This is a genomic window from Streptomyces sp. NPDC021100 (genome assembly GCF_044333095.1).
In the GTDB taxonomy this organism is placed as follows: Bacteria; Actinomycetota; Actinomycetes; order Streptomycetales; family Streptomycetaceae; genus Streptomyces.
Window position 1 is genome coordinate 1 of the sequence record NZ_JBIRQH010000020.1, and the last position, 57671, is coordinate 57671.

At 71.5% G+C, this 57671-nt stretch carries 45 protein-coding genes (1 of these 45 running past the window's edge); 16 read left to right on the plus strand and 29 right to left on the minus strand.

Going from position 1 to position 57671, the window contains the following annotated elements; translation table 11 throughout:
- Positions 1 to 59 precede the first annotated feature (59 nt).
- The 5 genes from pglX to ACH4PU_RS28700 are packed head-to-tail and all read left to right on the plus strand — an operon-like array spanning position 60 to position 12999.
- Complete coding sequence (gene pglX / locus ACH4PU_RS28680) at positions 60 to 2870, plus strand: BREX-2 system adenine-specific DNA-methyltransferase PglX (protein ID WP_398278125.1); 2811 nt, start codon at positions 60 to 62, stop codon at positions 2868 to 2870.
- Positions 2863 to 6771 (plus strand): PglY protein, encoded by a 3909-nt coding sequence (locus tag ACH4PU_RS28685; RefSeq protein ID WP_398278128.1) that lies wholly within the window; start codon positions 2863 to 2865, stop codon positions 6769 to 6771. Before pglX ends, ACH4PU_RS28685 begins: the two co-directional genes overlap by 8 nt.
- A gap of 11 nt (positions 6772 to 6782) precedes the next feature.
- Complete coding sequence (pglZ, locus tag ACH4PU_RS28690) at positions 6783 to 9545, plus strand: BREX-2 system phosphatase PglZ (RefSeq protein ID WP_398278131.1); 2763 nt, start codon at positions 6783 to 6785, stop codon at positions 9543 to 9545.
- Positions 9542 to 10870: a BREX system ATP-binding protein BrxD gene (brxD, locus tag ACH4PU_RS28695; protein WP_398278134.1), complete on the plus strand. Its 1329-nt coding sequence runs from the start codon at positions 9542 to 9544 to the stop codon at positions 10868 to 10870. The genes pglZ and brxD overlap by 4 nt, the downstream gene beginning before the upstream one ends.
- Entirely contained in the window at positions 10867 to 12999 is a 2133-nt protein-coding gene (locus ACH4PU_RS28700) for a DEAD/DEAH box helicase (protein ID WP_398278137.1), read from the plus strand. The genes brxD and ACH4PU_RS28700 overlap by 4 nt, the downstream gene beginning before the upstream one ends.
- 877 nt (positions 13000 to 13876) lie before the next feature.
- On the opposite strand, the gene ACH4PU_RS28705 is transcribed toward ACH4PU_RS28700, so the two are convergent.
- From ACH4PU_RS28705 to wrbA, 9 genes are all read right to left on the minus strand, one after another.
- Complete coding sequence (locus ACH4PU_RS28705) at positions 13877 to 15193, minus strand: class I SAM-dependent RNA methyltransferase (RefSeq protein ID WP_398278140.1); 1317 nt, start codon at positions 15191 to 15193, stop codon at positions 13877 to 13879.
- Between the two features lie 94 nt (positions 15194 to 15287).
- Entirely contained in the window at positions 15288 to 17342 is a 2055-nt protein-coding gene (locus ACH4PU_RS28710; RefSeq protein ID WP_398278143.1) for an APC family permease, read from the minus strand.
- 141 nt (positions 17343 to 17483) lie between these two features.
- A complete protein-coding gene (locus tag ACH4PU_RS28715) occupies positions 17484 to 18605 on the minus strand; it encodes a cytochrome P450 (protein WP_398278146.1) in 1122 nt (373 codons plus the stop codon).
- A complete protein-coding gene (locus tag ACH4PU_RS28720) occupies positions 18602 to 20206 on the minus strand; it encodes a cytochrome P450 (protein ID WP_398278149.1) in 1605 nt (534 codons plus the stop codon). Before ACH4PU_RS28720 ends, ACH4PU_RS28715 begins: the two co-directional genes overlap by 4 nt.
- Positions 20203 to 20838, minus strand: a complete 636-nt coding sequence (locus tag ACH4PU_RS28725) for a GTP-binding protein (RefSeq protein WP_398278152.1) — start codon at positions 20836 to 20838, stop codon at positions 20203 to 20205. Before ACH4PU_RS28725 ends, ACH4PU_RS28720 begins: the two co-directional genes overlap by 4 nt.
- Positions 20816 to 21178 carry a DUF742 domain-containing protein gene (locus ACH4PU_RS28730; RefSeq protein ID WP_398278155.1) on the minus strand — a complete coding sequence of 121 codons (363 nt, stop codon included), beginning with the start codon at positions 21176 to 21178 and terminating at the stop codon, positions 20816 to 20818. Before ACH4PU_RS28730 ends, ACH4PU_RS28725 begins: the two co-directional genes overlap by 23 nt.
- Positions 21175 to 21582, minus strand: a complete 408-nt coding sequence (locus ACH4PU_RS28735) for a roadblock/LC7 domain-containing protein (RefSeq protein ID WP_398278398.1) — start codon at positions 21580 to 21582, stop codon at positions 21175 to 21177. The genes ACH4PU_RS28730 and ACH4PU_RS28735 overlap by 4 nt, the downstream gene beginning before the upstream one ends.
- Positions 21583 to 21611: 29 nt before the next feature.
- Entirely contained in the window at positions 21612 to 24026 is a 2415-nt protein-coding gene (locus ACH4PU_RS28740; RefSeq protein ID WP_398278158.1) for an ATP-binding protein, read from the minus strand.
- 244 nt (positions 24027 to 24270) lie between these two features.
- Complete coding sequence (gene wrbA, locus ACH4PU_RS28745) at positions 24271 to 24888, minus strand: NAD(P)H:quinone oxidoreductase (RefSeq protein WP_398278161.1); 618 nt, start codon at positions 24886 to 24888, stop codon at positions 24271 to 24273.
- 301 nt (positions 24889 to 25189) lie between these two features.
- Here wrbA and ACH4PU_RS28750 point away from each other — a divergent pair, with 301 nt between their 5' ends.
- Together ACH4PU_RS28750 and ACH4PU_RS28755 are read left to right on the plus strand one after the other, a co-directional pair.
- Positions 25190 to 26347 carry a transaldolase family protein gene (locus tag ACH4PU_RS28750; protein WP_398278164.1) on the plus strand — a complete coding sequence of 386 codons (1158 nt, stop codon included), beginning with the start codon at positions 25190 to 25192 and terminating at the stop codon, positions 26345 to 26347.
- Positions 26348 to 26522: 175 nt separating this feature from the next.
- Positions 26523 to 28544, plus strand: coding sequence for a helix-turn-helix domain-containing protein (locus tag ACH4PU_RS28755; RefSeq protein ID WP_398278167.1), 2022 nt, complete (start codon positions 26523 to 26525; stop codon positions 28542 to 28544).
- Between the two features lie 17 nt (positions 28545 to 28561).
- On the opposite strand, the gene ACH4PU_RS28760 is transcribed toward ACH4PU_RS28755, so the two are convergent.
- A complete protein-coding gene (locus ACH4PU_RS28760; protein ID WP_398278170.1) occupies positions 28562 to 29812 on the minus strand; it encodes an IS701 family transposase in 1251 nt (416 codons plus the stop codon).
- A 527-nt stretch (positions 29813 to 30339) separates the two neighbouring features.
- On the opposite strand from ACH4PU_RS28760, the gene ACH4PU_RS28765 reads away from it, so the two are divergent.
- Positions 30340 to 31008, plus strand: a complete 669-nt coding sequence (locus ACH4PU_RS28765) for a TrkA family potassium uptake protein (RefSeq protein WP_152263938.1) — start codon at positions 30340 to 30342, stop codon at positions 31006 to 31008.
- Entirely contained in the window at positions 31008 to 31685 is a 678-nt protein-coding gene (locus ACH4PU_RS28770) for a TrkA family potassium uptake protein (RefSeq protein ID WP_004949287.1), read from the plus strand. Before ACH4PU_RS28765 ends, ACH4PU_RS28770 begins: the two co-directional genes overlap by 1 nt.
- 124 nt (positions 31686 to 31809) lie before the next feature.
- Here the strand turns inward: ACH4PU_RS28770 and ACH4PU_RS28775 are convergent, their stop codons facing one another.
- The 4 genes from ACH4PU_RS28775 to ACH4PU_RS28790 all read right to left on the minus strand — a co-directional run bounded on the left by ACH4PU_RS28775 (position 31810) and on the right by ACH4PU_RS28790 (position 36475).
- A complete protein-coding gene (locus tag ACH4PU_RS28775; protein WP_398278175.1) occupies positions 31810 to 32559 on the minus strand; it encodes a DUF3159 domain-containing protein in 750 nt (249 codons plus the stop codon).
- 3 nt (positions 32560 to 32562) lie between these two features.
- Positions 32563 to 32961, minus strand: a complete 399-nt coding sequence (locus ACH4PU_RS28780) for an OB-fold nucleic acid binding domain-containing protein (RefSeq protein ID WP_185943286.1) — start codon at positions 32959 to 32961, stop codon at positions 32563 to 32565.
- 183 nt (positions 32962 to 33144) lie between these two features.
- Positions 33145 to 33834, minus strand: coding sequence for a response regulator (locus ACH4PU_RS28785; protein WP_185943287.1), 690 nt, complete (start codon positions 33832 to 33834; stop codon positions 33145 to 33147).
- An 88-nt stretch (positions 33835 to 33922) separates the two neighbouring features.
- Complete coding sequence (locus tag ACH4PU_RS28790) at positions 33923 to 36475, minus strand: ATP-binding protein (RefSeq protein WP_398278179.1); 2553 nt, start codon at positions 36473 to 36475, stop codon at positions 33923 to 33925.
- Between the two features lie 286 nt (positions 36476 to 36761).
- On the opposite strand from ACH4PU_RS28790, the gene ACH4PU_RS28795 reads away from it, so the two are divergent.
- Positions 36762 to 37526: an SDR family oxidoreductase gene (locus ACH4PU_RS28795; RefSeq protein WP_398278182.1), complete on the plus strand. Its 765-nt coding sequence runs from the start codon at positions 36762 to 36764 to the stop codon at positions 37524 to 37526.
- 50 nt (positions 37527 to 37576) lie between these two features.
- Here ACH4PU_RS28795 and kdpC read toward each other — a convergent pair whose 3' ends face one another.
- The 7 genes from kdpC to ACH4PU_RS28830 all read right to left on the minus strand — a co-directional run bounded on the left by kdpC (position 37577) and on the right by ACH4PU_RS28830 (position 44297).
- A complete protein-coding gene (gene kdpC, locus ACH4PU_RS28800) occupies positions 37577 to 38227 on the minus strand; it encodes a potassium-transporting ATPase subunit KdpC (protein ID WP_398278185.1) in 651 nt (216 codons plus the stop codon).
- Positions 38228 to 38234: 7 nt separating this feature from the next.
- A complete protein-coding gene (gene kdpB, locus ACH4PU_RS28805) occupies positions 38235 to 40346 on the minus strand; it encodes a potassium-transporting ATPase subunit KdpB (RefSeq protein ID WP_398278188.1) in 2112 nt (703 codons plus the stop codon).
- The gene (gene kdpA, locus ACH4PU_RS28810; protein ID WP_398278191.1) at positions 40343 to 42034 is read right to left on the minus strand and encodes a potassium-transporting ATPase subunit KdpA; all 1692 of its coding nucleotides are present in this window, start codon (positions 42032 to 42034) and stop codon (positions 40343 to 40345) included. Before kdpA ends, kdpB begins: the two co-directional genes overlap by 4 nt.
- A gap of 8 nt (positions 42035 to 42042) precedes the next feature.
- Positions 42043 to 42132, minus strand: coding sequence for a K(+)-transporting ATPase subunit F (gene kdpF, locus ACH4PU_RS28815; RefSeq protein WP_171162596.1), 90 nt, complete (start codon positions 42130 to 42132; stop codon positions 42043 to 42045).
- Between the two features lie 314 nt (positions 42133 to 42446).
- Positions 42447 to 43214: a DUF3710 domain-containing protein gene (locus tag ACH4PU_RS28820; RefSeq protein ID WP_185943293.1), complete on the minus strand. Its 768-nt coding sequence runs from the start codon at positions 43212 to 43214 to the stop codon at positions 42447 to 42449.
- 1 nt (position 43215) lies between these two features.
- A complete protein-coding gene (gene dut / locus ACH4PU_RS28825) occupies positions 43216 to 43716 on the minus strand; it encodes a dUTP diphosphatase (protein WP_004949305.1) in 501 nt (166 codons plus the stop codon).
- Positions 43713 to 44297: a PaaI family thioesterase gene (locus tag ACH4PU_RS28830; protein ID WP_398278197.1), complete on the minus strand. Its 585-nt coding sequence runs from the start codon at positions 44295 to 44297 to the stop codon at positions 43713 to 43715. The genes dut and ACH4PU_RS28830 overlap by 4 nt, the downstream gene beginning before the upstream one ends.
- 59 nt (positions 44298 to 44356) lie before the next feature.
- On the opposite strand from ACH4PU_RS28830, the gene ACH4PU_RS28835 reads away from it, so the two are divergent.
- A complete protein-coding gene (locus tag ACH4PU_RS28835; RefSeq protein WP_398278200.1) occupies positions 44357 to 44824 on the plus strand; it encodes a DUF3093 domain-containing protein in 468 nt (155 codons plus the stop codon).
- Positions 44825 to 44846: 22 nt separating this feature from the next.
- On the opposite strand, the gene ACH4PU_RS28840 is transcribed toward ACH4PU_RS28835, so the two are convergent.
- From ACH4PU_RS28840 to ACH4PU_RS28855, 4 genes are all read right to left on the minus strand, one after another.
- Positions 44847 to 45695, minus strand: a complete 849-nt coding sequence (locus ACH4PU_RS28840) for a hypothetical protein (RefSeq protein WP_398278203.1) — start codon at positions 45693 to 45695, stop codon at positions 44847 to 44849.
- A gap of 14 nt (positions 45696 to 45709) precedes the next feature.
- A complete protein-coding gene (locus ACH4PU_RS28845) occupies positions 45710 to 46006 on the minus strand; it encodes a DUF4193 domain-containing protein (RefSeq protein WP_004949312.1) in 297 nt (98 codons plus the stop codon).
- Positions 46007 to 46453: 447 nt separating this feature from the next.
- A complete protein-coding gene (locus tag ACH4PU_RS28850) occupies positions 46454 to 47743 on the minus strand; it encodes a sensor histidine kinase (RefSeq protein WP_398278207.1) in 1290 nt (429 codons plus the stop codon).
- A gap of 4 nt (positions 47744 to 47747) precedes the next feature.
- Positions 47748 to 48401 carry a response regulator transcription factor gene (locus tag ACH4PU_RS28855; RefSeq protein ID WP_223770666.1) on the minus strand — a complete coding sequence of 218 codons (654 nt, stop codon included), beginning with the start codon at positions 48399 to 48401 and terminating at the stop codon, positions 47748 to 47750.
- A gap of 371 nt (positions 48402 to 48772) precedes the next feature.
- On the opposite strand from ACH4PU_RS28855, the gene ACH4PU_RS28860 reads away from it, so the two are divergent.
- Positions 48773 to 48940, plus strand: a complete 168-nt coding sequence (locus tag ACH4PU_RS28860) for a hypothetical protein (protein ID WP_004949318.1) — start codon at positions 48773 to 48775, stop codon at positions 48938 to 48940.
- Between the two features lie 93 nt (positions 48941 to 49033).
- Here ACH4PU_RS28860 and ACH4PU_RS28865 read toward each other — a convergent pair whose 3' ends face one another.
- A complete protein-coding gene (locus ACH4PU_RS28865) occupies positions 49034 to 49843 on the minus strand; it encodes an inositol monophosphatase family protein (RefSeq protein ID WP_398278212.1) in 810 nt (269 codons plus the stop codon).
- Between the two features lie 36 nt (positions 49844 to 49879).
- The gene (locus tag ACH4PU_RS28870) at positions 49880 to 51007 is read right to left on the minus strand and encodes a ferrochelatase (protein WP_398278215.1); all 1128 of its coding nucleotides are present in this window, start codon (positions 51005 to 51007) and stop codon (positions 49880 to 49882) included.
- 194 nt (positions 51008 to 51201) lie between these two features.
- Here ACH4PU_RS28870 and ACH4PU_RS28875 point away from each other — a divergent pair, with 194 nt between their 5' ends.
- Both ACH4PU_RS28875 and ACH4PU_RS28880 read left to right on the plus strand, forming a co-directional pair.
- Positions 51202 to 52506: an MFS transporter gene (locus tag ACH4PU_RS28875; RefSeq protein WP_398278218.1), complete on the plus strand. Its 1305-nt coding sequence runs from the start codon at positions 51202 to 51204 to the stop codon at positions 52504 to 52506.
- Entirely contained in the window at positions 52445 to 53785 is a 1341-nt protein-coding gene (locus ACH4PU_RS28880) for a D-arabinono-1,4-lactone oxidase (RefSeq protein ID WP_398278221.1), read from the plus strand. Before ACH4PU_RS28875 ends, ACH4PU_RS28880 begins: the two co-directional genes overlap by 62 nt.
- A 21-nt stretch (positions 53786 to 53806) precedes the next feature.
- Here ACH4PU_RS28880 and ACH4PU_RS28885 read toward each other — a convergent pair whose 3' ends face one another.
- Positions 53807 to 54898 (minus strand): hypothetical protein, encoded by a 1092-nt coding sequence (locus ACH4PU_RS28885; RefSeq protein ID WP_398278224.1) that lies wholly within the window; start codon positions 54896 to 54898, stop codon positions 53807 to 53809.
- Positions 54899 to 55245: 347 nt separating this feature from the next.
- On the opposite strand from ACH4PU_RS28885, the gene sepH reads away from it, so the two are divergent.
- Positions 55246 to 56307 carry a septation protein SepH gene (gene sepH, locus ACH4PU_RS28890; RefSeq protein WP_398278227.1) on the plus strand — a complete coding sequence of 354 codons (1062 nt, stop codon included), beginning with the start codon at positions 55246 to 55248 and terminating at the stop codon, positions 56305 to 56307.
- A 136-nt stretch (positions 56308 to 56443) separates the two neighbouring features.
- Here sepH and ACH4PU_RS28895 read toward each other — a convergent pair whose 3' ends face one another.
- Positions 56444 to 57292, minus strand: a complete 849-nt coding sequence (locus ACH4PU_RS28895; RefSeq protein WP_398278230.1) for a sulfurtransferase — start codon at positions 57290 to 57292, stop codon at positions 56444 to 56446.
- A gap of 313 nt (positions 57293 to 57605) precedes the next feature.
- On the opposite strand from ACH4PU_RS28895, the gene ACH4PU_RS28900 reads away from it, so the two are divergent.
- Positions 57606 to 57671, plus strand: the 5' portion of a protein-coding gene (locus ACH4PU_RS28900; RefSeq protein WP_398278233.1) for a VOC family protein. Its footprint extends 732 nt past the window's final position; the window shows 66 of its 798 coding nt (coding positions 1–66); the start codon lies at positions 57606 to 57608; its stop codon lies beyond the right edge, outside the window.

Consider the following 57671-nt stretch of genomic DNA (forward strand, 5'->3'; position numbering starts at 1 on the left):
TCCGCGATCTCCCACAACCCGTCCGGAACAATCCAGTCCCACGTTCCCCGCCCCATGCTGTGAACAACGACGCCTCACCACATAGGACACGCTCTAAGGCAGCAGGTAGGCGACGCCTGGAATCACTGGGGGCATTTCCGATCAACATCGCGGTAGGCGACTCGCTACTACATGGTCGGGACGCAGGAGCCGCAGGCGATGACCTATTCTCACCCCGCGACCATTTCCAGTACGGACCAGAGGACGTCGACAGTTTTGTCGAAAACTGCGACCTGCTAGGGCGGGGCACCTATCACGTAGTGGTTGGAAACCCACCATATATCCCCGTTGAAGACGAGAAGGAAAACGAGAACTACCGCACTGCGTACGAAACTTGTTCCGGCAATTATCACCTGTCCGTCCCATTCGCTCAGCGAATCTTTGAGTTGGCAGTCAGAACCAGCGGTTCAAACCGGCAAGCTGGTTTCACGGGACAAATCACGGCCAATGGCTTCATGAAGCGCGATTTCGGCAGGAAGCTTATCTCTTGGTTCCACCAGACCGTTGATTTGACTCACGTAATCGACACCTCAGGCGCCCACATCCCTGGTCACGGAACACCGACAGTTATCCTAGTTGGCCGTAACCGAATCGCCTATCAGGGAGAACGAACACGCGTCGCTCTAGGAATTCAGGATGAGCCGAATCAGCCAGAAGAAGCAGCTGAAGGTTTCGTCTGGAACGCGATCAAGACGCAACTAAATGAACCCGGCAGCGATTCTCCTTGGATTAGCGTAGAAGATTTTCCACGCGATCGACTAGCCAACCACCCCTGGTCGTTGGCTGGCGGCGGCGCCGCCGACCTTGTTGCGCGACTAAACCTAACCAAGGTGAAATTGAAGAGTAGAAGCCAGGCAATCGGTCGCACGACAGATGCAGGCGAAGAGGCCGCCTGGCTCCTTCCCGACATTCAGACGGCAAAGCGCCTAGGCGAGGAGAAGTACATCAAGACACTTGTGACGGGTGAATTCGTCCGCGACTTCCTGGCAACTTCTTCCACATTGATCAGAGTTCCTTACGTTGACGACGCTCAAACCATTCCAGTAGCAGACGACCACTGGCTACCCACCCGGCCCCTCTGGACACAGCGAACTAGGCTCCGAATCAGGGAGACATTCGGAAAGACGCTCGCAGATAAAGGCCGCCCATGGTACGAACACATGGAGAACTACGCAGCAAAGCTTCAAAGCCCACTGTCGCTCACATTCTCCGACATCTCCACGCACTTCCATTGCACCCTAGTCAAAGGGCAGAAGCTATTCAATCGCTCAGCCCCCGTAATTAAGCTCAAGACCACAGAGATCGAAGACCACTTCCCGTTTGTCGGGATTTTGAATAGCTCCACTGTATGCTTCTGGCTCAAACAAGTCAGCCAGCCAAAAGCCGGGGGAGGAATCGGTCGCGGTATCCAGGACGAGCCTTGGGAGGAGCGATATCAGTTCACAGCTGGAAAAGTAGAGAAATTGCCACTTCCAGAGGTACTGCCGAGCATGCTTGGCCGCTCCCTGGACTCCCTAGCCCAAAAACTCGCCGCCCACGAACCCTCCGCCGTCTGCACCACCGACGAGCCCCCCACCCGCTCCCGCCTCGACTCAGCCCATGACACTTGGACCCATACACGCCAGCTAATGATCGCCCTCCAGGAGGAACTGGACTGGGAGGTCTACCACTCCTACGGGCTGCTCACCGACGCCGAGAAGACTCGCCTCACCGCCCCCTCCCCCGAGCCCACAACCATCCCCCAAGTGAGGCTCGGAGAGCGAGCGTTCGAGATTGTGCTCGCCCGCAAGCAAGCCGCCGGCGAGCTCGAAACCGCCTGGTTCGACCGCCACGGCTCCACGCCCATCACCGAGATCCCCGCCCACTGGCCCGACTGGTACCAGGACATCGTCCAGGCCCGCATCGACACCATCACCTCCCGCCGCGACATCGCCCTGATCGAGCGCCCCGAGTGCAAGCGGCGTTGGTCCATCGACCCCTGGGAGAAGCGGGAGAAGGCGGCCCTTCGTACGTGGCTGCTCGACCGGTGCGAGGACAAGTCGCTCTGGTTCCACGTCCTCAACGACTTCGAGCAGCCCCGCACCCTCACCGTCGGCCAGCTCGCCGACGAACTTGAGAAGCAACCGGACGCCAAGGCGATCATCAACACCGCCTCCCTCTACGCCGCCCACCTCGGCAAGCCGAACCTCTCCCTCACCCAGGTTCTCCAGGACGTGGTCGACGCCGAGCACGTCCCGTACCTCGCCGCGTACCGCTACAAGGACACCGGCCTGCGCAAGCGTGCGCAATGGGAGGACGTCTGGGAGCAGCAGCGCGAGGAAGACCGGACCGGCGAGCGCCGCAACATCCCCGTGCCGCCGAAGTACACCTCCGCGGACTTCCAGAAGCAGTCCTACTGGTCCAACCGCGGGAAGCTGGACGTACCCAAGGAGCGGTTCATCTCCTACCCGGACGCGAGTCCGGGCTCCGATCCGACCCTTCTCCTCGGCTGGGCCGGCTGGGACCAGCGTGGCCAGGCCACCGCCCTGCTGAACATCATCAGCGAACGCCGCGAACAGCAGGACTGGTCCGGCGAGCGGCTCGTACCGCTGCTCGCCGGGATCAACGAGCTGATGCCGTGGTTGCGGCAGTGGTTCGGCGAGGTGGACGACGAGTGGGGCGAGGAGTCCGCCGCAGAGGAGTTCCAGAGCTTCCTGGACGGCGAGTTGGCGCGGGATCGGCTCACCCCGGCAGCACTCACTACATGGCGTCCGGCGAAGAAGACCCGGGCACGCAAGACAACGACAACAACAAAGACGGCCAAGAAGAAGGCGGCGGAAGACGATGAGTAGCGGCAACGGCGACCTCTACCTCCGGTACGTACTCGACCTGCCCGAGTCCGTACTCGCCGGCTCTTTCAAGGTCGAGCTGTCCGGCGGCTTCGACGCCACCGCCGAACGCGTGCGCGAGTACGTGGTCACCCCGCAGTTGGAGCAATCCCTTCGCAAGGCCCTCAAGATCGTCGAGGCGTCCGTAAGGGCAGGGTCGTCCGATGCCGCGTACCTGCACGGATCCTTCGGCTCCGGCAAGAGCCACTTCATGACCGTGTTGTACGCGATCCTCTCCAACGATCCGGCCGCCCGCACCAAGCCGACACTCCAGCCGATTATCGCGGACCATAACGCGTGGCTGCGGGATCGGAAGTTCCTGATGGTGCCGTTCCACCTGGTCGGTGCAACCGACCTCGATTCGGCGATCCTCGGTGGGTATGTCCGCACGGTCCAGCGTTTGCACCCGGACGCGCCCGTACCGCCGGTCTACCGGGCGGACGCGATGTTCGACGACGCCCGCCGCCAGCGGGAATTCTTCTCCGACGACACGGAGTTCGTCCGCTGGCTCGGCAACCCCGCGCTGCCGAAGGAGACGAATGCCCAACCCCAGCAGGCCGCCGATGACGAAGACGATCTGATCAACCTCGACATCAAGGAGGCTCCCCAGGTCTGGACGCCGGCACTCCTCGACGAGGCCTTCGCCGCCGCCCCCGGCGAGAAGGTCCGCAACTGGCTGGCGTCCGCGCTGCTTTCCGGCCCGTACTCCTCGTACTCCCTCAGTGCGATCGGCGCGAAGAATGCGTTCCTGCCGCTTGAGAACGGTCTCGACATCGTCAGCCGGCACGCCAAGTCCCTTGGCTACGACGGGCTTATCCTCTTCCTCGACGAGCTGATCCTCTGGCTGCAGGCGCATCTGCGTGAGCGGACCTTCGTCAATGACGAGGTGAACAAGCTCGTCAAGCTGATCGAGTCGGGTACGGGTGGCCGCGCACTGCCGGTCATCTCGTTCATCTCCCGTCAGCGCGACCTCTCCGAGCTGATCGGCTCGGATGCGGTCGGCGCTGACGCCAAGAACCTGGAACAACAGGTCAAGTACCTGGCGGGCCGCATCGATCCGATCAACCTGGAGGACCGCAACCTCCCGGAGATCATCAAGGAGCGGGTCCTCAAGCCGAAGGACGACGCCGCCAAGGCCGCGCTCGAAGCCGCCTTCGCCCGGGTCGAGACGTCCAACCAATCGGTACGGGACGTGCTGCTCGACGCCAACGGCGCCACCCACGCGGACTGGGCCGACTTCAAGGCGCTGTACCCGGTCTCGCCCGTCCTCCTCAATGTCCTGGTCGCGCTCTCCGGTGCGCTCCAGCGCGAGCGCACCGGCCTCAAGCTGCTCCAGCAGATGCTCTACAAGCGGCGCGAGGACATGAAGGTCGGTGAGCTGATCCCGCTGGGCGACCTGTGGGATGTGCTGGCCGAGGGGATGGGTGAGGCCTTCACCGACCGGCTGCGCAGCGAGGCCGACGCGGCGACTCGCTTCCACGGCAAGGTCAAGGACCACCTCCTCCAGAAGTACGGTTCGGCGGACGACCCCAAGTACAAAGCCGACGACCGCTTCGTCAAGACGATGCTGCTCGCCTACCTCGCGCCCGAGGTGCCGGCTCTCTCTCGCCTCACCGGGCCACGCCTCGCCGCCCTGAACCACGGCTCGATCCGCTCCCGCACCGGCCAGGAGGACCGGATCGTGGTCAAGCGCATGCAGGAGCTCCAGGCCGAGTTCCCCGGTGACCTGCGCAGCGACGGCAACGACGCGAACCCGGTATTCACGCTGCATCTGTCCGATCTGGACGTGGAGCCGATCCTGGACAGTGTCGGCGAGAAGGACACGCACGGCGCCCGCAAGCGGTGGGTGCAGGAATGGTTGTGGCGCGAGCTGGGCGTCACCGACAACGGCGGCTTCGTGGCCGACCGCGAGATCGTCTGGCACGGTACGCGGCGCATGGCCGAGTTCGTCTTCGAGAACGTGAGCGATCCCCAGATCCTGCCCGACGCACAGTTCGAACCGTCCTCGCCGGACCGGATCCGGTTCATCATCGACTACCCCTTCGACGAAAACGAAGACGGCCAGCCCAGCGCGGACGAGAATCGAGTCTTCCGCCTGCAGCGGGAAAAGCCCGATGCGGCGACCATCGTCTGGCTGCCGTCTTTCCTCTCCGCCCAACGAGGTGCCCAGCTCGGCCGGCTCCTGAAGATCAACTACCTGCTCGGCAGGGACCGGCTGAAGGACTTCGCGACCCACCTGTCATCCGACGACCAGGTACGGGTCAGGCATCAGTTGGAGGCACAGCGCGAGACCCTCGTCTCACAGCTGGGCCAGGTACTGCACCAGGCGTACGGAATCGCCAAGGCCAATGAAACCGACCTCGGCGCCCAGGTGACCGAGGGCAGGCACGTCCACTCGTTGTACGCCGGGCACACTCCGCAGCTCCAAGGCGGCGGCGTCTTCGAGTACAACCTTCTGAAGCTCGCCGACGGGCTGCTGGACACCCTGTATCCCAAGCACCCGAACTTCGACCGTCAGGAGAGCCGCAAGCCGGTCACTGCCGCGAAGTTCAAGAAGGCGTACGGCTGGATCGCCAAGGCCATGGACGACGGCTCACGCCGGGTCGTGCTCGACAGCGGTGACATAGCGGACGTGACGCGGATCGTGCACGCACTGGAGCTGGGTGAGGTGCACGACGGGCCGCTGAACGTCTCCACGGACTGGCGTCGTCACATCGACCAGCAGGCCGGCAAGCACGGGGCCAAGGGCGACTTCTCGGTCGAGGACATCCGCGTCTGGATCGCCGAGCTCGGCTGGACGGGAATGGACAAGCTGGTATCCAATCTCGTGATCGCCACATACGCACTGCTCTCGGACCGTTCCTGGATCTACAACGGGCAGGCGGCAGAGGCCCCCGCGCTGGAGCAGATCGGCCCCGGCTGGGCACTGCGGGCCCAGGAGCGGCCCAGCGAGGACGAGTTCACGGCGGCGCACATCCGGGCCGCGGCACTGTTCGGCACGAGTGTCCCGCAGATGCTGTTCGCCCGGAACGTCAATGCACTCGCCACGGACGTCCACACGAAAGCGGCGGAGCGAGAGTCTGCTGTCGACGGGTTGCGGCGAGCACTGACCCGGTTCAGAACCGCCCTCGGCATCAGTGGCGAGGCCCTCAGCGCACGCGAGCAGTCGGTCCGCGACGCGGCCGACCTGCTGGCTCGAATCAAGCAGAACCCGGAGCCGACTCCGCTTACCCGCGCCCTTGCCGCGGCAACGTATGCAAGTACTGATGTCGTGTTGGCCAAGACCATGTCCTCTGCGCAGCGTGTACTGGATGTTCTCGAGAGCACCGACTGGGATCTCACCGAGAGTCTTCGGCAGTACACGGAGCGTGGGGATGATCTCGCGGACCGGTCCAAGCTGTTGCTCGAGGAAATCTCGGAGGCAGCGGCATCCGACGAGTTCGACACCGAACTCGCCCCGGTGCTGCGCAGTGCGCGCAGTCAGGCCGTATCGATGATCAACGAGGCAGCGCGTCGCAGCGTAGTGGCGCCCATCCCACCCACGCCGCCCTCGCCAGAGAAGCCCGTGATGGTATCACTCCCTGCCGAGGCAGACGACGAAAACATCGAACCGGTCAAAACGGCCGAACAACCGAAGCCGAAGCCCAGTACTCCGGTCGCTCCAGCTGCCCCTCACCGTGCACGTCGGGTTCTGGCGGGCCCCACGACTGCGTTGGAGACGGCCCTCAGCCAGGCCCTCAACGCGATACAGGAGGAGATCCACAACTACGCGGCCGCACACCCCGGTGTCGAGATCGAGATCCGGTGGCAGGTATCACACGCCGAGCAGGGCCACGACATGCGAGCGCACGGCGGCGAGTGCTGATGGGAGCCACGGTGCCCGAGCTCGACCAGCGGGTCATCACCGGACTTCTGACCACTCGGCTGGCCCACACCAAGGGCCGGCGGCTGGTACTGGTGCACGGCAAGTACGTGGTTGGAGGGCCACAGGAATTCACCGTGCCGGCCGGCGAAGGCGAACGGCGCAAGGTCCGGGTCGAGCACACTACTTCGGTGCTCGGCATCACCGACGCCTGGCAGGCCCATCTGGGTACCGAGGGTTCGGACCTGTTGGTGCTCACCACTGATGTGTCCGGCGATCGGATCAGTCTGGACCTGCTGGGCGAGATGGTGCGCTCGCAGATCATCGCCGTCGACGAGGCCGACATCGTCAAGCAGCTTTTCGGCGCCGCCGACCTCGACCCGCGTATGCGACGCGACCCCTGGCTCTGGCTGCCCGGCGCACTGATCGCCGCCGAACCGGACGGCGGCTGGCCCCAGCGTGGGGCCGTGCTCACCCTGGACGCGGCGATGCGCGCCCTCGTCGGAGTACGTCTCGGGCTCGAAGGCGTCTTCGAGGGCGAGGCGTCGGTGGATGTCGATGCGCTGCTGGCCTGGTCCCGCACGCCCGGCGGGCCACAACGTTTCGCGGCGCTGCCGGAGGCCGAACAGCACGGCATCGCCGAGTGGCTGGCGCAGAACGCAGGCGAGGCTGCGCCAGTGCTCCTACGGCTCGCGCTCAACGGCCGCGGCGCCGAGGCCACGGCGTTGGGTGTACTTGCCTCGGTCATGAACGAGGGTGCCGCGTCGGCCGATGCGGCCGTCGCCCTGGGCTCCGTCTTTGGTATGGGTTCACGCCCGTCCGAACTACGCGCCTATGCGAGGGCAGTGGAAGGCACGCTCATCCGATGGATCGGTGAGGCGACTGGACGGGGGGCGCAGAGCGAGGAGGCGCGGCAGCGGGTTCTCGACGTACTGCGTCAGGCCGATCAACTGGCCTCGGCGGCCCATCTGTCTGCCGCGCTCGCCGACAATCCTTTTCTCCCCTCCGGTTTCCAAGCACGGCTGCGTCGGCTGGCCGAGGCATTGGCCCAGGAACCCCACGCCGCTCATTCCGCCTGGGAACATGTACGAGAACATCACCTTGCCGCTGTTCTCTATGCGAAACGGATCGAGCTGGCGCGCATGGCCGTACGGCTGAAGCACTGGCTGAACACACCCGAGCCGGTGGTGTCCTCGGTCGACCAGGCTGTGCACGCGCATGTCGCCGACTGGGGGTGGGTGGACCGGGCACTGGCACAGCTGTGGGTGGGAGACGACGACGCCGAACCGGTACTGGCTCAGGCCTACCGCACCGTTCACGACGCGGCGCGGCGGCGGCGGGCGACTCTCGACGAAGCCTTCGCGGCCGAGCTCGAGCCGTGGGCGCAGCACGCCAGCGCGGAGCGACCCGGTGGGGCGCTGCTCATCGAGGACGTGTTGGAAAAGATTGCCGTTAAGTTGGCGACGAAGCGACCGCCGCTGGTCCTTGTACTGGACGGGATGAGCAGCGCGGTCGCGGCGCAGCTCGGTGAAGAGTTGACTAGTGCGGGCCGGTGGAGCGAGCTGTCCGGCGACGGGCGGCGGGCCGCTGCCGTATCCCTGATCCCGTCGGTGACTGCCATCAACCGGGCGGCTCTGCTGTGCGGACGCCCGGTATCGGGCGGGCAGACTGTGGAGAAGGAGGGGTTCGTTGATTTCTGGAGGCAGCATCGGCGTTCGGCCGGCCTCTTCCACCAGAACGAGATTGCGGGTCCTGCGGGACAGTTGCTCGACCAGCGGCTGGTCGAAGCCATCGCATCGGATGCCGTGGTCGGTGTCGTGCTGAACACCATCGAGGACGACCTCGACTACGTCCAGCAGAGCTCGCCGGCCGACTGGCCGGTGAGCCGAGTGAAGTACCTCACCGAGCTGCTCAACTCGGCGCGTGGGCAGGGACGTCCAGTGGTACTCGTGTCCGATCACGGGCATGTACTGGACCGGGCGAGGCCCGACGCAGTACCAGTGTCGGCCGAGGGGGTGGAGTCGGCCCGCTGGCGTACAGGGACGGCTACCGGTGAGGGAGAGATCGTGCTGGCAGGCCCCCGCGTGTTGGAGAACGACGGTCGGGTCATCGTCCCCTGGTCGGAAGAGATCCGCTATACCCCACGTAAGGCCGGCTACCACGGCGGCGCCGCACTTGCCGAGATGACGGTACCCGTACTGGTCCTGACTCCGTCGATCGACCTGGCACCCGCCGGATGGGCCGAGCTACCGCGAGAGTCGGTCCAGCCGCCATGGTGGGAAGCCCAAGGCTCCCCGGCACCGTTGGAGGCTCCCAGCGCCACGAAGCCCGCGCGGAAGGTCCCACCCGCAAAACCGAATACACGGCCCGAGGGGGATGAGCGCTCCGCCGACGACGCGGTCGGAACCCCTCCGACCAAGCCCGCACCCACCGAGCCCCCGGCCCCGGTCACGCTAGGCCGTCAGGTCGTGGCCACCAAGCTCTACGAAGATCAGGGGAGGTTTGTGCGCAGGGCCCCGGACCGCAAGGTGGTGGCCGCTGTCATCGACGCACTCGACTCATCGGGTGGCACGCTCTCACTCGCGGCAGTCGCCGGAGCCGCCGTCGCTTCGGGGGGACGCACCAACACCCGTCCGGAAGGCCTCGTCACCATGCTGACCCGGCTGCTGAACATCGAGGGCTATGAAGTCATCAGCCTGATCGACTCGCGGACCCGGGTCCGGCTCAACCGCGACACACTGCGCGAGCAGTTCGAACTGCCCAGGGAGAACGCATGAGCGGCGCGTCCGTCAGCGCAGCCCGCCGCCGCGAGGTCATCGACGCGCTGCGGCGCGGAACCGTGCCGCAGTCGGGTCTCGACCTCTTCGCTGTCGGGCTGGACCGTTTCGCTCCCGCCCTGGACGAGCGGATCGCCACGATTTCGACGGGCAGTGCGGCCTTCCATGCCATTCGCGGCGAGTACGGATCCGGCAAGACCTTCTTCGCCCGCTGGCTCGCCGAACGGGCGAAGCGGGCGGGGCTCGCCACCGCAGAGATTCAGATCTCGGAGACAGAGACGCCTCTGCACAGACTGGAAACCGTCTACCGACGGCTCACCGAGCGGCTGACCACGGCCACCGAGCCTGCCAGTGCCCTGCGATCGGTGATCGATGGCTGGTTCTACACCCTCGAAGAAGAAGTGACCGAGGCGCAGCCTGAACTCACCGAGAACCTCGCGGCGTTGGAGGCTGCGGTCGAGACGCTGTTGGAGGAGCGGCTCCGTGGCGTCGCCCAGACCACTCCCGCCTTCTCCGCCGCCCTGCGCGGCTATCGCAAAGCCACGCTGGACGGGGACGCCGCCACAGCCGAAGCCGTCATCGCCTGGCTGGGCGGCCAGAGGTCGGTCGCCGCCGCCGCGCGCCGTGCCGCAGGGGTGCGCGGAGATCTCGACCACTTCGCGGCACTGGGCTTTCTTCAGGGGCTGCTCACCGTCCTGAAGGACTGTGGGCATCCCGGTCTCCTGCTGATCCTGGATGAGATCGAGACCTTGCAACGGGTGCGGGGAGACGTGCGTGAAAAGGGTCTCAACGCCCTACGACAGCTCCTTGACGAAATCGACGCGGGCCGCTTTCCCGGGCTTTTCCTGGTCATCACCGGCACACCCGCCTTTTACGACGGACAGCAGGGAGTTCAACGCCTGCCTCCGCTGGCCCAGCGGCTGGCGACCGACTTCTCCACCGAACCGCGCTTCGACTCACCGCGGGCGGTCCAGCTGCGACTCACCGGTTTCGATCTCCAACGGCTGTGCGAACTGGGCTGTGTTGTACGTGACTTGTACGCCGAATCGGCCCGGAATCCCGAGCGTATCGCTGCATCTGCCGACGACAAGTACGTGGCGGAGTTGGCCACTGCCATGACAGGAAGGCTTGGCGGGCGGGCCGGCATCGCACCGAGGCTCTTCCTGCGCAAACTCGTCGCGGACGTATTGGACCGGGTGGACGAGTTCGGCGACTTCGACCCGCGCAAGCACTACGCGCTGACCGTCAGCAGCGACGAGCTGAGCGAAGTCGAGCGCAACGCCGCGGCGAACAGCGCCGACGAGATCGAGCTGGAGCTGCCGTGACAGGTGCGCCCGAGCCGCTGGACCGGCTGCATCCCGGGGTCGTACACCACATCGTCAACACCCTGGGCTGGCCCGCCCTTCGCCCGCTCCAAGAAGAGGCGATCGAACCGCTGCTGGGCGGTGCGGATGCGGTACTGCTGGCACCAACAGCGGGAGGCAAGACCGAAGCGGCGTCTTTCCCTCTGTTGTCCAGAATGGCTGCGGAGAACTGGACAGGGACCTCAGTCCTCTACGTATGTCCACTCAAAGCACTGCTTAATAACCTCCTGCCCCGCCTGAATGCGTATGCCTCATGGCTGGGCCGAACCGCAGCACTGTGGCACGGGGATGTCTCGCAGCCACGACGCAAGCGGACCCTGCGGGAGCGGCCGGATATCCTGCTGACCACGCCGGAATCGCTGGAGGCGATGCTGGTCAGCGCCAATGTCGACCATCGAGCCTTCTTCTCCGGGCTACGGGCCATCGTCGTCGACGAGGTGCACGCATTCGCCGGTGACGACCGGGGCTGGCATCTACTGTCCGTGCTCGAACGTCTCGAACGAGTCGTCGGTCGGTCAGTGCAGCGGGTCGGGCTCTCCGCGACGGTGGGCAACCCTGAACAGCTGCTCGCCTGGTTGCAGGGCTCGGGACGCGGCAAACGCGCGGCCTGCGTTGTCGCTCCGCACCTGCGCGAGGAGAATCCAACCCTGCCGCCCCCCGGCGACATCCAGCTCGACTACGTGGGATCCCTGGAGAATGCGGCGACAGTGATCACCTCCCTGCATCGCGGGGAGAAGCGGCTGGTGTTCTGCGAATCGCGTCGGCAGGTCGAAATGCTCGGCGAGAGTCTCCGCTCCAAGGGTGTGACCACATTCCTCTCGCATGCGTCTCTCTCAATGGATGAGCGGAGGCGAGCGGAAGAGGCATTCGCCGATGCGCGAGACTGTGTGATCGTCTCCACCAGCACGCTGGAACTTGGCATCGATGTGGGCGATCTGGATCGTGTCATCCAGATTGACGCACCCGGCACCGTGGCCTCCTTCCTCCAGCGGCTCGGTCGTACCGGCCGGCGCTCGGGTTCCACTCGCAACTGCCTTTTCCTCGCCACCAGCGAGGACGGTTTGCTCGGCGCGGCAGCCCTGCTTCTTCTGTGGTCGCGTGGCTGGGTCGAGCCGGTAGCGGCCCCACCGGAACCCCGGCACATCGTCGCCCAGCAAGTGCTGGCTCTCTGCCTGCAGGAACACCGGGTCGGAGACCGACTCTGGCAGGAGTGGTGGGGCGGGCTCGGCCCCTTCGGTCCCTCCGCCGAACCCATCGTGCGCCATCTGATCGACGAGGGGTTCCTGGAGCGGGACGGCGGAATGCTGTTCATCGGCCCTGAGGCCGAACGCCGCTTCGGCTACCGGCACTTCATGGATCTCACCGCGGTCTTCACCGCACCACCGGAATTCACTGTGCTGGCGGGCCGCAAGGAGATCGGCACCACCAACCCGGCACTGCTGACGGAAGAAGTTGCCGGACCCCGGCGGCTGCTCCTCGCCGGACGGAGCTGGCAGGTGACGTACATCGACTGGTCCCGGCGGCGGTGCTTCGTCGAACTGGTCGAAGGTGGCGGCAAGGCGCGGTGGGGCGGGGCCGGCTCCGGCCGTGCCGCCTCGTACGAGCTGACCCGCTCCGCCCGGGAGATCCTGCTCGGCACCGATCCACCAATCGGCTTGACCCGCCGCGCCGTAGCCGCCCTCGCTCAGGCTCGCGACAACGGCGGGGAGACGGTACACCCGGCCGGAACGGTTGTCATCCGCGGCGGTCGGGACACGAACGTGCGCTGGTGGACCTGGGCCGGCTATCGGGCCAACGTCACCTTGGCTGCCACGCTCTCGGACATTGCCGACCCTCTCCAGCGCCCTACGGACACGTACATCCGGCTCCGCGAAGACGTGACTCCGGACGAGTGGAACCAAGCCAAGGCCGGGGCGACAGGGCAGCTCTGCCTCCCTGCCGTCGACACTCGGGCCGTTCATGGGCTCAAGTTCAGCGCTGCGCTGCCTCAACGGCTTGCAGAGGCCACACTCGCCAGGCGTCTCGCAGATCTTGATGGTGCATCGGCTGTACTCAAAGAAACCTCGAGGTTCATGTCCGCGGGCGATTGAGCTCCTCGAAGGGCAGTACCAGTGCTGGGGTGTGTATGGGCATCGGCGACGTTGAGGCCATCACTGAGGTACTGCCGAGGATCTGCAAAGGAGAATTCACATGCCGCGACGACTGAATGAACGTCAGCTATAGGCCCTGCGTTGGGTCGGCGAAGGCGTCCGGAAGGCGCGTGGGAAGGGACCGCCCACAAGCTCAGCTGCCAAGCGCTACAGAGCCGGGGGCTGGTCAGACTCTCCAAGAAGGGCGGGTAAATGGGCCGCCAGCCTCACGGCCTCCGGTCAACATTTCCTTGACCACGAAAGCTATCCCTCCGACAAACCTCGCGCCAGAGGTAGTGCCCCAGGCCAAAAGGCCGGACCGCCGCCAACCACCATCTCCACCGCGCAGAAGGCCGGCGAGCCGGTAGCCACGCCGACGCCTCCACCGTGCCCGACTCCGGTTTACGCGAGAGGAAGAAGACCATCACGGAGCGGCTCCTGGAGGAGCTCGCGGAGGCGGGAGGTCGGATCGTCAAACGGGAAGCCACCGGCCGGGAGACCGAGAAATGGCCGATCCGCGTGGACGCTGCCCGGAGGTCGGGGGAATTCCCGAAGGCCAAAGAGCTGCACGGAGGCTGGCGCTACGAGGGTTACGAGATCCGACTCGACGGCATTCCCGTCTGGCGCTTGGCCCTGCTCGAGCCCATCCCCGTACCCGCCCGGCTCAGTAGGCCTCATGCGGTTCGCCCTATGTGCCGCCGCCCAGTCTCGTAGTTCTCTCGAATGTGGAGACCGGACAGCGGTTGAGCACAGTTTCCCGCGCAGCGCCCGTGGAAGGCCGTCCCGCCCATGCCTCTGTCCTGCAGAGCCAGAAGCTGGCAGCCAACCAGAACAAGCACTACACCCGCTTCAGGATCGCCACGCACTCCACGTGATGCGTCACCGGAAACAGGTCGAACGCCCGCAGCGTAGCCGGCCGGTAGCCCTCCTCCTCGAAGTACTTGAGGTCGCGGGCGAGGGCGGCCGGGTCGCAGGCTACGTAGGCGATGCGGCGGGCGCCGAGGGTGGACAGGTGGCGGACGGTGGCGCGGCCGGCGCCGGCGCGTGGGGGGTCGAGGACGATGATGTCGGCGCTGTCGATGCGGGTGCGCGGGAGGACGTCCTCGACCTTGCCCTGTTCGATGCGGACGCGGTCGAGGTCCTGGAGGTTGTGGCGGGCGTCCTCGACGGCGCGCTTGGAGGATTCGATGCCGAGGACGGCGCCCTTGTCGCCGACGCGCTCGGCGAGGGCGCCGGCGAAGAGGCCGACGCCGCAGTAGAGGTCGAGGGCCATGTCGCCCTTGCGCGGCATGAGGCCCTGCATCACGGCCTTGACGAGGGTGTCGGCGGCCTGGGGGTGGACCTGCCAGAAGCCGCCCTCGCCGACGCGGTAGGTGCGGCCGTCGGCGCGCTCGCGGACGAAGGGGCGGCCGTGGACGCGGTGGATGCGCTGGTCCTTTTCCCCTACGCGCATCACCGAGACCGGCTTGTCGAGTTCGACGATCGGGAGGCGGCCGCCCGGCTTCGGGGTGAGGACGACCTGGCGGTCGGCCGAGCCCGAGGCGGCGATGGCGTCCACCGAGGCGATCTGCGGCCACTCGCGCTTCTCGATGCCCAGCTCGCTGACGCCCGGGGCCGCGATCAGGCAGTGGTCGATGGGCTGGACCTCGTGCGAGCGGTGCTTGCGCAGGCCCGCGTGGCCCTCGGCGTCGATCGCGTACTGGACGCGGGTGCGCCAGGCGGGGACCTGGCCCGCGGGGACCTTGTCGCCCTCGGCCGGCGCCACGGTGCCGTCCCAGCCGGCCTCCTCGGGCGTCAGGCCCGCGAGGCGCCGCAGCTGCTCGGCGATCACCTCGCCCTTGAGGCGGCGCTGCGCGCCCGGCTTGACGTGCTGCCAGTCGCAGCCGCCGCACTTGCCCGGGCCGGAGAACGGGCAGGGGGCCGGGACGCGGTCCTTCGACGCCTCCAGGACCTCGACGGCGTCCGCGCGCAGGAAGCGCGAGGTCTCCTCGCCCTCGGTGATCCGGGCGATCACACGCTCCCCGGGGAGCGTGTGGCGGACGAACAGGACGCGGCCCGTCTCCGTCCGGGCGACGCAGTGGCCGCCGTGCGCGACCGGGCCGACCTCGACCTCGTACTCCTCGCCGACCAGCGACTTCGTCGGTTCCGTCTGCATGGGGGAAGAGCTCCTGGTCCTGGGGGGTGGGGCGGTGGTACGGCTGGGCAACAGCCGTTCAGTCTACGTCCCGCCGCACCACCCCCCGCACCGGTCACTTCTTCGCCGCGGCCTTTTCCTTCTTCTGCGGCGGGGCGACCGGGCCGCGCCGCACCGCGCCGGGCGCGTTCCACTCGGCGCGCTTGCGGGCGCGGCGGCGGGCGACCTCGGAGGAGTCCAGCTGCCAGGGCACCGAAGTGACCATCACGCCCGGGGTGAAGAGCAGCCGGCCCTTGAGCCGCAGGGCGCTCTGGTTGTGCAGCAGGTGCTCGTACCAGTGGCCCACCACGTACTCGGGGATGTAGACGCTGACCACGTCGCGCGGGCTCTCCTTGCGGAGCGACTTCACGTAGTCGATCACCGGCCGGGTGATCTCGCGGTACGGCGAGTCGAGGATCTTCAGCGGGACGTCGACGCCCCGCTGGTGCCACTCCTCGCGCAGCGCCTTGGTCTCCGCCGGGTCGACGCTGATGCTCAGCGCCTCCAGGGTGTCCGAGCGCATCAGCTTGGCGTAGGCGAGGGCCCGCAGGGTCGGCTTGTGGACCTTGGAGACCAGCACGATGGAGTGCACCCGGGACGGCCGGGCGGCCGCCTCGCCCTGCTCGTCCTCGAGGGCGATCTCGTCGGCGACCCGGTCGTAGTGGCGGCGGATGGCCGTCATCGTCGCGTAGAAGATCACCATGCCGAGCAGGGCGACCCAGGCGCCGTGGGTGAACTTGGTCAGCAGCACGACGACCAGCACCAGGCCGGTCAGGAAGCCGCCGAAGGTGTTGATCGCCCGGGAGCGGACCATGTGGCGGCGCTTGCCGGGGTCGGTCTCGGTCTCCAGGTGCCGGTTCCAGTGCCGGACCATGCCGATCTGGCTCAGCGTGAAGGAGACGAAGACGCCGACGATGTACAGCTGGATCAGCTTGGTGGAGTCGGCCCCGTAGATGTAGGTGAGGACGATGGCGGCGCCGGCCAGCAGCACGATGCCGTTGGAGAACGCCAGCCGGTCGCCGCGGGTGTGCAGCTGGCGCGGCAGGTAGCGGTCCTGGGCGAGGATCGAGCCGAGCAGCGGGAAGCCGTTGTAGGCGGTGTTCGCGGCCAGGAACAGGACCAGCGCGGTGGCGGCCGCCAGCACGACGAAGAGGAACGAGCCGTGGCCGAAGACCGCCTCGGCGACCTGCGAGATCACCGGGTTCTGGGTGTAGCCCTCGCCGAGCGGCTTGCCGTCCTTGAGGAGGTCGCTCGCCGGGTTCTCGGCCATGCGCACGTGCGTGGCCATGGCCAGGGCGATGATGCCGCAGAACATGGTGACGGCGAGGCCGCCCATGAGGGCGAGCGTGGTGGCGGCGTTCTTCGACTTCGGCTTGCGGAAGGCGGGCACGCCGTTGCTGATCGCCTCGACGCCGGTGAGCGCGGCACAGCCGGACGAGAAGGCGCGCAGCAGCAGGAAGACCAGCGCGAAGCCGGCCAGGCCCTGGTGCTCGGCGTTGATGGTGTAGTCGGCGGTGGGCGCCTTCATGGTGTCGCCCATGAACACGCCGCGGACGACGCCCCAGGCGATCAGCAGGAAGACGCCGCCGACGAAGACGTAGGTCGGGATCGCGAAGAGCTTGCCGGACTCCTTGACGCCTCTCAGGTTCATCAGGGTCAGCAGCACGATGACGGCAATGGCGCAGGCCGTCTTGTGCTCGACGACGAACGGGATGGCGGAGCCGAGGTTCTCGATGCCGGAGGCGATGGAGACGGCGACCGTGAGGACGTAGTCGACGAGGAGGGCGCTGGCGACGGTGAGTCCGGCCTTGGGGCCCAGGTTGGTGGTGGCGACCTCGTAGTCGCCGCCGCCGCTCGGGTAGGCGTGGACGTTCTGGCGGTACGAGGCGACCACCGTGAACATCAGCACGACGACCGCGACGGCGATCCATGGGCTGTAGTGGTAGGCCGACACACCTGCCACGGAGAGGACGAGCAGGACCTCGCCCGGCGCGTACGCCACAGAGGAGAGAGGGTCGGACGCGAAGACGGGGAGGGCGATGCGCTTGGGGAGAAGGGTCTCTCCCAGCTTGTCGCTGCGCAGCGCCCGCCCGATCAGGATCCGTTTCGGCAGGTCGGTCAATTTGGACACGCAGAGGATCGTAAGCGTTCGGTCCCCCGGTCGCCCACCCGCCACCCACCGGGGCCGTGTTCGGACTGGTGGGCGGCGGGCGGGGGCGTGCTCGCCGTCCGGCGGAGGACGGCCGCTCAGGCCGTGCGACAGGACGGCCGCTCAGCCGTGCAGGAGGGCCGGGAGGGACCGGTGTCCGTTGGAGATGAAGGAGTCCACCGGCTCCAGGCCGCCGTCCGGCAGGCCGCCCGCCTCCGGCGCGAGGCGCAGCTCCGGGAAGCGGGCGAAGAGGGCGGGCAGCGCCACGGTGGCCTCCAGCCGGGCCAGCGGGGCGCCGAGGCAGAAGTGGGCGCCGTGGCCGAAGGAGAGGTGGTCCTTGGTGGCGCGCGTCACGTCGAACACGGCAGCCCCCTCGCCGTACAGCTCCGGGTCGCGGCCCGCCGCCGCGTAGGCCGCGACGATGGCGTCGCCCTCGCGGAGGACGGTCCCGTCGTCGAGCGTGATGTCCTCGACGGCGTAGCGGAGCGGGAGGTTGGCGACGGGCGCCTGGACGCGGAGCGCCTCCTCGACGACGTCGTCCCAGCCGGCCTGTCCGGAGCGGACGAGGGCGAGCTGCTCGGGGTGGGTGAGCAGCAGGTGGATGGCGTTGTCGAGGAGGTTGACGGTGGTCTCGTGGCCAGCGCTGATCACCAGCAGCAGGGTGTCGACCAGCTCCTGCTCGCTGAGCCGGGTGCCGTCCTCGTCGTCGCGGGCCGAGATGAGGACGCTGGTCATGTCGTCGCCGGGCTTCTCGCGCTTGGCGGCGACGAGCTCGCCGAGCAGCCGGTAGATCTCGGTGTAGGTGGCGGTGACCTCGGCGGGGTCGGCGGAGGTGTGGAAGATCGAGTCGACGCAGCGGCGCAGGCCCTCGCGGGCGTCCTCGTCGTCGATGCCCATCAGCTCGCAGATGACCCGGATGGGCAGGGGGTAGGCGTAGCCCTCGCGGAGGTCGACGACCGTGCCGGGCCCGGCGGCGGCCAGGCCGTCCAGCAGGTCGGCGGTGATCTTCTCCACGCGGGGGCGCAGGGCGGCGGTGCGGCGGGCGGTGAACGCCTTGGCGACCAGGGAGCGGAGGCGGCGGTGGTCGGGGCCGTAGGCGGTGAACATGTTCTGCACGGCGACCCAGGTGTAGAGGGACCACTCCGGGGAGATCTCACCGTTGATCCAGGCCGGCCAGTGCTGCCGCGGGTCCTTGGAGACGCGCGGGTCGGTGAGGAGCCGCTTGAGCAGGGCCTGGGAGGTCACCGCCCACGCCACCACGCCCCCAGGGAGCTCCACGGGGACCGCCGGTCCGTGGGCCCGGATGCGGGCGGCCTCGCCGTGGATGTCCCGGCCGGCGGGGTCGATCGTGACGGGGCAGGTGGGACGTTCCATCTGCGGTCTCCAAAAGTCTCGGGGGTGGGAGCGGGGATGCGAGCGGGAACGGGAGTGGTCACGGAGGGCCGCGGGGCGGTACGGGCGGGCTCTGCCCCGGGGCGGCCTTCCGCCGTTCCCGTCCGCCGCCCCGGTACGGACGCCGACGCGACCGCCGGTACGGGCACGGGCTGCGGCGGGAAGCGGACGGGCAGCGCGGTCAGGGCGCGGTGGAAGGGGCCGGGCCGCCACACCAGGCGGTCTGCGGGGACGGCCAGTTCCAGGTCGGGCAGCCGGTCGAGGAGCCGTTCCACGGCGGCGGAGGCGATCAGCCGGGCCGGGTCCTTGGCCGGGCAGTGGTGCGGGCCGGCGCTCCAGGCGAGGTGGGCGCGGTTGCCGGTGCGCTGCCCGGAGCGGTGGCCGGGGCGGAGGGCGGGGTCCGTGTTGGCGGCGGCGAAGCTGACGACGACGGGTTCGCCGGCGCGCAGCCGCACTCCCGCGAAGTCGAGGTCGGCCGTCGGGTAGTGGACGCCGTAGTTGGCCATCGGCGGGTCGAGCCAGAGGACCTCGTCGAGGGCGTCGTCGACGGGCATGCTGCCGCCGGCCAGGTCGCCCGCGAACCGGTCGTCGCAGAGCAGCAGCCGCAGGGCGCCCGCGATGAGGTTCTGCTGGGGCTCGGTTCCGGCGCCCATGAGCACCACCAGCTGGTGGATCATCTCCTCGTCGGTGAGCCCGGCCGGGTGGGCCATCAGCCAGGAGGTCACGTCCGCGCCGGGCTGCCGGCGTTTGAGGGCGATGAGCTCGGTGAAGGTGCTGGTGACGAGGGCGTTGGCGCGCTCGGCGTCGACCCCGTCGAAGATCCCGGACATGCCCTCGACGAGCCGGTCGCCCAGCGCGGGCGGGCAGCCGAAGAGCTGGTTGAAGACGAGCAGCGGCAGCACCTTGGCGTAGTCGCCGAGCAGGTCGGCCTCGCCGGCCGTGGTGAACCGGTCGACGAGCACGTCGGCGCTGCGCTCGACGTAGCCGCGCAGGGCGTTGGGGTCGATGCGCTCCAGGCTGTCGGTGACCGCCTGGCGGAGCCGCCGGTGCGCCTCGCCGTCGGTGAAGAGGCAGTTGGGCCGGTACGCCATCATCGGCACGACGGGATTGTCGGGCGCGACGCGGCCGTCCGCCAGGGCGCGCCAGCGGCGGGCGTCCTTGGCGAACGCCTCGGGGCTGCGCAGGACGTCCAGGGCGGCGCGGTAGTCGGTGACGAGGTGGGCCCGGACGCCCGGGGCGAGTTCGACGGGGGCGACCGGCCCGTACCGGCGCAGCCGCCGGTAGACGGCGTGCGGGTCGGCGGCGAAGTCCGGGCCGTGGAGGGGGGTGACCTCGTGAGCCGGGCCGTGGAAGGAGGTGCCCTCATGAGGGGGCGCCGCGCCCTGGTGGGCGGGGCAGCCGGCCGGAGGCTGACTCACCCCGGCCGTAGGGGTCGCACGTGTCACATGAGTCACATGGGCTCCTGGGCGGTGCGGGCGTGCAGGTGGTCCACCAGGGTGATCAGGGCGCGGGTGGCCGAGATCCGGTCCCGGGCGTCGCAGGTGACCAACGGGGTCTCGGGGAGCAGGTCGAGGGCCTCGCGGATCTCCTCCTCCGGGAACACCGGCGCGTCGTCGAAGTGGTTGACGGCCACGGCGTACGGCACGCCGTGCTCCTCCAGCAGCCCCATGACGTCGAAGGAGTGGTCCAGCCGGCGGGTGTCGGCGAGGACGAGCGCGCCGAGGGCGCCCTGGATCATGTCCAGCCACAGGCGGGTGAAGCGCTGCTGGCCGGGGGCGCCGAAGAGGTAGAGGACGAGGCTGTCGCTGAGGGTGAGCCGGCCGAAGTCCATGGCGACTGTGGTGGTGGTCTTGCCGTCGAGCCCGGCCAGGTCGTCCACGTGCGCGCCGGCCTGCGTCATCGTCTCCTCGGTGCGCAGCGGCCGGATCTCGGACAGCGCGCCGACGAACGTCGTCTTGCCGACGCCGAAGTGGCCGACGACGAGCAGTTTGGCCGCGGTGCGGACGGTTCCGCGCAGGTAGACGCCGCCGCCGTCGGGGACACCGCTGGGGGAAACGCCGCGGTCAGAGGCGAGCGCGGAGTCCATCGAGCACCTCCTGGAGGATCTGGGCCTCGGGCAGTTGTGCCGAGGGGATGGGCGCCCTGGTGCTGAGGTGGCCGCTGTCCACGAGGTCGCTGAGCAGCACCTTGGTGACACTGACGGGCAGTTCGAGGTAGCCGGCGATCTCGGCGACCGACAGGGCGCCGCCCAGGCAGAGCTCCATGAGGCGGTGCTTCTCCGGGCTGAGCCCGTCGAGCGGCCGGTCGCCGTGCGCCATCACCAGGGTGACCAGGTCGAAGGTGTTGCGGGTCGGGTGCGACCGGCCCTCCGTGACGACGTACGGCCGTACCAGCCCCTTGGCGCGCCGGGGCACGGCCGGGGTCACGCCGGGCTGCCCGGGCCGCCCTGCCACTGGGCGTCGTGCCGCGGCGGGCTGACGAGTTCCTTGCCGAGCCGGTCGACCGTCTTCTGCATGCGGTAGGTGACGGCCTCCATGTCGACGTTCTCGGTGGCGGAGACGGCGAGATAGGCGCCCGGGCCGGCCGCGATCAGGAAGACGTAGCCGTGCGCGAACTCGATGAGCGTCTGCCGCCAGGGCGTCTCGTGCCGGGCCGGGTGGGTACAGAAGTCCGCCGTCGAACGGCTGATGGACTGCAGCCCGGAGAGCGCCGCCGCCTGCCGCTCGGCCTCGTCGCGCGCGATGCCCGCGGAGTGGGCGCGCAGCATGCCGTCGGCGGAGAGCAGGATCGCGTGGCGGGCCTCGGGGATCTTCACGACCTCGTCCAGCATCCAGGCCAGATCGTTGTTCAGGTGGTCGTTCACGCGTGCGGGTTCCCTTCGTCTTCTGCGGGGGCGGCTGCGGGGTGCGGGCCTGGGGCGGGGGGCTGCTGGGGGTGCGGGTGGGGCTGCGGGTTCGGGTAGAGGTACGCATCGGGGGTGGCGGCGGGGCCGCCCGGCTCGGCGGGGTACGGGCGCGGGGCGCCGGTGTACGAGCCGGGGGGCTCGGCGTACGGATCCGAGGGGGTGGTGTACGCACCCGGTGCGGCCGGCCGGGCGGGGCCGGGGGCCTGTCCGGGCCGGGGAGCGGGGCCCGCGGTGCGGTCCGGGGTGCGCTCCGGCGCCCGGCCCGGCGCACGGTCCCGCGCGGGGTCCTGGGGCCGTGCCCGGCCCTGGGCGGGCGGAAGCGCGCTCCCGGTGGGACGGGGGCTGCCGGCCCCGGGGTACCGGCCGGCGGCCTCGGCGGGCCGGTCCATACGGCCTGCGGTGCGATCGTCGCCGGCGGCGGGCCGATTCGAGGCAGACCGGTCGGCGCCGCCGACGGGTTCGTCGACGGCCTCGGTGGCCTGGGCGTCCTCGGCGGCCCGCCCGGAACCGACCACCGGCCGATCACCGCGAGCGGCGGGCCAGTCGGTCCCGCTGACGGACCGGTCCGCGCCCTCGCCGTACCCGCCGGTGCCACCGGCAGGCCGGTGGGTGACGGGTCGGCCGGTGTCGTCGGCAGGCCGGCGGGCACCCCCGACGGGCCGCTCGGCGTCGGCCTCCGCGTCGGCCGCGGACGAGTCGAAGGCCCCCGTGTGCTGGCCGGCGCCCGCGGCGGGTCCGGCGGTGCCGTCGGCCGTACCGGCGGACCGGCCGGCGCGCCCGGAGCGCGTACCGCGGGCGAACGCGCCCATGCGCCGGGCGGTTTCCTCCGCCGTGCGTTCCTGGGCGGCGGGCGCCGGCGTCTCGGGGGGCAGGGGCGCCGAGCCCGCCGGCGGCCCGGCCGGGCGGCGCCGGCGGCGCTTGGGCAGACCGCCCGCGGTGGTCCCGGCGGACGGAGCGGGCCCCTCGGCGGGCGTCCGCGTTCCGCCGGGCGGAGCCGGGGAGGCCGCGGCGCCCGGCCCGGAGCCGAAGGTCTCGTCACCGGACGGCCCGCCCGCGACGGCACCGTACGGCAAGGCGACGGGCGGCAGTTCACCGGACGGCCGGGCAGCGGGCGGGCCGGAGTCCGCCCTGCCGGCGACGGACGGCCGCTGCCCGTCGCCCGGGCCGGGCACCGGGCCACCGCCCGGACCGTACGCCGGGGGACGGCCCTGGCCGGCGGGAACACCCAGGGGACCGGATCCGCCGGGAGCTCCGCCCCCGGAACCGGCCGCCGGCCCGTCAGGGCCGCCCCGCCCCCGGCCCCGCCCGCGCGCCGGTCCCCCGCCCGACGCGCGCGGCGCGGCGAGCGGCGTGGTGCCCGGACCGTCCAGTTCCAGCTGGGTGAGGAGCGCCGTGGGCAGGAAGACGACCGCGCGCACACCGCCGTACGGCGAGCGCGTGTCGACGGAGACGCTGAAGCCGTAGCGCGCGGCGAGCACGCCCACGACGGGGAAGCCGAACTGCGGCGGGTCGCCGAGCCGGGAGACGTCCACCGCGCGGCGTCCGGAAAGCAGGGCGACGGCCCGGTCGATCTCCTGGCCGTCCATGCCGACGCCGGCGTCGTCGATGAGGACGCAGGCGCCGTTGTGCACCGGCTGGAGGCTGACCTCCACCGTCGTGTTGGGCTGCGAGTGCCGGGCGGCGTTGTCGAGGAGTTCGGCGACGGCGAGGACGACGGGTTCCACGGCCCGGCTGACCACGGCCAGTTCCCCGTCGCCGTGCACCCGCACCCGCCGGTAGTCGCGGATGCGGGAGGTGGCGCCGCGGACGACGTCGGTCAGCGGGGAGGCGACGCGCTGCCGCCCGGGCCACGAGCCGCAGAGCACGCCGATGGCCTGGGCGCGCCGCCCGAACTGCGAGTTGGTGTGGTCGATCTCCAGCAGGTCGCGGAGCACGGCGGGGTCGTCGTGCCGTTCCTGCATGCCGGAGATGGCCTGCTGCTGTTCGTGCGCCAGCCCCTGGAGAGCGCGCATGGACGCGCGGAGCGCCGCCTTGGCGGACTGGTCGGCGCGCTCCTGCGCCTTGTCCACGGACTGCGCGAAGAGTTCCGTCACGGCCTGGAGGCTGTGGGCGAACGCGGTGCCGGTGAGCCGTTCGTCGAGCAGGCCGGGCAGTGGCTCCGATCTGTCCATCGAGTCGGCGACGGCCGGCAGGCGCACGTCGACCAGGCGCGCGGCCTCCTCGTCACGCGCCCGGACGTTCTCCTCCAGTGCGGCGGCGCGGGCCCGCAGCGCGGTGGTGACCGTCCGCTGCCGGGCGAGCAGGACCACCACGGCGGCCAGTGCCACGATCAGGCACCAGACCCCCGCCTCCGGTATGTGATGCGACATCAATTCCTCTTGGGCACCGGGGTACGCGTACGGCTGGACAGGTCAGCAGGTCACGGCGGCCTGACCTCCTGTCCAAAAGCGGAATACGCGGATCATCCAATCACACCTGTGACCCTGCGTCCGGTTCCCTTCTCGAATTACGAACATACGAACGCCTCCCGTCCGCCCAGCGGAGGGCGTGCGGGAGGCGACAGGGGGTTTCCGGCCGATATCCGGCCGGAACTCATCACGCTGGGGACGCCCTTCAGGCCGCCGAAAGTCCCGCGCCGAGCGCCTTGGCGATCTCCACGACCCGGCGGGCCTGGAAGGCGATCGAGGCCAGGTTGTCCGGGTGGACGTTGCCCGGGACGTTGTCGGTGACGCTGCTCGCGCCGTACGGGTTTCCGTTGGCCTGCTCGAACTGGACGGGGTCCGCGAATCCCGCCGGGACGATGACGGCGCCCCAGTGGTAGAAGGTGTTGTTCAGCGCGAGGATGGTGGATTCCTGGCCGGCGTGGGTGTTGTTCGACGAAGTGAAGGACGACACCACCTTGTTGACCAGCTTGCCCTGGAACCAGAGGCCACCGGTGGTGTCCAGGAACTGCTTCAGCTGGGCGGCCGGCAGCCCGAACCGGGTGGGCGTGCCGAAGAGGATGGCGTCCGCCCAGTCCAGGTCCTCCAGCGCCGCCTCGGGGACGTCGCGGGTGGCGGCGGCGTGGGCGGCCCACGCCTCGTTGCGCTCGATCGCGCTCTGCGGGGCGAGTTCGGCCACCCGGCGCAGCCGCACCGCGGCGCCCGCCTTCTCCGCCTCGGCCGCGGCGGCCTCGGCCATCTTGTGCACGTTCCCGGTGGACGAGTAGTAGACGACGGCGACGTTGGTCATGGCCGTGGGGGCTCCTTCGCTGGTCAAGGGGGAAGCGCTCACAGGGCGAGCGCCGGATCATCGTGACCGCCGCCGTGACCCGGACCAAGGACGGACCGCGCACTACGTCAACTCTCCGGCGCATCGGCCGCATCCGTGCCCGACGCCGCATGGACGGGTATGTGACGAAGTAGCGGACGAAGTGGGGGCGGACCGTTCGACGGCGGGCCGGGCCGCTTCCTAAGGTGCCTGCGGGAGCCGGGCGTTGGCCCCCGACCGCCACCGGGAGCACCCGGCGGGAACTCAGGAGGAGGCCGCGTCCATGGCGGAGCACGTGATCGGCACGGCCGGGAGCCCGGTGCACGCCCTGGCCGCCGAGGGCGTCTCCCCCTGGCTCGACGGGCCGTCCCGCGCCCGTCCCGCCCGGGCCGCCGAAGGGGTCCGCGGCGCGGTCTCCGACCCCGCCGCCCTCGCCGCCGACGCCGCCGGGGACGACGGGTGCCGGGAGCAGCTCCGCCACCTCGCGCAGCGCTCCGCCGCGCCGGACACCGCCGTCCTGGCCCTGTGCGCGTACGACCTGCGGTCCGCGTGCGACGCGCTGCGCCCGGTCTTCGACGCCTCGCACGGCCTCGACGGCCACGCCTCGATGGACCTCGACGCCCGCCTCCTCCACGACCCCGCCGCGACGGCCGCCGCGGCGGCGCGGCTGCACCGCGCCGCCTTGCGGGACAACGCTCTGGTCAAGGTCCCCGCGACGGCGGCCGGCCTGGCGGCCGCCCGGGTCTGCCTGGAGCGGGGCGTGGGCACGCACCTCACCGAGGTCTTCTCGGTGCGGCGGCACGGCGACGCGCTCGACGCCTGCCTCGACGGCCTGGACCGGGCCCGCGCGGCGGGCCGCGACCTCGCGCGCGTCCCGGTGTGCGTCTCGCTCGCCGTCGGCCCGCTGGAGGACGCGGTCGACGCGCGCCTCGCCGCCCTGGGCACGGCGGAGGCGGACGCCCTGCGGGGCACGGCGGCGCAGGCCGCGGCCCGGCTGGCGTACCGGGCGTACGAGGAACGGCTGGCCGGCGACCGGTGGCGGACGCTGGCCCACGCCGGGGCCCGCCCGCCCCGGCTGCTGTGGCACGTCGGCGGGCACCGGGCGGACGCGGACGGCACCACCCGGGTGCTCCGCCGGGTGGAGTCGCTGGTCGCCTGGGGCACGGGCGTCGCCCTGCCAGCCGCCGGCCTGGACGCGGTCGCCCGCGCGGGCCGGCTGCGCGGCGACACCCTCACCGACCGGCACGGCCCCGCCCACGACGTCCTGACCCGTCTGGAGCGGCTCGGCGTCTCCGTCGACGGGACGGCGGCGGCACTGGCGACCCACCGCCTGGACCGGCTGACCGCCGCATGGGCGGCGCTGCGGACGTCCGTCACCGAACAGCTCCGGCCGGCCGACGCCCCGCCGCCCGCGCGACGCGGCCCCGCCGGACACCCTTGACCCTTGCGTCACTTGTGTGCCTCCGCATACCTTGGCGCCTTGGCCGCGTAGGTGCCGCAACCGGGGTCCGGGGATTACGGGCCCCCACACCCCGCGCACCCCGCGGCCCGCGCCATGCCGCGCCGCCGACGCGCGACCCGTCCGTCGGGACGCGGTCGGTACCAGGGAGGGGCACGTGTCGTCGGACGCATCGGGGACACCGGAGGCGGCGGGGCAGCCAGAAGCAGCGGAGCAGCCGGACACGGCGGGCGACGGCACACTCTGCGCCCTGCGGGTACTGGAGCTGCTGGACGGCGGCGCACCGCCGGACCGGTACGAGGCGCTGCTCGCGGACGCCCGGCGGGCCGGGGCCGGGGCCACGCGGCCGGCCGCCCTGGAGCGGGCCGTGCGCCTCGGGCTGGCGGTCCGGTCCCGGATCGAGGCCGAGCAGCAGCGGGCCAACGACCTGTCCGCCCTCCTCGACACGGCCTCCGACCTGACGGCCCACCAGGACCCCGGCGCCCTGATGAAGGTCGTCGTCCGGCGGGCGCGCCTGCTGCTCTGCGCGGACATGGCCTGGATCGGCCTGGACGACGACGCGCTGGACTGCCACGTCGTCCGCGCCTCCGAGGGCCACATCACCGACCGCAACATGGGCCTGCGGATCGCCCGGGGCGCCGGACTGGGCTCCGCCACCACCCGCCGGGACAACCCCTCCCCCTTCTGGACCCCCGACTACCTCCCGGACGAGCGCATCGAGCACAGCCGGGACGTCGACGACGTGGTGCGGGCCGAGCGGCTGCGCGCCGTCCTGGCCGTGCCGATGGTGCACGGCACCCGCCCGGTGGGCGCCCTCTACATCGGGGAGCGCAACGTACGGCACTACACGCCGGCCGAGGTGACCCTGGCCGGCGCGCTCGCCAACCTGGCCGCGGCCGCCGTCGAACAGGCCCGGCTGGCCGAGCGGAACGCGTCGCTCATCGCCGGGCTCGAGCGCCGTACCACCAGCGTCGAGGCCGGGCTGCGCGGCGCCCGGGGGCTCAGCGAGACACACCACCGGCTGATCGAACTCATCCTGGACGACGGCGACCTGACGGCCCTCGCCGAGGAGGTGCGCCGCGAACTGGACGCCGACGTCCGGGTCTTCGGCGCCGACGGCACCCCGCTCACCACCGCGGGCGACCCGCCCGCCTGCGGGGCCGACGACGTGCTGCTCTCCGGCCTGGGGGCGCACGCGGCCCGCGAACCGGTCGAGGTGGCCCCGGGGTTCTGGGCCGTGCCGATCGCCGCGGGCACCGGCCACCTGGGCACCCTGATGCTGCGCCCCCGCCGGGCCCGGCGCCCGTGGACGGCGGCCGAGGAACGGCTGGTCCGGCTGGTCGCCCAGGTCGTGTCGGTACAGCTGCTGGTGGAGAGCAGCCGGGCCGCGATCACCGAGGGGCAGGCCCGCGAGGACTTCCTCGGACAGCTGCTGCTCGGCCCGGGGCGCCCGCCCCGGCAGCTGGAGCAGAGCGCCCGGCGGCTGGGGATCGACCTCCGCGCGGACCACGTCGTGGTGGTCGCCCGCCCCGAGGGCGAGGCGCGCGGCCGGCCCGCCGTCTGGGCCTCGTCGTACGCCTCCCGGAAGAAGGGGCTGAAGGCCATGCACCACGGCTGCGCCGTGCTCCTGCTGCCGGGCTCCGACCCGGGAGCGGCGGCCCGCTCGGTGGCGGCGGAGCTGTCGCCGCTGCTGGAGCACCCGGTGACGGTGGGGGCGGCGGGGCCGGTCGCCGATCCGGCGTCGGTCCGGCACGTCTTCCAGGAGGCGCTGCGCTGCCTGGAGGCGATGACGGCGCTGGGCGCCACCGGGCGCGCCGGGTCCCTGGCCGACCTGGGCTTCCTGGGGGTGCTGCTGTCGGACCACCACGACGTCGAGGGCTTCGTCCACGCGGCCGTCGGCCCGGTGATCGACTACGACGCGCGGCGGTTCACCGATCTGACCCGCACCCTGGAGACGTACTTCGAGGCGGGCGGCAGCCCGACCAACGCGGCCAAGCGGCTCCACGTCCACCCCAACACCGTCGCCCGGCGGCTCGAACGCATCGGGGAACTGCTGGGACCGGGGTGGCAGGAGCCGGAACGGGCCCTGGAGGTGCGGCTCGCCCTGCGCGTCTTCCGCGTCCGGAACACCCTGGCCGGGCCCGACCGCCCCCCGGAAAGCCGGCCTCAGGAGAGCTGACGTCGGGAGAGGCGGCCTCAGGACACCCGGTCCAGACGCGCGTCCCCCGCCGCCCCGCCCCCCTCGATCCGCCGCGTCAGCGCGACGACCGCGTGCGCGGCGGAGGCGAGCGTGGTGTGCCGGTGCCAGCCGCCGAAGGAGCGCCCGGCGAAGTCCCGGAGGCCCACCCGGTCCCCGATCTCGTGGAAGTCCCGGTCCACCCGCGCCGGCAGCCGGGTCAGCCGCAGCAGCGCGGCCGGCGGCACGTTCAGCAGGTCGGTGAGCCACAGTTCGGCGGGCCACCGGCCGGCCCGGTCGGACCCGTCCCCGATGCCCAGCAGCAGCATCTCCCGGCGCCGGACGGGCGCACCCGGCACCGCCCGCGCCACCGGCAGCCCGACCCGCGCGGCGGCGGTCCGCGCGGTCAGCGGCGCCCCGGGGGTCCCCTCGCGCCAGAGCACCGGGCGCCGCAGGTCCCGGGCGGCGGCCATGATGTGCTGGGCGGTGAACGTACCGCCGCGGCCGGGCAGCGTAGGCTCGGACAGCGTCAGCCGCAGGCAGCCGCCGACCCGGGCGAGCACCGGCACCCCCACGGCCCGCAGCCTGGGGAGCGCCGCCAGCGTGTCCGCCTCCCGGGCGTCCAGCACCACCGGCCGCACCGGCAGGCCCCACCCCCGCGTCATCCCGGTGAACGCCTCGACCGCGCACTCCCCCCAGCTCTCCTCGGTCACCGAGTCCGGGATGCCGGCCTGGCGCCGGCGCGCCGGGTCGTCCAGCCAGGCGCCGGAGAGGTGCAGCCGCCAGCCGACCGGGACGGCGAGGTCCGGAGCGGCCGCCCAGACCCCCACGGCCTGCTGCGAGTTGAGCACCTGGCGGGCGGCGGGGCAGAAGCGGCGCTCCACGCCGACGGAGTTGTCGCCGACCTTGGGGATCGTCATCGGCCGCACCACCCACGCCTGCGGGGGCGCGGCCCGCGCCACGTAGTGCGCCAGCTCCCGGCGCACCGGCCCCCACGCCCACGGGGAGGCGGCGACGAAGTGGTGGAGGCTCTGCTCGGCGGCCGGGCCGCCGGTCTGCGCCGCGATGTTGCGGATGGACTTGCGGCCCCGCGCGCCCAGCAGCCCGCGCAGGTACGCCTCTCCGCGCCGGCGCTGGTCGGTGCGGGGCAGGGAGGCGAAGAGGGACGCGCCGAGGTCGGCGAAGATCAGCTCGCTCGCACCCGGTCCGGGCGCCGGCGACCGCCGTCCGGCCGTCGCCAGGTGCCCGGCCGTCCTCTGCGCGGCCGTCATGGGCGCACGCGTCGTGTCCGCGGCCGTCCCGCTCATCCCTTGTCCCCCACTTCGTCGTCGTACCGCCGTCGTCGTGCCGCCGTCGCCGTGCGTCGGCCGGACCGGTGACCACCCTCGCCCCGGGGCCCCCGCCGGGCACAGGTGTGCCGGGCACCCGGTGGGCCCGCCGGACGGTGGTCCGGCCACCAGGGCGGCGCGGAGGGGACGAGCGGGGGCGCGCGGGGCGTCCTGTGGGGGTGTGCCGGGGCCACCGCTCTCCCTCTGCGGCACCGGCCGCGCCCCGGCGGACGACGGCCGTGCGGCCGGTCGGCGGGTCCGGGGGGTCGGGCGGCGGGACGTTGCGGCTACCGTGGTGGCGTGCGCCGACGGGAACGAGACACCCGTGGGCGCGGTCGAACCGGTACCGCCGGCCGCCCGCACGGGGAGCGGCGGCCCGGGGGACGCCGTAGGGGCTCGGATGAGCAGGAAGAAGTGAGCAGGGTGTTGGTGCAGGTCAACGCGGAATTCCGGAGTACGGGGCAGGCGTCGTGCACATTGTGATCATGGGGTGTGGGCGGGTCGGTTCGGCCCTGGCCCAGACTCTGGAGCAGCAAGGCCACACGGTCGCGGTCGTCGACCAGGACCCGACCGCCTTCCGGCGCCTCGGCTCCGGCTTCGGCGGGCGACGGGTGACCGGGGTCGGATTCGACCAGGACACCCTGCGCGAGGCGGGCATCGAGGAGGCCGGCGCCTTCGCCGCGGTCAGCAGCGGCGACAACTCCAACATCATCGCGGCCCGGGTGGCACGCGAGATGTTCGGCGTCGAGAACGTCGCGGCCCGCATCTACGACCCGCGCCGCGCGGAGGTCTACCAGCGGCTGGGCATCCCCACGGTGGCCACGGTCCGCTGGACCGCCGACCAGATGCTGCGGCGTCTGCTGCCGTCCGGCGCGGAGCCGCTGTGGCGCGACCCCACCGGGGGCGTCCAGCTGGCCGAGATCCCGGTCGCGGAGGCGTGGATAGGGCACCGGATCAGCAAGCTCCAGGAGGAGACCGGGGTCCGGGTGGCCTTCCTCACCCGGCTGGGCGAGGCGGTCCTCCCGTCGTCCTCGACGGTGCTGCAGGAGGGTGACCTGGTGCATGTGATGATGCGCACCGACGAGGTCGAGACGGTGGAGGCCGCGTTCGCGCAGGGCCCCGAGGAAGGTGGCCACTGATGCGCGTCGCAATCGCGGGAGCGGGCGCCGTCGGCCGTTCCATCGCCGGCGAGCTGCTGGAGAACGGGCACGAGGTCCTGCTGATCGACAAGGCTCCGTCCGCCATCTCGGTGGAGCGGGTGCCGCTGGCCGAGTGGCTGCTGGCCGACGCCTGCGAGATCACCTCGCTCGACGAGGCGGCGCTCCAGCGCTGCAACGTGGTCATCGCGGCGACCGGCGACGACAAGGTCAACCTCGTCGTCTCGCTGCTCGCCAAGACGGAGTACGGGGTCCCACGCGTCGTGGCGCGGGTGAACAACCCCAAGAACGAGTGGCTCTTCAACGAGTCCTGGGGCGTGGACGTCGCCGTCTCGACGCCGCGCCTGATGTCGGCCCTGGTCGAGGAGGCGGTGAGCGTCGGCGACCTGGTCCGGCTGCTGCGCTTCAGCCAGGGCGACGCCAACCTGGTCGAGCTGACGCTGCCCCCGGAGGCGGCGCTGGCCGGGACGCGCGTCGGCGACGTGGACTGGCCCGAGGACACCTCCCTGGTCACCATCATCCGCGGCAACCGCGTCCTCACCCCCAACAAGGAGGACGCCCTGGAGGCCGGCGACGAGCTGCTGTTCGTCGCGGCGCCCGCGCGGGAGGAGCAGCTGGAGGACCTGCTGTCCGTCCGGCGCGAGGAACCCACGGACTGAGCACGGTGTGCGAGAGCCCCCGGGACGACGTGTCCCGGGGGCTCTCGCACATGTGCTCGCGGTGGTACGGACGGCGCGCGCCGCGGACGCTACGAGGTGCCCGCCGCCCGTGAGGTCACCGGCGTCACGAGGTCACCCTGTCCTCCGCTGCGCTCCCCGAGGCCTCGGCCTCGCGCTCGGCGGCCTCCGCCGCCTCCATCTCCGCGAACACGTCGATCGGCGGCGGCGCCTTGGCCAGGAAGATCCAGGTCAGATAGACGGAGAGCAGCATCGGCGGGATGCCGAGCGCCACCTTGACCCAGCCCAGCTGCGTCGCGTCGCCCCACCAGTACAGCGGGAAGAGGATCGCGGACTTGGCGAGCAGGATCAGCCCCCAGGCCCAACTGGCCTTGGTGTACGCCTTCTTGCGGCCGGGGTTGCGGGTGCGCCAGGAGAGGTTCTCCTTGAACACCGGGCCCAGGATCAGGCCGAGCAGCGGACAGCCGAGCACGGCCGTCACGATGTAGGCGACCGCCAGGCCGAGGGTGTAGAGCATGCCCGGCAGGTAGAAGTTCTTGGCGTCGCCGGACATCATCGCGAAGACCGCGCCGAAGGCCACGCCGAAGACGCCGCTGAAGGCGTGCTTGAGGGTGTCCTTGCGGACCAGCCGGGCGACACCGAGCACCAGGGACAGCGCCAGGGCGGCGATGGCGGCGGTGTGGATGTCCCGCTTGACCGTGAAGACCGCGACGAACACCAGGCCGGGGACGGTGGTCTCCACCATGCCCCGGACCCCGCCGAACGCCTCGAACAGGGCGGCTTCGGTGGCCGAGCGGGAACCGTCGTCCCGGTGCTTTCCGGTCGGCCGGTCCATCGGTTCGTCGAGAGACGACAAGGGCTACTCCTGTCCGAGCGGTCGGAGTTCGTATCGGGGGTTGAACAGCACTCTCCGGCCGTGGCTCATGGAGATCCGGCCGGAGGCGATCAGCTTACGGCCCGGTTCTATGCCGGCGATGGAGCGGCGCCCCAGCCAGACGACGTCCAGGGCGGCGGAGCCGTCGAACAGCTCTGCCTCCAGGGCGGGCACCCCGGCCCGGGGGCGCAGGGTGACGGTCCGCAGCGTTCCGGTGACCGTGACGATCTGCCGGTCACCGCAGTCACCGATCTTGGTGCAGCCCACCGCTTCCGCGTCCTGCTGCAGCTCCGCGTCGTGCAGCTCCTCCTGTGAGGTGGAAAGCCGGTCGAGCATCCGGCGGAAGCGGCCGGTCGGCTTGTCGGAACGGGATACGGCACTCATGAAACCAGCGTACCGGGGCCGGGGAGGCCCCTTGCAGTCTCCGGTCACGGCTTTCCCGAACGGCACAGGAGCCCCGGCCCAGCCGCCTCACAGCTCGAGCCGGTACCCCACCCCCGGCTCAGTGATACCGCGTCCCCCGGGGGCAACCCCCGAACCCCCGGCCGCCTCGGTCCGCCCGCCGCCTCACAGCTCGAACCGATACCCCATCCCCGGCTCAGTGATGAAGTGCTTCGGATGCGAGGGATCCTGCTCCAGCTTGCGCCGCAGCTGTGCCATGTACACCCGCAGGTAGTTCGTCTCCGTCCCGTACGACGGCCCCCACACCTCCTGGAGCAGCTGCTTCTGGCTGACGAGCCGGCCCGTGTTGCGGACCAGCACCTCCAGCAGGTGCCACTCCGTCGGCGTGAGCCGGACGTCCCGGCCGCCGCGGTTGACCTTCTTCGCCGCCAGGTCGACCGTGAAGGCCCCGGTCTCGACGATCGCGTCGTCGCCCGCCGCCGCGGCCCCCGTGGGCTCGGCGCGGCGGACGGCCGCGCGCAGCCGGGCCAGCAGTTCGTCCATGCCGAACGGCTTGGTGACGTAGTCGTCGGCGCCCGCGTCCAGGGCCTCGACCTTCTCGTCGGAGGTCTGGCGGGCCGAGAGCACCAGGATCGGCACCCGGGTCCAGCCGCGCAGCCCCTTGATCACTTCAACGCCGTCCATGTCGGGCAGGCCCAGGTCGAGGATGACGACGTCGGGGTGGCGGGCGGCGGCGAGCTGGAGGGCGGTGGCGCCGTCGGGGGCCGCGTCGACCTCGTACTTGCGGGCCTTGAGGTTGATCACAAGAGCGCGGACGATCTGCGGCTCGTCATCCACCACGAGCACCCGGTTCATGCGGAACCACCTCTGCTGTTCGAGCGGACCCCGTCCTGGGGGCCGCGGAGAAATCGACGGGGAGCGGCCTGGCGGCCCGCGTGGCGGCTCACGTCGTCGCCTGCGCCGGCAGGTCCGCGCGCACCGGCGGGCGTCCCGCCGCCATCCGCAGCGTGAGCACCATCGTCATGCCGCCGCCGGGCGTGTCCTCGGCGGCGAGCGTGCCGCCCATGGCCTCGGCGAAGCCGCGGGCCACCGCGAGGCCCAGCCCGACGCCGGCGCCGCGCGGGGCGTCGCCGTAGCGCTGGAAGGGCTCGAAGATGCGGTCCTTGGCGCTGTCGGGGACGCCGGGGCCGCGGTCGGCCACCCGTACCTCGACGCGGTCGCCGAGGGCGCTGGCGGCCACGTGGACGGGCGTGCCGGCCGGGCTGTACTTGACGGCGTTCTCGACGATGTTGGCGACGCTGCGCTCCAGCAGGCCCGGGTCGACGGCGACCATCGGCAGCGTCTCCGGGATGTCGAGCGTGACGCTGCCCTCCGGGACGCCGCCGAGGGCCATCGGGACCACCTCGTCGAGGTCGATCTCGCGGATGAGCGGGGTGACGGTACCGGTCTGGAGGCGGGACATGTCGAGGAGGTTGCCGACGAGGTGGTCGAGGCGGTCGGCGCCGTCCTCGATGCCGGCCAGCAGCTCGGCCTCGTCCTCCTCGGACCAGGCGACGTCGTCGGAGCGCAGCGAGGTGACGGCGGCCTTGATGGCGGCCAGCGGGGTGCGCAGGTCGTGGCTGACGGCGGCGAGCAGGGCGGTGCGGATCCGGTTGCCCTCGTCCAGCCTGCGGGCCCGCTCGGCCTCGCCGACCAGCCGCTGGCGGTCCAGGACGAGGGCGGCCTGGGCGGCGAAGGCGGCCAGCACCCGGCGGTCCTCGGCGGGCAGCACGCGGCCGGCGAGGACCAGCGCCATGGTGTCGCCGACGGGCATGTCCACGTCGCCGTCCTCGGGGCGCAGCAGCGGCTTGCCGGAGTTGCCGACGACGCTCGCGGCGCAGGTCCAGGGGTCGACGTCGCTGGCACGTTCCAGGAGGGCGACGGAGTCCATGGAGAAGGTCTCCCGCAGCCGCTCCAGCAGCGCCTCCAGGCTGTTGTCGCCGCGCAGCACGCTGCCGGCCAGGAACGAGAGGATCTCCGACTCGGCGCGCAGCCGGGCCGCCTGGTGGGTGCGGCGGGCGGCGAGGTCGACGACGGAGGCCACGGACACGGCGACGAAGATGAAGATCGCCATGGCGACGATGTTCTTGGGGTCGGTGATCGTCAGCTCGTGGAGGGGCTTGGTGAAGAACCAGTTCAGCAGGAGCGAGCCGAAGGCCGCCGAGGCCAGCGCCGGCAGCAGTCCGCCCAGCAGCGCCGCGGCCACCGTCATGCACAGGCACAGCAGCATGTCGTTGGCCAGGCCCAGGTCCGGGAGGACGTGTGTGAGCAGCAGGGTGAGCAGGACGGGCCCGACGAGGCCGACGAGCCAGCCGGCGACGATGCGGCCCTTGCCGAGCCGGGCGCCGCGGGCGACGGGCAGCCCCCGGCCCTTGGCGACCTCCTCGTGGGTGACGATGTGGACGTCGAGGTCGGGGCCCGAGTCCCGGGCGACGGTCTGCCCGACGCCGGGGCCGAAGATGTACTGCCAGGTCTTGCGGCGGCTGGAGCCGAGGACGATCTGGGTGGCGTTGACGCCGCGCGCGAACTCCAGCAGGGAGGCAGGCACGTCGTCGCCTATGACGTGGTGGAAGGTGCCGCCCAGGTCCTCCACGAGGGTCCGCTGGACCGCCAGCTCCTTGGGGGAGGCGGCGGTCAGCCCGTCGCTGCGGGCGATGTAGACGGCGAGGATCTCGCTGCCGGAGCCCTTGGCCGCCATCCGGGCGGCGCGCCGGATGAGGGTGCGGCCCTCGGGGCCGCCGGTGAGGCCCACGACGATGCGCTCGCGGGCCTGCCATATCGTCGAGACGTCGTGGTCGGAGCGGTACTGCCGCAGGTACTCGTCGACCCGGTCGGCGGTCCACAGCAGGGCCAGCTCACGCAGGGCGGTGAGGTTGCCGGGGCGGAAGTAGTTGGAGAGGGCCGCGTCGACCTTGTCGGGCTTGTAGATGTTGCCGTGCGCCATGCGCCGGCGCAGCGCCTGGGGAGACATGTCGACGAGCTCGATCTGGCCGGCCCGGCGGACGACCTCGTCGGGGACGGTCTCCTGCTGGCGCACGCCCGTTATCGACTCGACGACGTCGCCCAGCGACTCCAGGTGCTGGATGTTGAGGGTCGAGACGACGTCGATGCCGGCCTGGAGCAGCTCCTCGACGTCCTGCCAGCGCTTGGTGTTGCGCGAGCCGGGGACGTTGGTGTGGGCCAGTTCGTCGACGAGGGCGACGGCGGGGCGGCGGGCCAGGACGGCGTCCACGTCCATCTCGGTGAAGACGCCGTCCCGGTAGGTGATCTCGCGGCGGGGCACCTCCTCCAGGCCGTGCAGCATGACCTCGGTGCGCGGGCGGCCGTGGTGCTCCACGAACCCCACGACGACGTCGGTGCCGCGCTCCACCCGTCGATGGGCCTCGGAGAGCATGGCGTAGGTCTTGCCGACGCCCGGTGCCGCACCGAGGTAGATCCGGAGATTGCCGCGTCCCATGGCCCCATTGTCTTTCAAACGTCGCGCCGGGGACCGGGCCGGTTCTCCGTCCTGGATGCCGCACCGGCGCGCAGGGGAAGCTTACGGCGGGCGGTCCGGACATATCGGGCGCGCGGGGAGCGTACACCGGGTATTGACGCAGCTCTGACGCCTGCCCGGCCCGGTGAGGGGGGCGCGGACGCACCGGCAGGCACACCAGGACGTTCCGGAATAACGTGGAGGTATCGCCCTCCACCCGAGACGCAGCCCGAATGATCTTCGAGACCCTCACGACGAGGAGGGACACATGTCCGCTCGACCCGATCGCACACTCCGGGACAAGGTCGTCGTGATCGGCGGCGCCTCCCGCAACCTCGGCCGCCTGATCGCGCGCGAGATCGCCCCGGACGGCGCCAAGGTGGTCGTCCACTACAACAGCGACTCCTCGCGCGACAAGGCCGAGCAGACGGCCGGGGACGTCAGGAAGGCCGGCGGCGAGGCCGTTACGCACCAGGGCGACCTGACCCGGGTCGCCGAGGTGGAGAAGCTCTTCGACGCGGCGGTGCGGGAGTTCGGCAGGGTCGACTGCGTGGTCAACACGGCGGGCATGGTCATCAAGAAGCCGATGACCGAGACCACCGAGGAGGAGTTCGACAGGATGTTCGCCGTCAACACCAAGGCGGCGTACTTCATGATGCGCGAGGCCGCCAAGCGCGTGGAGGACGGCGGGAAGATCATCACCATCGTCACCTCGCTGCTGGCCGCCTACACCGGTCTGTACTCCGTGTACGCCGGCAGCAAGGCGCCTGTCGAGCACTTCACCCGGGCCCTGTCCAAGGAACTGTTCGGCCGGAACATCTCCGTCAACAACATCGCCCCCGGCCCCATGGACACCGGCTTCTTCTACCCGGCCGAGACGGACGACTCCATCGCGTACCACAAGTCGTCCGCCATGAACGGCGATCTGACGAAGATCGAGGACATCGTCCCGTATGTGAGGTTCCTGCTCACGGACGGCTGGTGGCTCAACGGGCAGACGCTGTTCGTCAACGGCGGCTACACCACCCGCTGACAGGGCGAAGGGCCGCGCCGGACGGATCCGGCGCGGCCCTCGGCGCCGCCTCACCGGGAGGCGGCCAGCTCCTTCAACGCGACGTTCAGCTTCAGCACGTTGACGCGCTCCTCCCCCATGAAGCCCAGCTGCCGCCCGTCCGTGTGGTCCTTCACCAGCCGCTCGACCGCGCCGGCCGAGAGGCCGTTGGCCTTGGCGACGCGGGCCGCCTGGAGGCGGGCGTACGCCGGGGAGATGTCCGGGTCCACGCCGGAGGCCGACGCCGTGAGGGCGTCCACCGGAACCGCCGACGGGGAGACCCCGTTGAAGGCGGCGACGTCCGCGCGGCGCTTCTCGACGCTCTCCAGCAGCACCTTGCTGTCGGCCGCCAGGTTGGAGGCGCCCGAGACGAGCAGGCTGTACCGGGTGTTCTCGGTGTTGGCCCCGGCCGCCGAGGGGCGCGGCTGGAAGAACTTCGGGTCGGGCAGCGGGTTGCCGTCCTTGTCCTTCTTGTCGAGCGTGTAGCTCTGGCCGAGCAGCGCCGAGCCGACGGACTTGCCGTCCACCTTCACCTCGGAGCCGTTCGCCTTGTCGTGGAAGGCCAGTTGGGCCAGGCCCGTGACGACCAGCGGGTAGATCACGCCGCAGACCACGGTGAGGACGAGCAGGGCCCGGAGCCCGGCTCCCGCCACCCGGGCGGCGCTGCGTACGGAGATGTTCATGGTGTCGTCACCCGATGCCAGGGATGAGGGAGATGAGCAGGTCGATGATTTTGATGCCGATGAACGGGGAGACGAGGCCGCCCAGTCCGTAGATCAGGAGATTGCGGCGGAGCATCGCGTCCGCGCTCATGGGTCGGTAGCGCACACCCTTGAGGGCGAGCGGGACCAGCGCCACGATGATCAGGGCGTTGAAGATCACGGCCGACAGGATGGCCGTCTGGGGCGAGTACAGGCTCATGATGTTGAGCTTGTCCAGGCCGGGATAGGCCACCGCGAACATCGCCGGGATGATCGCGAAGTACTTCGCGACGTCGTTGGCGATCGAGAAGGTGGTGAGCGCGCCGCGCGTGATGAGCAGCTGCTTGCCGATCTCGACGATCTCGATGAGCTTGGTGGGGTCGGAGTCCAGGTCCACCATGTTCCCGGCCTCCTTGGCGGCCGAGGTGCCGGTGTTCATCGCGACGCCGACGTCGGCCTGGGCCAGCGCGGGCGCGTCGTTCGTCCCGTCGCCGGTCATCGCCACGAGCTTGCCGCCGGCCTGCTCGCGCTTGATGAGGGCCATCTTGTCCTCGGGGGTGGCCTCGGCGAGGAAGTCGTCGACGCCGGCCTCCTCGGCGATGGCCTTGGCCGTCAGCGGGTTGTCGCCCGTGATCATGACGGTCTTGATGCCCATGCGGCGCAGTTCCTCGAACCGCTCGCGCATGCCGTCCTTGACGACGTCCTTGAGGTGGATGACGCCCAGGACGCGCGCGCCCTTGTCGTCTTCGAGTGCCACCAGCAGCGGAGTGCCGCCCGCCTGCGAGATCTCGTCGGTGAGCGTCCGGGCGTCCGCGGCGACGGTGCCGCCGCGCTCCTCGACCCAGGCGATGACCGAACCGGTGGCGCCCTTGCGGACCTTGCGGCCCTCGACGTCCACGCCCGACATCCGGGTCTGCGCCGTGAACGGGATCCACTCGGCGCCGGCCAGCTCGCCCTCGTGCCGCTCCCGCAGCCCGTACTTCTCCTTGGCGAGGACGACGATCGAGCGGCCCTCCGGCGTCTCGTCGGCGAGCGACGACAGCTGCGCCGCGTCCGCGACCTCGGCGGCCATGGTGCCCTTGACCGGGACGAACTCGGCGGCCTGCCGGTTGCCGTAGGTGATGGTGCCGGTCTTGTCGAGCAGCAGCGTCGAGACGTCGCCCGCGGCCTCCACCGCGCGCCCGGACATCGCCAGGACGTTCCGCTGCACCAGCCGGTCCATGCCGGCGATGCCGATCGCCGACAGCAGCGCGCCGATCGTGGTCGGGATGAGGCAGACCAGCAGGGCCGCCAGGACGATCATCGTCTGCTCGGCGCCCGCGTAGATCGCGAACGGCTGGAGGGTGACGACCGCCAGCAGGAAGACGATGGTCAGCGAGGCCAGCAGGATGTTGAGCGCGATCTCGTTCGGCGTCTTCTGCCGGGCCGCGCCCTCCACCAGGTTGATCATCCGGTCGATGAAGGTCTCGCCCGGCTTGGTGGTGATCTTGATGACGATGCGGTCGGAGAGCACCTTGGTGCCACCGGTGACGGCCGAGCGGTCGCCGCCGGACTCCCGGATCACCGGGGCCGACTCGCCCGTGATCGCCGATTCGTCGACGGAGGCCACGCCCTCGACGACGTCGCCGTCGCCCGGGATGATGTCGCCCGCCTCGCAGACCACGAGGTCGCCCACGCGCAGCTCGGTCCCCGGCACCGACTCCTCGCTCCCGCCGGTCAGCCGGCGGGCCACGGTGTCGGTCTTCGCCTTGCGCAGGGTGTCGGCCTGCGCCTTGCCCCGGCCCTCGGCGACGGCCTCCGCGAGGTTGGCGAAGAGGACGGTCAGCCACAGCCAGACGGTGATCGTCCAGCCGAACCAGTCGCCCGGGTCCTTCAGGGCCAGCGCGGTGGTGACCACCGAGCCGACCTCGACCACGAACATCACCGGGGACTTGACCATCACCCGGGGGTCGAGCTTCCGGAAGGCGTCCGGCAGCGACCTGACGAGCTGCGCGGGGTCGAAGAGGCCGCCGGAGACCCGGCCGTGCTCCTCGGGGCCGTGGGCCCGCTCGCCGCCCTCGGGGTCTCCGGAGGCGGTACGGACAGGGGTGGTCGTGCTCATGAGAGTCCCTCCGCCATCGGGCCAAGGGCCAGGGCCGGGAAGTAGGTCAAGCCGGTGATGACGATGATCGCGCCGACGAGCAGTCCGGCGAACAGCGGCTTCTCGGTGCGCAGGGTGCCCGCGGTCTCCGGCACGGGCTGCTGCTCGGCGAGCGAGCCGGCCAGCGCCAGGACGAAGACCATCGGGAGGAAGCGGCCGAGCAGCATGGCGAGGCCGATCGTGGTGTTGTACCAGGGGGTGTTGGCGTTGAGGCCGGCGAAGGCCGAGCCGTTGTTGTTGGCGCCGGACGTGAACGCGTACAGAACCTCGGAGAAGCCGTGCGCCCCGCTGCCGTGCACCGAGTTCCCCGCGGTGTTGAGGATCGACTCCGGCGGCGACGACAGCGCCATCGACAGGGCGGTGAAGCCCAGCGCCAGCGTCGGCGTGACGAGGATGTAGCAGGCGGCGAGCTTGATCTCGCGGGTGCCGATCTTCTTGCCCAGGTACTCCGGCGTCCGGCCGACCATCAGGCCCGCGATGAACACCGCGATGATCGCCATGACGAGCATGCCGTAGAGGCCGGAGCCGACGCCGCCGGGCGCGATCTCGCCGAGCATCATGCCCAGCAGGGTGATCCCGCCACCGAGGCCGGTGAACGAGGAGTGGAACGAGTCCACCGCGCCGGTCGAGGTGAGGGTCGTGGTCGTCGCGAAGATCGCCGACGCCCCGACGCCGAACCGCTGCTCCTTGCCCTCCATCGCCCCGCCGGCCGCCTGCAGCGCGGCGCCGTGGTGGGCGTACTCCGTCCACATCATCAGCGCCGTGAAGCCGAGCCAGATCAGACCCATCGTGGCGAGGATCGCGTAGCCCTGCTTGACGTTGCCGACCAGCTTCCCGAAGGTGCGGGTGAGCGCGAACGGGATGACGAGGATCAGGAAGATCTCGAAGAGGTTGGAGAACGCGTTCGGGTTCTCGAAGGGGTGGGCGGAGTTGGCGTTGAAGTAACCGCCGCCGTTGGTGCCCAGCTCCTTGATGACCTCCTGCGAGGCCACGGCGCCGCCGTTGACCTGCTGGGTGCCGCCGGTCAGCTGCCCGATCTCGTGGATCCCCGCGAAGTTCTGGATCGCGCCGCAGGCCACCAGGACCAGCGCGCCGACCACCGAGATCGGGATCAGGATGCGGACGGTGCCGCGCACCAGGTCGGTCCAGAAGTTGCCGAGCTCACCGGTGCGGGCCCGGGCGAAGCCCCGGACCAGCGCGATGGCGACGGCCATGCCGACCGCGGCGGAGACGAAGTTCTGCACCGCCAGGCCGAGCGTCTGCACGGCGTGGCCCATGGCCTGCTCGCCGCTGTACGACTGCCAGTTGGTGTTGGCGACGAACGACGCGGCGGTGTTGAACGCCTGGTCGGGCGAGATCGCGGTGAAGCCGAGCGACAGCCGGCCGGGCAGGACGCCCTGGATCCGCTGGAGCAGGTAGAGGAACAGGACGCTCGCCAGCGAGAAGGCCAGCACGCCGCGCAGGTACGCGGGCCAGCGCATCTGCGCCCGCGGATCCGCGCCGATCAGGCGGTAGATCCACTTCTCGGGGCGCAGGTGCTTCTCGGAGCTGTAGACGCCGGCCATGTAGTCGCCGAGCGGGCGGTACGCCAGCGCCAGCGCCGCGACGACCGCGGTGAGCTGGAGGACTCCGGAGAGGACGGGGCTCATATCTGTGCTCAGAACCTCTCCGGGAAGACGAGGGCGAGGATCAGGTAGCCCAGCAGGGCGACGGCCACGACCAGGCCGACGATGTTCTCGGTGCTCACAGCTTCGTCACCCCCTTGGCGACGAGAGCCACCAGCGCGAAGACCGCGACTGCGGTGGCGACGAAGGCCACGTCGGCCATCGTGTTCTCCTAGAGAGTTCGGATATGAACGGACCTCTAGAGGAAACCTCCGCAATCAGTGCGCGGGGCGTTCGTTGACGCCTCCCTTACGGCCATTAGCGCCCCCTTGACGGGATCCATACGGAGGCGCCGGAGACCTGCGGAAACGCCGCCGGGCCGGAACCCTTGGCGTAGGGTTCCGGCCCGGTGGAGGGTCGATATCAGGCCGTCGGCGACGGCCGTTGACGGAGGGTGTCAGCGGACCTCGGAGATCTCCGGGCCGCGCTGGAGGCGCTCCACGCCCCCGGCGAACCGGGAGCCCTGCTGCTCGTCCTGCATGCCCTCGGCGACCATCTGGGCGTCGTCGGGCAGCTTCAGGACGATCGGGTCGCGGGGCGCCATCGGCGACTCGCCGCGCACCACGACGGTGTCCCGGAAGATCTGCTCCAGCATTCCGGCGGTCTGCGGCTGCACCGCGCCCTGGCCCGAGATCACACCGCGCAGGAACCAGCGCGGCCCGTCACAGCCCACGAAGCGCACCAGCTGCACGCCGTTCGTCCCGTCCGGGAGGGCGACGGGCACCTGTGCCCGCAGCTCCCAGCCCAGCGGGCCCTGCACCTCGTCCACGACACCGCCCTGCTGGGTGATGCCGCCGGCGATCTCGTCCCGCACCTCGTGCCAGATGCCCTCGCGCTTGGGGGCGGCGAACGCCTGGAGCTGCACCGCGCTGTCGCGCAGCACCACGGTCGCGGCGACGATCGCGTCCCCCGCGACCTCGACCCGCAGCTCCATTCCCTCGACGCCCGGCACGAACAGGCCGCCCAGGTCGACCCGGCCCTCGGCGGGTGCGTGGACCTCGGAGACGTCCCACGGCCCGTCCGGGCGCGGTTCCGGCTCCAGCCGGACCCGGCTCTCGGCCGCGGCGTCCTGTACGGACTCCGCACCCTCGGCGGACTCCTCGGAGGTCACGTCGTCGAACTGCTCGACGGCGTCCTCGCTGCGCTTGCGGCGACGACCGAACACGTCACTGTCCTTCCCGGTCAGAGGCGACCGAAGCGAATCCATGCCCCACGGCGGCGTGGCCCCCGGTGGACCCGAAGCCCCCTTCGCCCCGCGCCGAGCCGGGAAGCTCCGCCACCTCGTGGAAGCGGACCTTCTCGACCTGCTGGACAACCAACTGGGCAACGCGGTCGAACCTCTCGAACCGCACGCTCTCGCGCGGGTCCAGATTGACCACAATCACCTTGATCTCTCCACGGTACCCGGCATCGATGGTCCCCGGGGCGTTCACCATGGAGACCCCGCACCGGGCCGCGAGACCCGAACGTGGATGCACGAAGGCCGCATACCCATCGGGCAGCGCGATCGACACACCCGTCGGGAGAACGGCGCGTTCGCCGGGGGCGAGCACGGCCGCCTCGGTGGTCACGAGGTCGCAGCCGGCGTCACCGGGGTGACCGTAGGCGGGGACCGGCACCTCGGGGTCGAGGCGGCGGATCAGGACGTCGACGGGCGGACGGCTCACGGGTTCACCTCGAAGGCTCGGACGACCTTGACCTGATCCGGGTCGGCGAGCGCCGCGTTGATCTCTTCCGGGCGGCCGTTGTTGATGAAGTGCTCCACCTTGACCTCGATGAAGACCGCGTCCGCGCGGACCGCGACCGGCCCTTCGGGGCCGCCGAGCCGCCCGGTGGCCGTGCAGTAGATCTTGCGGTGGTGGACGGCGACGGCCTTCGCCTCCAGGTACAGCACGCTGTCCACGGGGACGGGCCGCAGGAAGTCCGTCTCCAGCCGGCCGGTGACGGCGATGACCCGGGTCAGCCAGTTCAGCGACCCCAGGGTCTCGTCCAGCGCCGTCGCCAGCACGCCGCCGTGCGCCAGGCCGGGGGCTCCCTGGTGCGCTTCCTTGACCCGGAACTCGGCCGTCACGGCCACGCCCTCACCGGCCCGCACCTCCAGGTGCAGACCGTGCGGCACGCCCGCGCCACAGCCGAAGCAGTTCTCGTAGTGCGCCCCGATGACCTCGCCCGGCACGGGGGCCTCGGGGTGCCGCACCGGCGGTCCGGCGTCGGCCGGCGGTGTCAGCGCTGTCGTTCGTCCACTCACAGGGGCTGACCTTACCCGCGCGAGCGGTGCCCGGTCCCGCCCGTGCCAAGCTTGAGCCCATGCAGCACTACGAAGAACGCCTGACCGCGCCGCGCTCCTGGTGGACCATCGCCGTTCTGATCGGGGTGGCCTGCGCCCTGATCACGCTGCCGCTCGGCACCATCCCGATGCTCGGCGGACTGGTCGTCGGCGGAGCACTGGCGACGATCGCCGTGAGCGCCTACGGCTCGGTGCGGATCCGGGTGGTGGGCGACACCCTGCTGGCCGGGGACGCACGGATTCCGTGCGCGGCGCTGGGCGCCGCCGAGGTCCTGGACGCGGAGGAGGCGCGGGCCTGGCGCACCCACAAGGCCGACAGCCGGGCGTTCATGCTGCTGCGCGGCTACGTCCCCACCGCCCTGCGGATCGAGGTCACGGATCCGGCCGACCCGACGCCGTACCTGTACCTGTCGACCCGCTCCCCCGAGCGGCTGGCCGCGGCGGTGGCGGCGGGGCGGGAGTCGGCCGCCAAGGCCGACCAGGGCTGACCGGAACCCTCCCCAGGCGGGGTCAGGACGCGCCCTGAGGCCCCTCCGGCGGCGGCAGCGCGGCCCAGGGCACCTGGCGGCGGCGCAGGTCGGCGCGGACCTTCTCGGCCAGCCTGCGGGTGTCCCGGCGGTTCATCACGGCCCCGACGGTCGCGCCGATCATGAACGGTGTGAGGTTGGGGAGGTTGCGGAAGGTGCGCTTGAGGACCCGCTGGCGCAGCTCACGGCGGAGCTGCCCGCCGAGCGCCGCGTTGACGCTGGTCGGTTTGGTGACGTCCACCCCGCGCTCGTCGGCCCAGGCCGCGAGGTAGGCGAGCGCGCGCTGGCGCAGTGTGCCGGGCGCCCGGAGGCCGTAGACCTCGTGCAGCTCGGCGATCAGTTTGAACTCCACGGCTGCGACGCCGACGATCTCGGCGGCGAGCTCGGCCGGCATGGCCGGCGGGACGGGCAGCATGGCCGCCGCCCCGATGCCGGCTCCCACGGTGGACGTGCCGTTGGCGGCGCCGGACACCAGTTTGTCGGCGATCTCCTCCGGGCCGAGGCCCGGGAACTGGGCGCGCAGGGTCGCCAGATCGCGTACGGGGACGCGGGGGGCGTTGGCGACGATCCGGTCGACGACGGCGCTCAGGCTCGTCCGTACGCCCCGGGTCCATCGCCCCGCCCCGCCCTTCGGAGGACGCGCCTCCTCGGGCATTTCCTCACCGCGGCCGTGCGCGGCGGCGAGCGAGGCCTCCGGGCCCCGCTCGGCGTGCGCGCCGGCCGCTTCGTGCGCGCCCGTCACGGCGCGGTCGGGCCCGGCGGCGTCCCCCGTACGCCCAAGAGCCGTGGACCGCCGTGCGAGCCGCTTACGGAACGGTTCCGAGCCTGCCATTGCAGACCCCTTGCCTACTCGCAGTCGCGGCAGATGGGCTGGCCGTTCTTCTCACCGGCCAGCTGGCTGCGGTGGTGCACGAGGAAGCAGCTCATGCAGGTGAATTCGTCGGCCTGCCGGGGCAGGACGCGAACGGACAGCTCCTCGTTGGAAAGGTCCGCGCCCGGCAGCTCCAGGCCCTCGACGGCCTCGAACTCGTCGACGTCGACTGCCGAGGCCGACTTGTCGTTCCGCCGGGACTTCAGTTCCTCGATGCTGTCCTCGTTGACGTCATCGTCGGTCTTGCGTGGGGTGTCGTAGTCCGTTGCCATGTCGCTCTCCCCCTCTGGGTGTCTGCGGTGTCTCCAGCGCACGTAACGCGCGAGAGGCCGGACTTGTGCCCGACCCAAGGCGGAGATTTTGCCTCACATCAAGGTCTGTTACTCAATCGACACCCAACCGCACACCTGAAGAGGTGATGGGATCGGGTGGCGAACGGGACCGTACACGGTCCGCAGGCCGCTCGTGGCAGCGCCATCTCCTGTACTTCCCGTGATCAAGACCCCCGGAAACCCCCATTTTCCAGGCGTTCCCGTAGGGGATCCGATCACGGAGAGTGGACGGCCTGATGTCCCTCCGTGTGATCGATCACACACGAAGACAGCGTTCACCAGACCAGGAAAATTCCGCCCAAAGCGAACCTGTGTCCGCGCCATTGTCGCAGAATTCCGCGACCGGCGGAGTCTGTCAGGTTTCCGTCACCACCCACCGCGCTCCGCTCAGGCCGGCAGCACCACCCGCATGACGAGCCCGCCGCCCTCGCGGGGCTCCGCGGTGATCCGGCCGCCGTGCGCCCTGGCCACCGACCGCACGATGGACAGGCCGAGGCCGACGCCCTTGTCGCTGCCGGTGCGCTCGGTGCGCAGCCTGCGGAACGGCTCGAAGATGTTGTCCAGTTCGTAGGCGGGGACCACGGGTCCGGTGTTCTCCACCACCAGCACGGCCTCGCCGGGCCGGGACTCGGTGGTCACCTCCACCCAGCCGTCCTCCGGCACGTTGTACCGGACGGCGTTCTGCACCAGGTTCAGCGCGACGCGCTCCAGCAGGACGCCGTTGCCCTGCACGACGGCGGGCAGCCGCTCGCCCCGCAGCTCCACGCCCTTGGTCTGGGCCTCCCCGCGGGCCTGGTCGAGCGCCTGTGAGGCCACCTCGGCCAGGTCGACGGGCTTGCGGTCCACGATCTCGTTGTCGCTGCGGGCGAGCAGCAGCAGGCCCTCGACGAGCTGTTCGCTGCGCTCGTTGGTCGCCAGCAGCGTCTTGCCCAGCTGTTGGAGCTCGGGTGACGCCCCGGGATCGGAGAGGTGGACCTCCAGCAGCGTCCGGTTGATCGCCAGGGGTGTGCGCAACTCGTGCGAGGCGTTGGCCACGAAACGTTGCTGCGCGGTGAAGGCCCGTTCCAGCCGGTCCAGCATCTCGTCGAAGGTGTCCGAGAGCTCCTTCAGCTCGTCGTCCGGGCCGCCCAGCTCGATCCGCCGGGTCAGGTCCGTGGCGGCCACCCGGCGGGCGGTGCGGGTGATCTTACCGAGCGGCGAGAGGACGCGTCCGGCCATGGCGTAGCCGAAGGCGAACGCGATCACTGCCAGGCCGAGCAGGGCCAGCAGCGAGCGCCGGAGCAGGCCGTTGAGGGCTATGGCGCGCTGGTGGTTCATGCACACCTGGACGGCGTTCTCCAGCTCCCGGGCGTCGATCCGGCCGGGGCGGAGGGACGGGCAGGCGTTGCTGGTGCTCTCCAGATTGCCGTCGATGAAGCGGAACGGCAGGTAGCTGCCCTCCCGCATGGCGTCCGCCGCCAGCAGGTAGATGATCGTGAGCAGCAGGACGCCCGCCATCAGGAACATCCCGCCGTAGAGCAGGGTGAGCCGTATGCGGATGGTGGGCCGCAGCCAGGGGAAGGGCCGGACGACGGGCTGGCGCGGGTCCCAGGCGGGCCGTGGCGGGGCCGCGGGCCGGGGTGGGGGCTGGGAGGCCGCCGGCGGCGTGTTCGCCGGGGAGGGGGGCGTGGAGGCCATCGGGTCAGATCCGGTATCCGGAGCCGGGGACCGTGACGATCACGGGCGGCTCGCCGAGCTTGCGGCGCAGCGTCATGACGGTGACGCGGACGACGTTGGTGAAGGGGTCGGTGTTCTCGTCCCAGGCCTTTTCCAGCAATTGCTCGGCGGAGACGACGGCACCCTCGCTGCGCATCAGCACCTCCAGCACCGCGAACTCCTTGGGCGCCAGCTGCACCTCGCGACCGTCGCGGAACACCTCGCGGCGGTTGGGGTCGAGCCGGATGCCGGCCCGCTCCAGGACGGGCGGGAGGGCGACGGTGGTGCGCCGGCCCAGCGCGCGGACGCGGGCGATCAGCTCGCTGAAGGCGAAGGGCTTGGGCAGGTAGTCGTCGGCGCCGATCTCCAGGCCCTCGACGCGGTCGCTGACGTCGCCGGAGGCGGTGAGCATCAGGATGCGGGTGGCCAGCTGGAGCTCGACGACCTTGCGGCAGACGTCGTCGCCGTGGACCAGCGGCAGGTCGCGGTCGAGGACGACCACGTCGTAGTCGTTGACGGCGATGCGCTCCAGGGCGGCGGCCCCGTCGTACACGACGTCGACGGCCATGGCCTCCCGGCGCAGTCCGGTGGCGACGGCATCGGCGAGCAGCTGCTCGTCCTCGACGACGAGTACGCGCACGGGGCTCTTCCTTCCTCAGGGGCCCGACGGGCCTGGGATGCGGGGGTGGTTCCGGCGGCCCTGCGGGCAGGCCGGACGGCCACCGGTGGTGCCCTCCATCCTGCCCCGAACACCGATAAACCGGCTGTAAGGGGCTCTGGGGCCGCCGCCGGCGGCGGGTTCCCGTCCGTTTGCGGACGGGAGGTTTCCGCGCGGACGGGGGTGGGGAAGACGTCTGCACACCCGCGATCACGACCCCCATCCCGTGGTGCGCCATGACCACGCGGCACCGCGGGGGACCACCACGCACGTGATCGTCTTCCCCGGCCACCGTCCGGGGAACCCCCCGGCACACCCCCGTGCCACCGAGCCGACCCAGGAGGGGGCGCAGCATGGACGCGTTCACCGCCGGCATTCTGCAGCGCATAGAGACCACGCGGAGTGATCTCGACCGGGCCCGCCGCAGCGGAGACGACTTTCTCGTCGACATGGAACAGGCGGAACTGGAGGACCTGCACCGCCTCGCCGCGGAGCACGGCGTCGAGGTCAGCGCCGCCTGACCCTTGACCCGCCAAACGGGGGGAGCGCCCCGGTGCCTCGCGCGCCGGGGCGCTCCGCCGTGTGTGCCGCCGTACGCGCCGGGGGCGCCGGGGTCAGTCGTGCCAGGCGCCCAGCTCCTCCAAGCGGGCCTGGAGGGGCTCGAAGAAGCCGGGCGGGGCGGCGACGGCGAGCTCGCCGGACGCGGGCGCGCCGGGACGGCCGCCGGTGAGCGCCCCCGCCTCGCGGGCGACCAGGTCGCCGGCCGCGAGGTCCCAGGGGTTGAGCCCGCGCTCGTAGTAGCCGTCGAGCCGGCCGCAGGCGACGTCGCAGAGGTCGATGGCGGCGGATCCGCCGCGCCGGACGTCCCGGACCTCGGGCAGCAGCCGGCGGACCACCTCGGCCTGGGCGGTGCGGCGGGCGGTGAGATAGCCGAAGCCGGTGCCGAGGAGGGCCTGTTCGAAGGCGGGCGCGGGGCGGACGCGGAGCCGGCGGTCGCCGAGCCAGGCGCCCTCGCCGAGGACGGCCCGGTAGGTCTCGCCGCGCAGGGGTGCGGCCACCACGCCGACGACCGTCTCGCCGGCGTACTCGGCGGCTATGGAGACCGACCAGGACGGCAGCCCGTAGAGGTAGTTGACCGTGCCGTCGAGGGGGTCGACCACCCAGCGCACCCCGCTGGTGCCGGGGGTGCTGGCGCCCTCCTCGCCCAGCACGCCGTCGTCGGGCCGGTGCTCGGCGAGGAAGCCGGTGATCAGCTTCTCGGAGGCGAGGTCCATCTCGGTGACGACGTCGATGGGGCTGGTCTTGGTGGCCGCGACCCCGAGGTCGGCGGGGCGGCCGTCCCTCAGCAGCGCGCCGGCCCGCTCGGCGGCCTCCAGGGCCACGGACAGCAGCTCGGCCTTGAGGGCGTCGGTGGGGGCGTTCACGGGTGCTCCTTGCCTGATGGGGGGTGCGCGGCGGGGTCACGCGTAGGGGCTGTCCGCGCCCGCGGCGGCGGGGCGCGGCGCCCGGGCCGGGCAGCAGCCGACGGGGCAGAGGTCGTGCGAGGGGCCCAGGGCGCCCAGCGCGCAGCGCTCGGGCCGCTCGCCGCGCTCGGCGGCGGCCCGCTCCAGGACCAGCTCGCGGACGGCGGCGGCGAAGCGCGGGTCGGCGCCCACGGTCGCCGCGCGGGCGACGGGCAGGCCCAGCTCGACGGCCTTGGCCTTGGCCTCGGTGTCGAGGTCGTACTTGACCTCCATGTGGTCGGAGACGAAGCCGATGGGGACCATCACGACCGCGGGGGCGCCGTCGGCGTGCACCGCCTCCAGGTGGTCGCAGATGTCGGGTTCCAGCCACGGGATGTGGGGGGCGCCGCTGCGGGACTGGTAGACCAGCCGCCAGGGCCGGTCGGTCCCGGTCTCCTCGCGCACGGCGTCGGCGATGGTCCGGGCCACGTCGAGGTGCTGGGCGACGTAGGCGCCGCCGTCGCCGTGGTCCTCGGCCGGGCCGGAGGTGTCGGCGGCGGCCGTGGGGATGGAGTGGGTGGTGAAGGCGAGGTGCGCGCCGGCCCGGACGTCCTCGGGCAGCTCCGCGAGGGCCGCCAGGGTGGCGTCGGCCATGGGGCGGACGAAGCCGGGGTGGTTGAAGTAGTGGCGCAGCTTGTCGACGCGCGGGACGGGGAGCCCCTCGGCCTCCAGGGCGGCCAGCGCGTCGGCCAGGTTCTCCCGGTACTGGCGGCAGCCGGAGTAGGAGGCGTACGCGCTGGTGGCGAGGGTGAGCACGCGGCGCCGGCCGTCGCGGACCAGCTCGCGGAGGGTGTCGGTCAGGTACGGCGCCCAGTTGCGGTTGCCCCAGTACACCGGCAGGTCGGTGCCGCTCGCCGCGAACTCCTCGCGCAGGGCGCCCAGCAGTTCGCGGTTCTGGTCGTTGATGGGGCTGACGCCGCCGAACAGGAAGTAGTGCTGCCCGACCTCCTTGAGCCGCTCGCGGGGGATGCCCCGCCCGCGCGTCACGTTCTCCAGGAACGGGACGACGTCGTCCGGGCCTTCGGGGCCGCCGAAGGAGAGCAGCAGCAGGGCGTCGTACGGGGCGTGGGCTGGCTGATCCGACATGGTTACGATCCTGCCACCCCCCACTGACAGCCGCGTCACCCGGCACGGCGGGCCGGTGCGCGGAGGCGTCCGGGGACGGCGGGAAATACCGCGCGGCGAACAGAGGTTCACCCGTAACCTGTATGGGCCATCGAAGGCCCCTGCGGCACCCTCGTCATGAACCCCTCGTTCCTCTTCCTCAGGGCGGAGCCGGCTTGTCCAGTCCGTATCGCGCGATCTTCGCCGCGCCCGGTGCCAGGAGTTTCTCCGCGGCCGGGCTCTTCGCCCGTATGCCGCTGTCGATGATGGGCATCGGCATCGTGACGATGGTCTCCGAGATCACCGGGGAGTACGGGCTGGCGGGGGCGCTCTCCGCGGCACTCGCCCTGGCCACCGCGGCGATGGGACCGCAGGTCTCGCGGCTGGTCGACCGGTACGGGCAGCGGCGCGTGCTGCGGCCGGCCACCCTGTTCTCGGTGGCCGCGACGGCCTGTCTGCTGCTCGGCGCGCGGCTGCGGTGGCCGCACTGGACCCTCTTCGTCCTGGTGGCCGGCGTCGGCGCGGTGCCCAGCGTGGGCGCGATGGTGCGGGCCCGCTGGGCGGCCCTCTACCAGGACTCCCCCGGTCACCTGCACACCGCCTACTCCGCCGAGTCCGTGATCGACGAGCTCGTGTTCATCGTCGGCCCGGTCCTCGCCATCGGCCTGTCGACCGGCTGGTTCCCGGAGGCCGGGCCGCTGCTGGCGGGAGTCTTCCTGCTGCTCGGCGTCTTCTGGCTGACCGCCCAGCGCGCCACCGAGCCGCCGCCGTCCGGGACCGCGCACGGCGGGGGCGGATCCGCCCTGCGCTCGGGCGGGCTGCGGGTCCTCGTGGGGACCTCGGTGGCGTTGGGCGCCCTGTTCGGCTCCATCGAGGTCGTGACCGTCGCGTTCGCCGAGGCGCTGGGCCACAAGGCGCTGTCCAGCGTGGTGCTGGCCGTGTGGGCGCTCGGTTCCTGCATCGCGGGCACGGTGTTCGGCCTGCTGCGTCCCAAGGGCGAGCCCGCCCGCCGCTGGCTCGTCGGGGTCTGTGCGATGGCCGTGAGTATGATCCCCCTCCAACTGGTCGGGAACCTGGCGTCCCTGACCGTCGCGCTCTTCTTCGCGGGCCTGGCCATCGCACCCACGATGGTCACCACCATGGCCCTGGTCGAGCAGCACGTACCGCGCGCGAACCTGACCGAGGGCATGACCTGGGCGAGCACCGGGATGGCGGTCGGGGCGGCACTCGGTTCGTCCGCCGCCGGAGCGGTGGTGGACGCCGCGGGGGCCGGCGCGGGGTACGCGGTGCCCGGTGTGGCGGGAGCGCTGGCGGCCGTCGGGGCGTTCCTCGGGTACCGCCGGCTGCGGTCGGCGCCGGAGCGGGTGTCCCGGCGGACCGGGACGTCCGTCCCGCTGCCTAGGGGAGGGTCTGGCGCACATGACGGAGACACCAGCAAGGGCACGAACCACGGCGTCGGCGAAGACGAGCGCGTGGCGTAACTGGGCGGGGAACGTCACCGCCTTCCCGCTCCGGACGATCACTCCGGAGACGGTTCCGGAGCTGGCCCGGGCGGTGGCGTCCGCCGCCTCGGACGGGCTGCGGGTGAAGGCCGCCGGCTCGGGCCACTCGTTCACCGCCGCGGCCGCGACGGACGGGATACTGATCCGCCCGCACCGGCTGGCCGGGATACGGTCCGTCGACCGCGCGGCCGGCACGGTGACCGTGGGGGCCGGCACCCGGCTCGCCGATCTGAACCGGGCGCTGTCCGCGCGCGGCCTGTCGCTGACGAACATGGGCGACATCATGGAGCAGACGGTCTCCGGCGCCGTCAGCACCGGCACCCACGGCACCGGCCGCGACTCGGCCTCGATCGCCGCGCAGATCGCCGCCCTGGAGCTGGTCACCGCGGACGGCTCGGTGCTCTCCTGCTCGGCGACCGAGCACCCCGAGGTGTTCGCGGCGGCCCGGGTGGGCCTCGGCGCGCTGGGCGTGATCACGGCGATCACCTTCGCCGTGGAACCGGAGTTCCTGCTCACGGCGTGCGAGGAACCGATGTCCCTCGAACAGGTCACCTCCGAGTTCGACCGGCTCGCGACGGAGAACGAGCACTTCGAGTTCTACTGGTTCCCGCACACCGAGTGCTGCACCACCAAGCGCAACAACCGCAGCCAGGGCCCCGCCGCCCCGCTCGGCCGCCTCGGCGCCTGGGTGGACGACGAACTGCTGTCGAACGGGCTGTTCGGCGCGGTGTGCGCGGTCGGCCGGGCGGTGCCCGCGGCGGTGCCCTCCATCGCCCGCGTCACCGGCCGCGCCCTGTCCGCCCGTACCTACACCGACATCCCCTACCGGGTCTTCACCAGCCCCCGGCGGGTCCGCTTCGTGGAGATGGAGTACGCGCTGCCGCGCGAGGCCGCGGTTCCGGCGCTGCGCGAGCTGAAGGCGGTGATCGAGCGGCGGCGGCTGCGGGTCGCCTTCCCCGTCGAGGTGCGGACCGCGCCCGCCGACGACGTCTGGCTGTCGACCGCCTCCGGGCGCGACACCGTCTACCTCGCGGTGCACATGTACCGAGGCGCGCCGTACCAGGCGTACTTCTCGGCGGCGGAAGAGGTCATGGTCGCCCACGGCGGCCGGCCGCACTGGGGGAAGCTGCACGGCCGGGACGCCTCCTATCTGGCCGGGGCCTACCCGCGGTTCGCCGACTTCACGGCCGTGCGGGACCGGCTGGACCCCGACCGGGTGTTCGGCAACCCGTATCTGCGGCGGGTGCTCGGGGACTGAGCCGCCGCGGCGGGCACCGGCTCAGGCGCCGGTGCCCTTCCCCTGGGCCGGCGGCGCGCTCGCGCCGCCCTTGTCACCCTTGTTTTCGGCCGTGCCGCCCTTGCCGGCGTCCGGTGAGCCGCCCGGGTCCGGGGTCCGGTCCGGGCTCGGCGAGGCGCCGCCCGAGGGGGACGTGCCCGGGTCCGGCGTCTGCCCGCCGGTACCGCCGGCGGTCTTCGAGGCGTCGGGGGACGGCGTCGCGCCCCCGCTCTTGTCCGCGCCCTCGCCGCCGTCCGTACCGGGCGAACGGGACGGGCCCTGACGCCCGTCCGTTCCCTCGCCGGTCCCGGAGCCGGTGCCGTGGGAGCCGTCCCGGCCGCCGTCACCGCCGGTGCGGCCCTTGTCGTCACCCTCGGAGCCCTGGTGCTCCTTCCCCTTCCCCTGCTTGTCCTGCTGGAAGGAGCGCATGATCGTCGTGCCGCCCTTGGTGCCGTCGGCGCTCTGCCCCGACACCAGTTCGACCGCCGTCACCGCGCCCATGGCGAGGACGAAGACCGCGCCGGCGGCCAGAAACGGCCGTTTCCACCCGCGCCACCGGGTGCCGTGCGTCGTGCCGGCCGAGAACTCCCCGGAAAACGCCTCGGAGCCGTGAACGGGGTGCGCACTGGCGTGCGCGCCGGGGTACGCACCGGCGTGCGCTTCCGGCAGCATCCGCGTCGCGTCCTCGTCACGGTCCGTGCCGATCTCCGCGAACAGTTTGGTCCGGTCCGGGTCCGGCGGCAGCGCCGCGCCCGGGTGCCCGGCCGTGATGTCGGAGGCGTCGGCGGCGCGCGCCCGGCCGACCGCGCGCTCCGCGTCGCCCAGCGGGACCTGGCGCAGCCGGGGCCTCGCGGCCTGCACGGCCGCGTCGCGCACCTGCTCGCCGGTCCGTCTGAACAGGTGGTGGAAGACCGTGCCGCCCGTGGTGGCGACCACGCTGACGACACCGGCGCCGATCACCGTGCCGTAGACACCGAGCTTGCCTGCGAGCAGGGCGGCGATCACCGCGGCCAGCGCACTGCCCGCCACCTGGGCGACGCTCAAGTCCAGGCGTTTGCCCTTGGCTTTTGCGCCACTTTCGGCTTTGTCGTCCATCTCCAGCCTCTGTCGAACCTTTCGCGCCTCTTGCACTCAGAAGGGACATTCGAGCGTAACGAACAGTTCCGAATCCGGTGATTGTGTGAACCTCACCACCCGTGGGAAGGTCTCCGGCGCAAGAGGGGGCAATCAACTCCCTTGCCGGACGTGAACATCGATGGCGCGCCGCTCCACCCCCAGTGGTCCGAATGGAGTACTGTGGCGAGCCCGGCCCCGGTATCCCGTCCGGTTGCCCGGACCCAACGGGAGGGGCCCGGGCGGCTCTCGCCCCCGTCAACTCGGCAATGTTGTGGCAGGCTGCTACCCGGGCAGGCCACACTCGACCAGCGGAAGCAGCGACGCACGTGACGTCGGCAGGCACCACCCGGGAGGTCCCCATGCCCGAACTGCGTGTCGTGGCCGTCTCCAACGACGGCACACGGCTGGTGCTCAAGGCTGCGGACAGCACGGAGTACACCCTTCCCATCGACGAGCGGCTGCGCGCCGCCGTGCGCAACGACCGCGCGCGCCTGGGGCAGATCGAGATCGAGGTGGAGAGCCACCTCAGGCCCCGCGACATCCAGGCCCGGATCCGGTCCGGCGCCTCCGCGGAGGAGGTCGCCCAGCTCGCCGGCATCCCCGTGGAACGCGTGCGCCGCTTCGAGGGCCCGGTCCTCGCCGAGCGCGCCTTCATGGCCGAGCGCGCCCGCAAGACCCCCGTGCGCCGCCCCGGCGAGAGCACCGGGCCGCAGCTCGGCGAGGCGGTCGCGGAGCGGCTGCTGCTGCGCGGCGCCGAGAAGGACACCGCGCAGTGGGACTCGTGGCGGCGCGACGACGGCACCTGGGAGGTGCTGCTGGTCTACCGCGTGGCCGGGGAGCCGAGGGCCGCCAGCTGGACCTACGATCCGCCGCGCCGGATCGTCTCTGCGCTGGACGACGAGGCGCGGGCGCTGATCGGGGAGACCGAGGACACCCCGGAGCCCAGCTTCCCCTTCGTCCCGCGCATCGCGCGGCTGCCCCGGGAGCGGCCGCAGGACCGCCCGGTGGCGGAGCCCGTCGAGGCCCCCGCGGCCGTCGCGGCGCCCGCCGCCGAGGAGGCCGCCAAGGAGCGCGACTCCCTGACCAGCCTGCTCGAGGCCGTGCCCAGCTTCCGGGGCGACATGGTCGTACCCGAGCCGCCGTCGGCGCCGCCGGGCGAGGTCCCGGTGGAGGAGGCGGAGGCCGTCGAGCCGCCCGCCCCGGCGGCGAGCGCCGGTTCGGCGTACGCGGACGTGCTGATGCCCCGGTCGGTGGCCGGGCACCGGGAGCGGCTGATCGGCACCACGGACCGGCAGGCCGAGGCAGACGGCGTCCGGCCGGGCCGCAGGGCCGCGGTCCCGAGCTGGGACGAGATCGTCTTCGGGACGCGGCGCAAGAAACAGGAGTGAGGGCGGCGCCGCCCGCCCTGCTCTGCCCCTTTCGCGTGGTTCTGTACGTCCGCACTCGCGTAACCCTTTTGCCTGAATCGCCGGGCGGTCACGCCCGGTGATCGGCATGCCCGGCCCGGGAGTCCGAGCGCCCGGCTCAGCCCGGCTGCGCCCCCGTGGCCACCGGACGGGACGGGTCCGCCGTCCACTCGCTCCACGAACCGGCGTACAGCGCGGCCGGAACGCCCGCCACGGCCAGCGCCAGCACCTCGTGCGCACCGGAGACCCCGGACCCGCAGTAGACGCCCACCTCGGCCCCCGGCACCGCGCCCAGCGCGGAGAAGCGCCCGGCCAGCTCGACGGCGGGCCGGAACAGCCCGTCCGCGTCCACGTTCTCGGTGGTCGGGGCGGAGAGCGCGCCCGGGATGTGGCCCGCGACCGGGTCCAGCGGCTCCACCTCGCCGCGATAGCGCTCCGCCGCGCGGGCGTCCAGCAGCACGCCCCGGCGGGCGAGCGCCGCCGCGCCGTCCGCGTCGAGCAGCGGCACCGCGCCCGGCGCCGGGACGAAGTCGCCCTCGGCGACCTCCGGTACCTCGTCGGTGAGTTCACCGCCCGCGGCCGTCCACGCGGCCACGCCGCCGTCGAGCACCCGCACCGACCGGTGCCCCGTCCAGCGCAACAGCCACCAGGTGCGGGCCGCGGCCCAGTTCTGGCCGCCGTCGTACACGATCACGTCGTCGTCCGCGGAGACGCCGGCGCGGCGCATCGCGGCCCCGAACTCGGCCGGGTCGGGCAGCGGGTGGCGGCAGCCCGTGCCCTGGGGGACCTTGGGACCCGTCAGTTCCTCTTCCAGGTCGAGGTAGACGGCACCGGAGAGGTGGCCGGCGGCGTACTCGGGGCGGCACGACGGGCCGCCCGACCGCCAGCGGACGTCCAGCAGCCGCGGCGACCGCTCCCCCGCCGCGAGCAGCTCCGCCAATTCCCTTGCGCTGATGATCGGATTCATGCGGGCCATCCTGGCGTAGTCACCTCTGCGTCCGACAGGCACCCTGGCGGGACAGCGCACGACCGATCGATACTGGACGGCAAGAGCCCCGAAACGGAAGCGAAACACGATTTCCGGCCTCTTCCTGCTGGATCCCACGGGAACCAGTGTCATCCGGCGCGGCCGGGGGGCATGACACGACCGGTGGTGCAACCATCTGCTCAGGCACCGTCCCGCACCACCCCGCGCGCCGCAGTCCACGGGAGTTACGCCCGTGCCGTCAGGCCATGGGAGCGCCGCGCGGCCACCACGATGGTCCGAGGAGAGAGCGACGATGACCGAGGTATGGGGGTCCGCCCCGCAGCGGAGCGAGGGGCAGGTCCGGCACGTCCCGGGCACC

What these genes read in the sequence shown, in the direction of transcription:
- ACH4PU_RS28685 (WP_398278128.1), top strand. Translation starts at nt 2,863, where the DNA reads ATGAGTAGCGGCAACGGCGACCTCTACCTCCGGTACGTACTCGACCTG.
- brxD (WP_398278134.1), top strand. Translation starts at nt 9,542, where the DNA reads ATGAGCGGCGCGTCCGTCAGCGCAGCCCGCCGCCGCGAGGTCATCGAC.
- ACH4PU_RS28705 (WP_398278140.1), bottom strand. Translation starts at nt 15,193, where the DNA reads ATGCAGACGGAACCGACGAAGTCGCTGGTCGGCGAGGAGTACGAGGTC.
- ACH4PU_RS28725 (WP_398278152.1), bottom strand. Translation starts at nt 20,838, where the DNA reads ATGGACTCCGCGCTCGCCTCTGACCGCGGCGTTTCCCCCAGCGGTGTC.
- ACH4PU_RS28735 (WP_398278398.1), bottom strand. Translation starts at nt 21,582, where the DNA reads ATGCTGGACGAGGTCGTGAAGATCCCCGAGGCCCGCCACGCGATCCTG.
- ACH4PU_RS28740 (WP_398278158.1), bottom strand. Translation starts at nt 24,026, where the DNA reads ATGTCGCATCACATACCGGAGGCGGGGGTCTGGTGCCTGATCGTGGCA.
- wrbA (WP_398278161.1), bottom strand. Translation starts at nt 24,888, where the DNA reads ATGACCAACGTCGCCGTCGTCTACTACTCGTCCACCGGGAACGTGCAC.
- ACH4PU_RS28750 (WP_398278164.1), top strand. Translation starts at nt 25,190, where the DNA reads ATGGCGGAGCACGTGATCGGCACGGCCGGGAGCCCGGTGCACGCCCTG.
- ACH4PU_RS28760 (WP_398278170.1), bottom strand. Translation starts at nt 29,812, where the DNA reads ATGACGGCCGCGCAGAGGACGGCCGGGCACCTGGCGACGGCCGGACGG.
- ACH4PU_RS28770 (WP_004949287.1), top strand. Translation starts at nt 31,008, where the DNA reads ATGCGCGTCGCAATCGCGGGAGCGGGCGCCGTCGGCCGTTCCATCGCC.
- ACH4PU_RS28780 (WP_185943286.1), bottom strand. Translation starts at nt 32,961, where the DNA reads ATGAGTGCCGTATCCCGTTCCGACAAGCCGACCGGCCGCTTCCGCCGG.
- ACH4PU_RS28785 (WP_185943287.1), bottom strand. Translation starts at nt 33,834, where the DNA reads ATGAACCGGGTGCTCGTGGTGGATGACGAGCCGCAGATCGTCCGCGCT.
- ACH4PU_RS28790 (WP_398278179.1), bottom strand. Translation starts at nt 36,475, where the DNA reads ATGGGACGCGGCAATCTCCGGATCTACCTCGGTGCGGCACCGGGCGTC.
- ACH4PU_RS28795 (WP_398278182.1), top strand. Translation starts at nt 36,762, where the DNA reads ATGTCCGCTCGACCCGATCGCACACTCCGGGACAAGGTCGTCGTGATC.
- kdpC (WP_398278185.1), bottom strand. Translation starts at nt 38,227, where the DNA reads ATGAACATCTCCGTACGCAGCGCCGCCCGGGTGGCGGGAGCCGGGCTC.
- kdpB (WP_398278188.1), bottom strand. Translation starts at nt 40,346, where the DNA reads ATGAGCACGACCACCCCTGTCCGTACCGCCTCCGGAGACCCCGAGGGC.
- kdpA (WP_398278191.1), bottom strand. Translation starts at nt 42,034, where the DNA reads ATGAGCCCCGTCCTCTCCGGAGTCCTCCAGCTCACCGCGGTCGTCGCG.
- ACH4PU_RS28835 (WP_398278200.1), top strand. Translation starts at nt 44,357, where the DNA reads ATGCAGCACTACGAAGAACGCCTGACCGCGCCGCGCTCCTGGTGGACC.
- ACH4PU_RS28840 (WP_398278203.1), bottom strand. Translation starts at nt 45,695, where the DNA reads ATGGCAGGCTCGGAACCGTTCCGTAAGCGGCTCGCACGGCGGTCCACG.
- ACH4PU_RS28845 (WP_004949312.1), bottom strand. Translation starts at nt 46,006, where the DNA reads ATGGCAACGGACTACGACACCCCACGCAAGACCGACGATGACGTCAAC.
- ACH4PU_RS28850 (WP_398278207.1), bottom strand. Translation starts at nt 47,743, where the DNA reads ATGGCCTCCACGCCCCCCTCCCCGGCGAACACGCCGCCGGCGGCCTCC.
- ACH4PU_RS28860 (WP_004949318.1), top strand. Translation starts at nt 48,773, where the DNA reads ATGGACGCGTTCACCGCCGGCATTCTGCAGCGCATAGAGACCACGCGG.
- ACH4PU_RS28870 (WP_398278215.1), bottom strand. Translation starts at nt 51,007, where the DNA reads ATGTCGGATCAGCCAGCCCACGCCCCGTACGACGCCCTGCTGCTGCTC.
- ACH4PU_RS28880 (WP_398278221.1), top strand. Translation starts at nt 52,445, where the DNA reads ATGACGGAGACACCAGCAAGGGCACGAACCACGGCGTCGGCGAAGACG.
- ACH4PU_RS28885 (WP_398278224.1), bottom strand. Translation starts at nt 54,898, where the DNA reads ATGGACGACAAAGCCGAAAGTGGCGCAAAAGCCAAGGGCAAACGCCTG.
- ACH4PU_RS28895 (WP_398278230.1), bottom strand. Translation starts at nt 57,292, where the DNA reads ATGAATCCGATCATCAGCGCAAGGGAATTGGCGGAGCTGCTCGCGGCG.